At 64.7% G+C, this 56,288-nt stretch carries 57 protein-coding genes and 5 pseudogenes (2 of these 62 cut by a window edge); 36 read left to right on the top strand and 26 right to left on the bottom strand.

Going from position 1 to position 56,288, the window contains the following annotated elements:
• Positions 1–971 carry the 3' portion of an aldehyde dehydrogenase gene (locus tag MMSP_RS15240; protein ID WP_020787352.1) on the top strand. 553 nt of this gene lie to the left of the window's left edge, so only the last 971 of its 1,524 coding nucleotides appear in the window; its start codon lies beyond the left edge, outside the window; the stop codon is at positions 969–971.
• 2 nt (positions 972–973) lie between these two features.
• On the opposite strand, the gene MMSP_RS15235 is transcribed toward MMSP_RS15240, so the two are convergent.
• Positions 974–2,170 (bottom strand): LuxR C-terminal-related transcriptional regulator, encoded by a 1,197-nt coding sequence (locus MMSP_RS15235; RefSeq protein ID WP_020787351.1) that lies wholly within the window; start codon positions 2,168–2,170, stop codon positions 974–976.
• A gap of 116 nt (positions 2,171–2,286) precedes the next feature.
• Between MMSP_RS15235 and MMSP_RS15230 the strand changes: the two are divergent.
• From MMSP_RS15230 to MMSP_RS15165, 14 genes and pseudogenes are all read left to right on the top strand, one after another.
• Positions 2,287–3,569, top strand: a pseudogene (locus MMSP_RS15230) (cytochrome P450).
• A complete protein-coding gene (locus MMSP_RS15225) occupies positions 3,566–3,982 on the top strand; it encodes a nuclear transport factor 2 family protein (protein ID WP_012394578.1) in 417 nt (138 codons plus the stop codon). The pseudogene MMSP_RS15230 and the gene MMSP_RS15225 overlap by 4 nt, the downstream one beginning before the upstream one ends.
• Positions 3,979–4,173 (top strand): ferredoxin, encoded by a 195-nt coding sequence (locus MMSP_RS15220; protein ID WP_036426561.1) that lies wholly within the window; start codon positions 3,979–3,981, stop codon positions 4,171–4,173. Before MMSP_RS15225 ends, MMSP_RS15220 begins: the two co-directional genes overlap by 4 nt.
• A gap of 324 nt (positions 4,174–4,497) precedes the next feature.
• Complete coding sequence (locus MMSP_RS15215) at positions 4,498–5,331, top strand: ABC transporter permease (protein WP_085981917.1); 834 nt, start codon at positions 4,498–4,500, stop codon at positions 5,329–5,331.
• 9 nt (positions 5,332–5,340) lie between these two features.
• A complete protein-coding gene (locus MMSP_RS15210) occupies positions 5,341–6,195 on the top strand; it encodes an ABC transporter permease (protein ID WP_015355621.1) in 855 nt (284 codons plus the stop codon).
• Between the two features lie 4 nt (positions 6,196–6,199).
• Positions 6,200–7,585, top strand: coding sequence for an MCE family protein (locus tag MMSP_RS15205; protein ID WP_020787346.1), 1,386 nt, complete (start codon positions 6,200–6,202; stop codon positions 7,583–7,585).
• 64 nt (positions 7,586–7,649) lie between these two features.
• On the top strand, positions 7,650–8,678 hold the full coding sequence (locus MMSP_RS15200) for a virulence factor Mce family protein (protein ID WP_036426559.1): 1,029 nt from the start codon (positions 7,650–7,652) through the stop codon (positions 8,676–8,678).
• Positions 8,675–9,958 carry a virulence factor Mce family protein gene (locus tag MMSP_RS15195; RefSeq protein WP_020787344.1) on the top strand — a complete coding sequence of 428 codons (1,284 nt, stop codon included), beginning with the start codon at positions 8,675–8,677 and terminating at the stop codon, positions 9,956–9,958. The genes MMSP_RS15200 and MMSP_RS15195 overlap by 4 nt, the downstream gene beginning before the upstream one ends.
• Positions 9,955–11,238, top strand: a complete 1,284-nt coding sequence (locus MMSP_RS15190; protein ID WP_015355625.1) for a virulence factor Mce family protein — start codon at positions 9,955–9,957, stop codon at positions 11,236–11,238. Before MMSP_RS15195 ends, MMSP_RS15190 begins: the two co-directional genes overlap by 4 nt.
• The gene (locus tag MMSP_RS15185; RefSeq protein WP_020787343.1) at positions 11,238–12,407 is read left to right on the top strand and encodes a virulence factor Mce family protein; all 1,170 of its coding nucleotides are present in this window, start codon (positions 11,238–11,240) and stop codon (positions 12,405–12,407) included. The genes MMSP_RS15190 and MMSP_RS15185 overlap by 1 nt, the downstream gene beginning before the upstream one ends.
• Positions 12,408–13,871: an MCE family protein gene (locus tag MMSP_RS15180; RefSeq protein WP_020787342.1), complete on the top strand. Its 1,464-nt coding sequence runs from the start codon at positions 12,408–12,410 to the stop codon at positions 13,869–13,871. It abuts the gene before it with no gap.
• A gap of 43 nt (positions 13,872–13,914) precedes the next feature.
• On the top strand, positions 13,915–14,478 hold the full coding sequence (locus MMSP_RS15175) for a hypothetical protein (RefSeq protein WP_011740762.1): 564 nt from the start codon (positions 13,915–13,917) through the stop codon (positions 14,476–14,478).
• A gap of 74 nt (positions 14,479–14,552) precedes the next feature.
• Positions 14,553–15,046, top strand: a pseudogene (locus tag MMSP_RS15170) (hypothetical protein).
• A 61-nt stretch (positions 15,047–15,107) separates the two neighbouring features.
• A pseudogene (locus MMSP_RS15165) lies at positions 15,108–15,767 on the top strand (hypothetical protein); the annotation flags it as partial.
• A gap of 85 nt (positions 15,768–15,852) precedes the next feature.
• Here the strand turns inward: MMSP_RS15165 and MMSP_RS15160 are convergent.
• The 4 genes from MMSP_RS15160 to MMSP_RS15145 all read right to left on the bottom strand — a co-directional run bounded on the left by MMSP_RS15160 (position 15,853) and on the right by MMSP_RS15145 (position 17,943).
• A complete protein-coding gene (locus MMSP_RS15160; protein WP_015355629.1) occupies positions 15,853–16,221 on the bottom strand; it encodes a DUF732 domain-containing protein in 369 nt (122 codons plus the stop codon).
• Between the two features lie 92 nt (positions 16,222–16,313).
• Complete coding sequence (locus MMSP_RS15155) at positions 16,314–16,724, bottom strand: NYN domain-containing protein (protein ID WP_020725390.1); 411 nt, start codon at positions 16,722–16,724, stop codon at positions 16,314–16,316.
• Between the two features lie 77 nt (positions 16,725–16,801).
• A complete protein-coding gene (locus tag MMSP_RS15150; protein WP_015355631.1) occupies positions 16,802–17,080 on the bottom strand; it encodes a hypothetical protein in 279 nt (92 codons plus the stop codon).
• A 173-nt stretch (positions 17,081–17,253) separates the two neighbouring features.
• A complete protein-coding gene (locus tag MMSP_RS15145) occupies positions 17,254–17,943 on the bottom strand; it encodes a type VII secretion system ESX-1 target, MMAR_2894 family (RefSeq protein WP_015355632.1) in 690 nt (229 codons plus the stop codon).
• Between the two features lie 687 nt (positions 17,944–18,630).
• Between MMSP_RS15145 and MMSP_RS15140 the strand changes: the two genes are divergently transcribed.
• On the top strand, positions 18,631–19,017 hold the full coding sequence (locus tag MMSP_RS15140; protein WP_020787338.1) for a hypothetical protein: 387 nt from the start codon (positions 18,631–18,633) through the stop codon (positions 19,015–19,017).
• Positions 19,018–19,175: 158 nt separating this feature from the next.
• Here the strand turns inward: MMSP_RS15140 and MMSP_RS15135 are convergent, their stop codons facing one another.
• Positions 19,176–19,484, bottom strand: coding sequence for a hypothetical protein (locus MMSP_RS15135; RefSeq protein ID WP_235065760.1), 309 nt, complete (start codon positions 19,482–19,484; stop codon positions 19,176–19,178).
• A gap of 112 nt (positions 19,485–19,596) precedes the next feature.
• Here MMSP_RS15135 and MMSP_RS15130 point away from each other — a divergent pair, with 112 nt between their 5' ends.
• The 3 genes from MMSP_RS15130 to MMSP_RS15120 all read left to right on the top strand — a co-directional run bounded on the left by MMSP_RS15130 (position 19,597) and on the right by MMSP_RS15120 (position 22,231).
• A complete protein-coding gene (locus MMSP_RS15130; protein WP_020787336.1) occupies positions 19,597–20,499 on the top strand; it encodes an NAD(P)-dependent oxidoreductase in 903 nt (300 codons plus the stop codon).
• Positions 20,500–20,678: 179 nt separating this feature from the next.
• A complete protein-coding gene (locus tag MMSP_RS15125; RefSeq protein WP_012394596.1) occupies positions 20,679–21,497 on the top strand; it encodes a hypothetical protein in 819 nt (272 codons plus the stop codon).
• On the top strand, positions 21,494–22,231 hold the full coding sequence (locus MMSP_RS15120; RefSeq protein WP_036426556.1) for a hypothetical protein: 738 nt from the start codon (positions 21,494–21,496) through the stop codon (positions 22,229–22,231). Before MMSP_RS15125 ends, MMSP_RS15120 begins: the two co-directional genes overlap by 4 nt.
• Positions 22,232–22,343: 112 nt before the next feature.
• On the opposite strand, the gene MMSP_RS15115 is transcribed toward MMSP_RS15120, so the two are convergent.
• Complete coding sequence (locus MMSP_RS15115; RefSeq protein ID WP_015355636.1) at positions 22,344–22,610, bottom strand: hypothetical protein; 267 nt, start codon at positions 22,608–22,610, stop codon at positions 22,344–22,346.
• Between the two features lie 159 nt (positions 22,611–22,769).
• Positions 22,770–23,039 (bottom strand): EF-Tu/IF-2/RF-3 family GTPase, encoded by a 270-nt coding sequence (locus tag MMSP_RS15110; RefSeq protein ID WP_036426554.1) that lies wholly within the window; start codon positions 23,037–23,039, stop codon positions 22,770–22,772.
• Between the two features lie 64 nt (positions 23,040–23,103).
• On the opposite strand from MMSP_RS15110, the gene MMSP_RS15105 reads away from it, so the two are divergent.
• Positions 23,104–23,472 (top strand): hypothetical protein, encoded by a 369-nt coding sequence (locus MMSP_RS15105; protein WP_020787333.1) that lies wholly within the window; start codon positions 23,104–23,106, stop codon positions 23,470–23,472.
• 31 nt (positions 23,473–23,503) lie between these two features.
• Here MMSP_RS15105 and MMSP_RS15100 read toward each other — a convergent pair whose 3' ends face one another.
• The 3 genes and pseudogenes from MMSP_RS15100 to MMSP_RS29865 form a co-directional block, all read right to left on the bottom strand.
• The gene (locus tag MMSP_RS15100) at positions 23,504–24,337 is read right to left on the bottom strand and encodes a family 16 glycosylhydrolase (RefSeq protein ID WP_020787332.1); all 834 of its coding nucleotides are present in this window, start codon (positions 24,335–24,337) and stop codon (positions 23,504–23,506) included.
• A 68-nt stretch (positions 24,338–24,405) separates the two neighbouring features.
• Positions 24,406–25,155, bottom strand: coding sequence for an NADP-dependent oxidoreductase (locus MMSP_RS15095; RefSeq protein ID WP_020787331.1), 750 nt, complete (start codon positions 25,153–25,155; stop codon positions 24,406–24,408).
• A pseudogene (locus MMSP_RS29865) lies at positions 25,156–25,418 on the bottom strand (NADP-dependent oxidoreductase); the annotation flags it as partial.
• 98 nt (positions 25,419–25,516) lie between these two features.
• Here MMSP_RS29865 and MMSP_RS15090 point away from each other — a divergent pair.
• The 3 genes from MMSP_RS15090 to MMSP_RS15080 all read left to right on the top strand — a co-directional run bounded on the left by MMSP_RS15090 (position 25,517) and on the right by MMSP_RS15080 (position 28,119).
• Positions 25,517–26,374, top strand: a complete 858-nt coding sequence (locus tag MMSP_RS15090; protein ID WP_020725403.1) for an SAM-dependent methyltransferase — start codon at positions 25,517–25,519, stop codon at positions 26,372–26,374.
• Positions 26,375–26,683: 309 nt separating this feature from the next.
• A complete protein-coding gene (locus tag MMSP_RS15085; RefSeq protein ID WP_020787328.1) occupies positions 26,684–26,890 on the top strand; it encodes a hypothetical protein in 207 nt (68 codons plus the stop codon).
• 194 nt (positions 26,891–27,084) lie between these two features.
• Positions 27,085–28,119, top strand: coding sequence for a M48 family metallopeptidase (locus tag MMSP_RS15080; protein WP_152522453.1), 1,035 nt, complete (start codon positions 27,085–27,087; stop codon positions 28,117–28,119).
• Between the two features lie 9 nt (positions 28,120–28,128).
• Here MMSP_RS15080 and MMSP_RS15075 read toward each other — a convergent pair whose 3' ends face one another.
• Both MMSP_RS15075 and MMSP_RS15070 read right to left on the bottom strand, forming a co-directional pair.
• Positions 28,129–29,283, bottom strand: a complete 1,155-nt coding sequence (locus MMSP_RS15075; RefSeq protein WP_020787327.1) for a hypothetical protein — start codon at positions 29,281–29,283, stop codon at positions 28,129–28,131.
• Between the two features lie 12 nt (positions 29,284–29,295).
• Entirely contained in the window at positions 29,296–30,021 is a 726-nt protein-coding gene (locus MMSP_RS15070) for a cutinase family protein (RefSeq protein ID WP_051153684.1), read from the bottom strand.
• Positions 30,022–30,152: 131 nt separating this feature from the next.
• Between MMSP_RS15070 and MMSP_RS15065 the strand changes: the two genes are divergently transcribed.
• The 5 genes from MMSP_RS15065 (at position 30,153) to MMSP_RS15045 (ending at position 34,471) form a co-directional block, all read left to right on the top strand.
• On the top strand, positions 30,153–30,497 hold the full coding sequence (locus tag MMSP_RS15065) for an LLM class flavin-dependent oxidoreductase (protein ID WP_020787325.1): 345 nt from the start codon (positions 30,153–30,155) through the stop codon (positions 30,495–30,497).
• A gap of 178 nt (positions 30,498–30,675) precedes the next feature.
• Positions 30,676–30,906: a DUF167 family protein gene (locus tag MMSP_RS15060; protein WP_012394608.1), complete on the top strand. Its 231-nt coding sequence runs from the start codon at positions 30,676–30,678 to the stop codon at positions 30,904–30,906.
• 43 nt (positions 30,907–30,949) lie between these two features.
• On the top strand, positions 30,950–31,300 hold the full coding sequence (locus tag MMSP_RS15055) for a hypothetical protein (RefSeq protein ID WP_020787324.1): 351 nt from the start codon (positions 30,950–30,952) through the stop codon (positions 31,298–31,300).
• 152 nt (positions 31,301–31,452) lie between these two features.
• Positions 31,453–32,316: an alpha/beta fold hydrolase gene (locus MMSP_RS26115; protein WP_084472582.1), complete on the top strand. Its 864-nt coding sequence runs from the start codon at positions 31,453–31,455 to the stop codon at positions 32,314–32,316.
• A 358-nt stretch (positions 32,317–32,674) separates the two neighbouring features.
• Entirely contained in the window at positions 32,675–34,471 is a 1,797-nt protein-coding gene (locus MMSP_RS15045) for a BCCT family transporter (protein WP_020787321.1), read from the top strand.
• Between the two features lie 94 nt (positions 34,472–34,565).
• Here MMSP_RS15045 and katG read toward each other — a convergent pair whose 3' ends face one another.
• Together katG and MMSP_RS15035 are read right to left on the bottom strand one after the other, a co-directional pair.
• Entirely contained in the window at positions 34,566–36,797 is a 2,232-nt protein-coding gene (gene katG / locus MMSP_RS15040) for a catalase/peroxidase HPI (protein ID WP_036426551.1), read from the bottom strand.
• 36 nt (positions 36,798–36,833) lie between these two features.
• Positions 36,834–37,286 (bottom strand): Fur family transcriptional regulator, encoded by a 453-nt coding sequence (locus tag MMSP_RS15035; RefSeq protein WP_036426550.1) that lies wholly within the window; start codon positions 37,284–37,286, stop codon positions 36,834–36,836.
• Between the two features lie 329 nt (positions 37,287–37,615).
• Between MMSP_RS15035 and MMSP_RS15030 the strand changes: the two genes are divergently transcribed.
• Positions 37,616–38,065: a nitroreductase family deazaflavin-dependent oxidoreductase gene (locus MMSP_RS15030; protein ID WP_011740210.1), complete on the top strand. Its 450-nt coding sequence runs from the start codon at positions 37,616–37,618 to the stop codon at positions 38,063–38,065.
• Positions 38,066–38,286: 221 nt separating this feature from the next.
• A complete protein-coding gene (locus MMSP_RS15025) occupies positions 38,287–39,102 on the top strand; it encodes a DUF1906 domain-containing protein (protein WP_051153793.1) in 816 nt (271 codons plus the stop codon).
• A 33-nt stretch (positions 39,103–39,135) separates the two neighbouring features.
• On the opposite strand, the gene MMSP_RS15020 is transcribed toward MMSP_RS15025, so the two are convergent.
• Both MMSP_RS15020 and MMSP_RS15015 read right to left on the bottom strand, forming a co-directional pair.
• Positions 39,136–39,990: a sulfurtransferase gene (locus MMSP_RS15020; RefSeq protein WP_015355787.1), complete on the bottom strand. Its 855-nt coding sequence runs from the start codon at positions 39,988–39,990 to the stop codon at positions 39,136–39,138.
• 133 nt (positions 39,991–40,123) lie between these two features.
• On the bottom strand, positions 40,124–40,819 hold the full coding sequence (locus MMSP_RS15015; RefSeq protein ID WP_020787317.1) for a DUF899 family protein: 696 nt from the start codon (positions 40,817–40,819) through the stop codon (positions 40,124–40,126).
• Positions 40,820–41,066: 247 nt separating this feature from the next.
• Here MMSP_RS15015 and MMSP_RS15010 point away from each other — a divergent pair, with 247 nt between their 5' ends.
• From MMSP_RS15010 to MMSP_RS15000, 3 genes are all read left to right on the top strand, one after another.
• Positions 41,067–41,930: a cyclopropane mycolic acid synthase family methyltransferase gene (locus MMSP_RS15010; protein WP_020787316.1), complete on the top strand. Its 864-nt coding sequence runs from the start codon at positions 41,067–41,069 to the stop codon at positions 41,928–41,930.
• Between the two features lie 533 nt (positions 41,931–42,463).
• Positions 42,464–42,742 carry a hypothetical protein gene (locus MMSP_RS15005; protein ID WP_020787315.1) on the top strand — a complete coding sequence of 93 codons (279 nt, stop codon included), beginning with the start codon at positions 42,464–42,466 and terminating at the stop codon, positions 42,740–42,742.
• Positions 42,743–42,848: 106 nt separating this feature from the next.
• Entirely contained in the window at positions 42,849–43,532 is a 684-nt protein-coding gene (locus tag MMSP_RS15000) for a class I SAM-dependent methyltransferase (RefSeq protein WP_036426546.1), read from the top strand.
• Here MMSP_RS15000 and MMSP_RS14995 read toward each other — a convergent pair.
• The 5 genes from MMSP_RS14995 to MMSP_RS14975 form a co-directional block, all read right to left on the bottom strand.
• Entirely contained in the window at positions 43,513–44,589 is a 1,077-nt protein-coding gene (locus MMSP_RS14995) for a prenyltransferase (protein ID WP_036426544.1), read from the bottom strand. The two genes, MMSP_RS15000 and MMSP_RS14995, sit on opposite strands and share 20 nt — an antisense overlap.
• A complete protein-coding gene (locus tag MMSP_RS14990; protein ID WP_020787313.1) occupies positions 44,576–45,334 on the bottom strand; it encodes a class I SAM-dependent methyltransferase in 759 nt (252 codons plus the stop codon). The genes MMSP_RS14995 and MMSP_RS14990 overlap by 14 nt, the downstream gene beginning before the upstream one ends.
• Positions 45,328–46,587, bottom strand: a complete 1,260-nt coding sequence (locus MMSP_RS14985) for a glycosyltransferase family 4 protein (protein ID WP_020787312.1) — start codon at positions 46,585–46,587, stop codon at positions 45,328–45,330. Before MMSP_RS14985 ends, MMSP_RS14990 begins: the two co-directional genes overlap by 7 nt.
• 164 nt (positions 46,588–46,751) lie before the next feature.
• Positions 46,752–47,852, bottom strand: coding sequence for an FAD-binding oxidoreductase (locus MMSP_RS14980; RefSeq protein WP_020787311.1), 1,101 nt, complete (start codon positions 47,850–47,852; stop codon positions 46,752–46,754).
• 164 nt (positions 47,853–48,016) lie between these two features.
• Positions 48,017–48,430, bottom strand: coding sequence for a VOC family protein (locus MMSP_RS14975; protein WP_015355779.1), 414 nt, complete (start codon positions 48,428–48,430; stop codon positions 48,017–48,019).
• Between the two features lie 227 nt (positions 48,431–48,657).
• Here MMSP_RS14975 and MMSP_RS14970 point away from each other — a divergent pair, with 227 nt between their 5' ends.
• Both MMSP_RS14970 and MMSP_RS14965 read left to right on the top strand, forming a co-directional pair.
• Positions 48,658–49,986 carry a PPE domain-containing protein gene (locus tag MMSP_RS14970; RefSeq protein WP_020787309.1) on the top strand — a complete coding sequence of 443 codons (1,329 nt, stop codon included), beginning with the start codon at positions 48,658–48,660 and terminating at the stop codon, positions 49,984–49,986.
• A 353-nt stretch (positions 49,987–50,339) separates the two neighbouring features.
• Positions 50,340–50,663, top strand: a complete 324-nt coding sequence (locus MMSP_RS14965; RefSeq protein ID WP_020725423.1) for a DUF732 domain-containing protein — start codon at positions 50,340–50,342, stop codon at positions 50,661–50,663.
• A gap of 113 nt (positions 50,664–50,776) precedes the next feature.
• On the opposite strand, the gene MMSP_RS14960 is transcribed toward MMSP_RS14965, so the two are convergent.
• The 3 genes and pseudogenes from MMSP_RS14960 to MMSP_RS14950 all read right to left on the bottom strand — a co-directional run bounded on the left by MMSP_RS14960 (position 50,777) and on the right by MMSP_RS14950 (position 53,702).
• A complete protein-coding gene (locus MMSP_RS14960) occupies positions 50,777–52,045 on the bottom strand; it encodes a cytochrome P450 (protein WP_232022531.1) in 1,269 nt (422 codons plus the stop codon).
• Between the two features lie 42 nt (positions 52,046–52,087).
• Positions 52,088–53,490: pseudogene (locus MMSP_RS29860) on the bottom strand (NAD(P)/FAD-dependent oxidoreductase).
• Positions 53,487–53,702 carry a ferredoxin gene (locus MMSP_RS14950; protein ID WP_015355775.1) on the bottom strand — a complete coding sequence of 72 codons (216 nt, stop codon included), beginning with the start codon at positions 53,700–53,702 and terminating at the stop codon, positions 53,487–53,489. Before MMSP_RS14950 ends, MMSP_RS29860 begins: the two are co-directional and overlap by 4 nt.
• 258 nt (positions 53,703–53,960) lie before the next feature.
• On the opposite strand from MMSP_RS14950, the gene MMSP_RS14945 reads away from it, so the two are divergent.
• Positions 53,961–55,622: a PecA family PE domain-processing aspartic protease gene (locus tag MMSP_RS14945; RefSeq protein ID WP_020787306.1), complete on the top strand. Its 1,662-nt coding sequence runs from the start codon at positions 53,961–53,963 to the stop codon at positions 55,620–55,622.
• 43 nt (positions 55,623–55,665) lie between these two features.
• On the opposite strand, the gene MMSP_RS14940 is transcribed toward MMSP_RS14945, so the two are convergent.
• Positions 55,666–56,288 carry the 3' portion of a cutinase family protein gene (locus MMSP_RS14940; protein WP_020787305.1) on the bottom strand. It continues 19 nt past the right edge of the window, so the window shows 623 of its 642 coding nt (coding positions 20–642); its start codon lies beyond the right edge, outside the window; it ends in the stop codon at positions 55,666–55,668.

Below are 56,288 nucleotides of genomic sequence, written 5' to 3'. Positions count from 1 at the left end.
AGCACACACCGCTGTCGATACTCGAGTTCGCCCGTATCGCCGAACGCAGCGGACTACCGCCCGGAGTGATCAACGTAGTCCCCGGCGAGGGGCCCGAGGCCGGCGCCAGACTGGCCTCGCATCCCGACGTGGGCAAGATTGCGTTCACCGGCTCCACCGCGGTCGGACGCGAGATCATGCGGCTGGCATCCGGCACCGTCAAACAGGTGACCCTCGAACTCGGCGGTAAGGGCCCGACGATCGTCCTCGACGACGCCGATCTCGAGATGGCCGTCGAAGGTGTGCTCTACGGATGCTTCGCCTATTCGGGTCAGGTCTGCGAGTCCGGCACCCGCGCACTGGTCCCCACGACGCTCTACCAGGAATTCGTCGATCGGCTGGTCAAGCGCGCCGCCACCATCGTGGTAGGCCCGACCAGGGACTGGGACACCGACCTGGGGCCGGTCATCGACGCCGCACAACGCACTCGCATCCTGAACTACATCCGTGGTGCGCAGACCGACGGAGCGACCGTGGCGCTCGGGGGAGAGGCACTGACGGGCGGAATGTTCGACAAGGGGTTCTGGGTGGCGCCGACGATCCTGACCGGCGTGCACAACGACATGGCGATCGCCCGGGAGGAAGTCTTCGGCCCGGTATTGGTGGTCATCGGCTACGACGGGGACGAACAGGCCATCGCGATCGCCAACGACAGTGACTACGGACTGGCCGCCAGCATCTGGACGTCCGACAACGCCAGGGGACTGGCGATGGCCGAACGCATCCAATCCGGCAGCGTGTGGATCAACGATGCCCACCAGATCAACTGTCGTCTCCCGTTCGGCGGTTACAAGCAGAGCGGCGTCGGTCGCGAACTGGGCCCCGATGCGCTCGATGCTTACACGGAGGTCAAGACGATCCATCTGGACCTGTCCGGCGGACGCGAAGCAAAACCCTACGACGTCCTACTCGGCTACCCCGAAACCGGTTGACGTCAAACAACTTCGGGAACGCTGGCCAACCGGACGTACGCCGAGGCCGCCTCGGCCCGATTCGTCGCATGCAGCTTCCGCAGCACCCTTTTGACATGAGATTTCACCGTGCCGGCCGAGATCACCAGTTCGTCGGCGATCTGCTGATTGGTGCGGCCGGCCGCCATCAGCCGCAGCACCTCCACTTCCCGGCGGGTCAGCATGGCCATCACTCGCGTCTGCACCTCGGCCAACGACCTTGCCGCGGGGCTACGTTCGACCGGCTCGATCTTGCGCAGGTCCAGATCGGCATCCTGCAGAGCGCGCGCCGCCTCGTCCGCGGACGCAAGCGCACTGCGCACCTCGGCGTGCTGGCGCCGCATGCGCTCCAGCAGAACCGTTCGCTCATAGGCATATCCGAAGCCTTCGGCGAACGCCCACACCGTGTCTCGGTCGATCTCGTCGACTATGCGCCCGGAGTACAACCGATCGGCGTGCAGGAAACCGATCACTTTGCCGGTCGGCATCACCGGGGCCGCCACATAGGAATGCGTCAGCGAAAAGTCCACGATCGGTCGATTCACCCGCGGATCATTGCGGGCATCGCGCACGATCGCGGGCGCGTGCCGGCGAATCATCTGGGTTTCGATCAGCATGTGATCCAACAGCGGTGCTACCGATTGCGCGAAGGCGACCATCTTCTCCGCACCTTCACGGTCTTCCCCAAAGTAGGCCGATTCCATCACCATTCGGCCTTCGTGCACTCGAAACAGCACACCACGATCGAACCCGCACGACTCCACCAGTTCACGCGGCGCCCGGTCGACAATCATCGCGACGTCGTCCACGGCGCGCAGCTTGCTCAAGGCCTCCTGCACCTGCAACAGCGCCAGCGTGCGGCGTGCGGCACCGTCCTCGATCATCTCCCGTTCCAGCGAGGACAAATCCAACAGCGTTTCGAGGGCGTTGACCGCATGCACGTCACCGAGGGACTCCAGGGCGTGGCGCACCGCGGCGGCGTTGACGTCGATGGCCTCGGCAACCACCGCCATGGGGTCGTCGGTGGGATCGACGTTGCAATCGCCGAACGCTTCCCGATAGTGACGAGTGGCATCGCTTTCCCGTATCGGACGCGACGCCCAGCCGGGGTGCTCGTCGTCGGCCAACGTGGGGAATGCGGGGGGATCGGGCATATCGACCACATCGATCACCCCTCCCACTGTCCTCTCCGGGATGGCCCGTCGCGGCGAAAAGCCCAAACTCCCCTCCTACGGGGGCAAGAGTCCTCCCCAACGGGGGATCGACCTGCCACCGGGGTTGTCAGAGGCTGGATGACATGTCAACAGAGACCGTTTCAGGGACGGTGCCAGCCGTCGAACTTCTGACTACCCCGCAAGGCATCGCCAATCCCTATCCGCTCTATGACGAACTCAGAGGGCTCTCGCCCGTTGCGGGGTATCGGGACTGGCCCCTGGAACCGTCCCGGGCGCCGACGAACCGGTTACCGCCTGGGCGCTGTTCCGCTACGACCAGGTCTTTGCCGCGGCGCGCGACGCGGCAACCTTCTCGTCCCGCGATCCCTTGCAGGAGGCGTCGTCGGCGCCGAGCCTGATGCTGGTCAACACCGATCCGCCCAAGCACGAAGTCGAACGCAAACTGGTCAGCCAGGCGTTTTCGCCGCGCCGGGTCAAGCGACTGGAGGGGTGGCTCAATGACCTGATCCCGCAGCTGCTCAACGATCTCGAAAAGGATTCTCGGGATGGGGCCGAAGACGGCTCACCGGACGGGGTCGTAGAAGTCATGGGCTTCGCCGCCGAGATTCCCACCCGGGCGATGGTGCGACTGCTGGGCCTGCCCGATGGCGACCACGTGCGGTTCCGGCGGTGGGCCAACGCCTTCATGCTGTCCTCGTCGCTCACCCCCGAAGAACGCATGGCGAGCAACCAGGAGATGGTGGGCACCTTCGCCACCCGGCTCGCCGAACACACCGCCCGGCTGGCCGAACGCGAAGCCAGCGATGACGTTGAGGATGCCGAAGACCTCATCTCGGCGCTGTTGCGCGCCGAGGTCGACGGGCAGCGGCTCACCCCCGAAGAGATCGTCCGGTTCTGTGTGACGCTGGTGGTAGCCGGCAGCGAAACAACGACATCCCTGATCGGAAATCTGCTGCACGCGCTGGCCCGAGAGCCCGAGGTGCAGGCACGCGTCCGCGCCGATCGGACCTTGCTGAACATTTTCGTTGAGGAGACGCTTCGGCTCGACGGGCCGCCACAGCGCCTGTTCCGCATCGCCACGCGCGACGTCGAGGTCGGCGACAAGCTGATCCGCAAGGGGGAGTGGGTCGCGTTGTTCTTCGGCTCGGCCAACCGCGACCCCGCCGTGTTCCCCGACCCGGGACGATTGGACATCGACCGGCCGAACATTCGCCAGCAGCTCTCGCTGGGGCATGGCCTGCACTTCTGCCTCGGTGCCTCACTGGCCCGACTGGAGGTGCTCGCCGTCCTCAACGCCGTGCTGGATCGCTATCAGAAGATCGCGCTGACCGACGACCCCGGCACCAAGCAGACGGCCAGCCTGCTGACCCACGCATTTGTCCGGCTACCCCTGCACCTGTCATGACGGTCACCACCGAGTCACGGGAGTCGCGCAACATCGAGGCAACCAAGGCCATCTATGCCGCGGTGCCGGCCGGCGACCTGGATACCGCGCTGCACCACCTCGACCCCGACGTGCGCATCACCTACTACGGGACCGAAAAGATCCCCTACGCGGGCGATTACCGCGGCATCGACGAGGCGATGACATTCTTCGCCAAGGTTGGCCAGGCGATCGAGATCGTCGAGATGGAGCCGTGGAAGTTCATCGCGCAAGGTGACGATCTCGCGACCTGGGGCCGGCAGCGGTTCCGGCGGCTGGCCACCGGACACGAATGGGAATCGGAGTTCGCGCACATCATCACGTTGCGCGACGGTCGCTGGTTGCACTTCCGGGACTTCATGAATTCCGCCCTCACCCTGCAGGCCTTCTCATGAGGGTCGCCGCCGACCGGGAGATCTGCATGGCGACCGGCATGTGCGTAATGACGGCCGACGCCTTCTTCGATCAGGACGCCGACGGCATCGTGGTACTGGCCGCCCATGAGGTGCCCGCCGACGAAGAACGCCGGGTGCGCAATGCGGTCAAACTGTGCCCGTCGGGGGCGCTCGAGCTGATGTCGGGCTGAGGGGATGTGGCCCGGCGCCGCATTCGACGGCGAAGTCAGCACCGGCCCAGAGCGCGCGAACGCCGCGGACATCCGCCACACTCGATCTCCCTCAAGCGCGCCTATCATTAGGGTACTATCAAGATACATCATTAGCCATAACTGGCATCTTGCTTCGATATTTACAGATACCGAGGCTTCAATAGCGCGTATTGTCTATGGACATGTGCAGCTTGCGCCGCGTACCCTCACCGATGTCACCCGTCCAACTCGACCTGTCCGGATGGTCAGCGTGAGCAACCCCACCCGAGGCCTCGGCATCAATGCCACATGGTGCGCGACACCATGGTGACTCTGACCGATCGGGCGGCCAGCCCGGTAGCAGATCCGGTAGCCGACCCGGTCGCACGTCCGCTGGCCGGATCGGTCACCAAGCCGGTCCGAGCGCTCGGCGACTTCTTCGCCATGACGCTCGACACGTTCGTGTCGATGTTCCGGCCGCCGTTCGCATGGCGTGAATATCTACTCCAATGCTGGTTCGTGGCGCGGGTATCCACGCTGCCCGGGGTTTTGATGACAATCCCGTGGGCGGTGATCTCGGGGTTCCTCTTCAACGTGCTGCTCACCGATATCGGCGCCGCGGACTTCTCCGGCACCGGCTGCGCGATCTTCACCGTGGACCAGAGCGCTCCCATCGTCACCGTCCTGGTGGTCGCGGGCGCGGGCGCCACCGCAATGTGCGCCGATCTGGGTGCGCGGACCATCCGCGAGGAACTCGATGCGCTACGGGTGATGGGAATCAACCCGATCCAGGCTCTGGTGGTTCCCCGAGTGCTGGCCGCCACCACCGTCTCCCTGGCGCTGAGTTCGCTGGTGATCGCGACGGGACTCATCGGGGCATTCTTGTGTTCGGTGTTCCTCATGCATGTTTCGGCAGGTGCGTGGGTCACCGGACTCACCACACTCACTCACACGGTCGACGTCGTCATCTCGATGATCAAGGCGACCCTTTTCGGGCTGATGGCCGGGCTGATCGCCTGCTACAAGGGCATATCGGTGGGCGGCGGTCCGGCGGGCGTCGGCAGAGCGGTCAACGAGACCGTGGTCTTCGCGTTCGTGGTGCTGTTCGTCATCAACATCGTCGTGACCGCCGTCGGCATCCCGTTCATGGTGTCGTGAGGTGAAACCATGACAGTCAGCGCTTCGAGAAGCTCCCGCCATCGCCTGCGACGCACGGCGAAAAGCCTGGTGCGCGAGTGGAATCGGCTGGGTTCACAGATGCGGTTCTATGTCACCACGCTGACCGGGATCCCCGATGCGGTCATGCACTATCGCAGCGAGCTGCTGCGGGTGATCGCGCAGATGGGTTTTGGCGCGGGGACGCTCGCGGTGATCGGCGGGACGGTCGTCATCGTCGGGTTCTTGGCGATGACGACCGGCGCAATCGTGGCGGTGCAGGGCTACAACCAGTTTGCGTCGGTGGGTGTGGAAGCACTGACGGGCTTTGCGTCGGCCTTCTTCAATACTCGCGAAATTCAGCCGGGCACCGTCATGGTCGCGCTGGCCGCAACCGTCGGCGCCGGCGCCACCACGCAGCTGGGTGCGATGCGGATCAACGAAGAGATCGACGCGCTCGAGGTGATCGGTATCCGCAGCGTCAGCTACTTGGCCAGCACCCGGGTGCTGGCCGGAGTGGTGGTGGCCATCCCGTTGTTCTGCGTCGGACTCATCACCGCATATCTGGCCGCGCGGGCTGGCACCACCGCCATCTACGGCCAGGGGTCCGGTGTGTACGACCATTACTTCAATACGTTCCTGCGCCCCACCGACGTGCTCTGGTCGTCCTTCGAAGTCGTCGTGGTGGCACTCATGATCATGTTGGTCTGCACCTACTACGGGTACAATGCGCACGGCGGGCCGGCCGGGGTCGGCGAGGCCGTCGGCCGGGCCGTACGCGCGTCAATGGTCGTCGCCTCGATAGCAATCGTCATCATGACGCTGGCCATCTACGGCCAGTCACCCAACTTCCACCTGGCGAGCTAGTGGCATGGGTCGCGGGCCGGGAAAACACCGTCTGCACGATGCTTGGTGGACCGTGATCCTGTTCGCGGCGATCGTCGCGGCCATCCTCGTGACGACCGTGTCCTTCACCGGCACCTTGCGACCGTATGTTGCGGTCACCCTGACTTCGGAACGATCCGGGCTGGTGATGGACGCCGGCGCCAAGGTCATGTTGCGTGGGGTGCAGGTCGGCCGGGTCCGTCAGATCGACAGCAACCATGGCGCCAGTCTCGAACTGGAAATCGACCCCGACCAGATCCGTTACATCCCTGCCAATGTGGAGGCGCAGATCAGCGCCACCACCGCGTTCGGCGCGAAGTTCGTCGACCTGGTGATACCGCCGACCCCGAGTCGCGCTCGGCTGGCTGCCGGGGCGGTATTGCATTCCAAGAACCTCAGCACCGAGATCAACACCGTTTTCGAGAACGTCGTCGACCTGCTCAACATGATCGATCCGCTGAAGCTCAACGCCGTGCTGAGCGCGGTGGCCGAAGGCGTTCGCGGACAGGGGGAACGCATCGGTCAGGCAACCACCGATCTGAACCAGGTGTTGCAGGGACTCAATGCACGTCGGGACACGCTGCGCCAGAACTGGCGGTCGCTGCGAGATTTCAGCAACACCTATGACGCGGCCGCGCGCGACATCTTGACGATCCTCGATGCGGCCAGCACCACCAGCACCACCGTGGTGGACCACGCGAGGTCGCTGGATTCCCTGCTGCTCAACGTGATCGGCTTGGCCGACACCGGGACCAATCTGCTCGCCAACAACCGAGAGAACCTGACCACATCGATCAATATCCTCGAGCCGACCACGAATCTGCTACTCAAGTACAACCCCGAATACACCTGCTTGCTACAGGGCACCAAGTGGTACCTCGACAATGGCGGCTATGCGGCCTGGGGTGGCGCCGACGGCCGCACCCTGCAGCTCGATGTCGCACTGCTGCTGGGCAATGACCCCTATGTCTTTCCCGACAACCTGCCGCTCGTCGCCGCAAAAGGCGGCCCCGGCGGAGCGCCGGGCTGCGGATCATTGCCAGATGCGACCAAGAACTTCCCAGTGCGTCAGCTCGTCGCCGACACCGGTTGGGGAACCGGACTCGACATCCGGCCCAACCCCGGAATCGGGCATCCTTGCTGGGCCGACTACTTGCCCGTGACCCGCGCTGTGCCCCAGCCTCCTTCGGTGCGCCCCTGCCTGCCGGGGCCGGCGATCGGCCCCAACCCCGGGGGGCCGCCGTATGGGGCCGCGCTGTACGGCCCTGGCGGGGTGCCGCTATGGCCGGGGGTCCCGCCGGCTCCCACTGAGCCCGCATCGATACCCGAACCCCCTGCACCCCAGCAGGAGACGGGGCCTCCATCACCATGACAGACCCATGACGGCACCAGGGCGGCGCCGGTGCGTGCCGGTCAAGACAAGCGGGGGAGTAGCAATGCGGGAAGACCTCAGAGGCGTCGTGATCCGCCTCGGCGTGTTCCTGACGGTCTGCGCGCTAACCGCCTTTCTGCTGGTCGCTGTCTTCGGTCAGGTGCGCTTCGGCGACGGCAACACCTACTACGCCGAGTTCAGCAATGTCTCCAACCTCAGAGAAGGCAAGCTGGTCCGCATCGCAGGGGTTGAGGTCGGCAAGGTCGAGAAGATCTCCATCAATCCCGATGCGACCGTGAAAGTCGAGTTCACCGCCGACAATTCGGTCACCCTCACCCAGGGGACCCAGGCGGTGATCCGCTACGACAATCTCTTCGGCGACCGCTATCTGGCACTCGAGGAAGGAGCCGGCGGGCTCACGATCCTCAAGCCCGGTCAGACAATTCCGTTGGCCAACACCAAACCGGCACTGGATCTCGACGCCTTGATCGGCGGCTTCCGGCCACTGTTTCGCGCCCTGGACCCCCACCAGGTCAATGCGCTGAGCGACCAACTGCTGCAAGCATTTCAGGGCCAGGGCCCCACCATCGGAACTTTTCTGGACCAGGCTGCGGCCGTGACCAACACATTGGCCGATCGGGATCAGCTGATCGGTCAGGTGGTCACCAATCTCAACGTGGTGCTTGGTTCGCTGGGGGGTCAAAGCGACCGGCTGGACAAGGCCGTGGCGTCGCTGTCGCAGCTGATTGCGGGGCTCTCCGAACGCCGAACCGACATATCCAACGCGGTGGCATACACCAACGCCGCGGCCGGATCGGTCGCCGACTTGCTCTCGCAGGCCCGCGCACCGTTTTCGAAGGCGCTGCACGAGACCGACCGGGTCGCGACCATCGCGCTGGCCGATCATGACTACCTCGACAATCTGCTCAACACGTTGCCGGGCAGATACCAGGCGCTGGTACGGCAGGGCATGTACGGCGACTTCTTCGCCTTCTACCTGTGTGACGTCGTGCTGAAGGTCAACGGCAAAGGTGGGCAGCCGGTGTACATCAAGGTCGCCGGTCAGGCCACAGGTCGGTGCACACCGAAATGAAGTCATTCGCTGAACGCAACCTGTTGCTGGTCGGCACCGTGGGCATCCTTACCGCCGCTGGCGTCGTGGGGGGTGCCCTGCAATATCAGAAGCTCCCGTTCTTCGACCAGGGCACCAGCGTCTGCGCATACTTCGCCGATGTGGGTGGGTTGCGGACCGGCAACACGGTGGAGGTCTCCGGCTATCCCGTCGGGAAGGTGTCCAGCATCGAGCTCGACGAGCCCGGCGCCCGGGTCACGTTCAAGGTCGACAAGAACATCCGCCTCGGTGAGCGCACCGAGGCGGCTATCAAGACCAAAGGCCTGCTGGGTAGCAAGTTCGTCGAGGTGATGCCGCGTGGAGAGGGCCATCTCACCGGCCCGATCCCCGTCGAGCGGACCATGTCGCCCTACCAGCTGCCCGACGCGCTGGGCGACCTGGCCAGCACCATCAGCGGATTGAACACCGGTCAGCTGTCCGAATCACTGGACACCCTGGCGCAGACCTTTGCCGACACCCCGGCCGATTTCCGCAACGCGGTACAGGGAGTGGCCCGCCTCGCACGAACACTCAACCAGCGTGACGTGCAACTGCGCAGCCTGCTGGACAACGCGGCCAGAGCCACTGGCGTGCTGGCCAACCGCACCGATCAGATCGCGGGCCTGGTACGCGACACCAATGCACTGCTGGTGCAGCTTCGGACCCAAAGTGCGGCCCTGGACCAGATCTGGGCGAACATCTCCGCGGTAGCACGGCAATTGAAGGGCTTCATCGCCGACAACCGCCAGGAGCTACGGCCGGCGCTGGACAAACTCAACGGGGTGCTCGACATTGTCGAGAGTCGCAAAGAGCGCCTGCAGCAAGCGATTCCGTTGATCAACACCTACGTCATGTCACTCGGCGAATCGGTGTCCTCGGGCCCCTTCTTCAAGGCCTACGTGGTCAACCTGCTACCGGGCCAGTTCGTGCAACCGTTCATCGGCGCCGCATTCTCCGATCTGGGGCTGGACCCGGCCACCTTGCTGCCCTCGCAGCTGACCGATCCGCCCACTGGGCAACCCGGCATCCCGCCGTTGCCGATGGCCTACCCGCGCACCGGTCAGGGCGGCGAGCCGCGGTTGACGCTGCCGGACGCGATTACCGGCAACCCCGGCGATCCGCGCTACCCATACCGGGAGCCACCGCCGGCTCCACCGCCCGGGGGGCCACCACCGGGGCCGCCCGCGGTCGCACCGCCGGGCTTGGCGTCCACCCCGGGACCGGTCCAGGTGCCGGGCCCGCAGCCGGGTGGTGCGTCATGACCACGAGGTTGCGGCGGACCCGCTCGGTGCTGGCAACCACACTCATCCTGGTGTTGGTCGCCGGAGTGATCGCGGCAATGCGCACCGCCGGGGACGCGACCCGAACGCTCGTGGTCGCCTACTTCGACAACAGCAACGGGGTGTTCGCCGGTGACGACGTCCTCATCCGGGGCGTGCCAGTAGGCAAGATAGTCAAGATCGAGCCGCAGCCGCTGCGGTCCAAGATCTCGTTCTGGTTCGACCGCAAGTACAAGGTTCCCGCCGACGCCAAGGCGGCGATCCTGTCGCCACAATTGGTGACGGGTCGGGCGATCCAGCTCACCCCGCCCTACTCAGGTGGACCCACCATGGCCAGCGGCGCGATCATCTCGCAGCAGCGCACCGCGGTGCCGGTGGAGTGGGATGACCTACGCAACCAGCTACAACGACTGACCGAGTTGCTCAAGCCCACCGAGCCGGGCGGCGTCAGCACGTTGGGTGCCCTCATCAATACCGCCGCGGACAATCTACGTGGCCAGGGATCCACCATTCGTGACGCGATTGTCGAACTTTCACAGACGGTTTCGACTCTCAGCGATCACCGGAATGACATCTTCTCCACCGTACGAAACCTGTCCACGCTGGTGTCTGCACTGCACGACAGTGCCGACCTGCTCGAGCAACTCAACCACAACCTCGCCGCGGTTTCCTCGCTGCTGGCCACAGATCCGAACAAGGTCGGTCAGGCCGTGAAAGACATCAACGCGGTGGTCGCCGATGTGCAGAGCTTCGCCGCCGAGAACCGGGAGGCGGTCGGCACCGCCTCAGACAAGCTGGCGTCGATCAGCAACGCGCTGGTGGCCAGCCTCGACGACATCAAGCAGACCCTGCACATCGGGCCCACGGTGCTGCAGAACTTCAACAACATCTTCGAACCGGCCAACGGGGCGCTCACCGGCGCGCTGGCCGCCAACGACTTCGCCAACCCAATCTCGTTTCTGTGCGGTGCAATTCAGTCCGCCTCCCGCTTGGGCGGCGAACAGGCAGCCAAACTCTGCGTGCAATATCTGGCTCCGATCCTGAAGAACCGCCAATACAACTTTCCCCCGCTCGGGGAGAACCTGTTCGTCGGCGCCCAGGCCCGGCCCAACGAAGTCACCTACAGCGAAGACTGGATGAGACCGGACTACGTTCCGCCGCAGCCGGATATGCCGCCTGCGGAACCGCCAGCAGATGTGACTGTGGAACCCGACCCCGCCGCCGGGCTACGCGGCATGATGGTCCCGCCGGGAGGTGGCTGATGCGCGTCCGCCACCGGCGCCGGGTGGCGCCGCGTCTGGCCACAGTCCTGGTGACGATGGTTACCTTGGCCGCAGTATCCGGCTGCGGCTGGCGCGGTCTGAATTCGCTACCACTGCCGGGCACCGAGGGCAACGGGCCGGGTTCGTTTGTCATCCAGGCGCAGATGCCGGACGTCAACAACATCCAGCCGAACTCGAGGGTGCGGGTTGCCGACGTGACGGTCGGCCATGTGGCAAGAATCGAGCGCCAGGGCTGGCACGCGCTGGTGACGATCCGGCTGGATGCCGGCGTCGCGCTGCCGGCCAACGCGACCGCCCGGATCGGGACCACCAGCCTGCTCGGCTCTTATCACATCGAGCTGGCTGCCCCGAAACATGATGCACCGCAAGGCAGGCTGCGCGAGGGATCGCTGATTCCGCTGTCCCGCGGCGGAGCCTACCCGAGCACCGAGCAGACCCTGGCGGCGCTGTCGCTGGTGCTCAACGGGGGCGGGTTGGGCCAAGTCCAAGACATCACCGAGGCATTGAGCACCGCATTCCGCGGGCGCGAGCACGATGTGCGCAGCCTGATCGCACAGCTGGATAGCTTCACCGCGACCCTCGACGACCAATCCGATGACATCATCGAAGCCACTGAGAGCTTGAACCGGTTGGTGGGAAAGTTCGCCGAACAGCAGCCCGTCCTGGATCGGGCGCTGGCCACCATTCCGGACGCCCTAGCCGTGCTCAATGACGAGCGGGACAAGCTCGTTACGGCAGCCGACCAGCTCAGCAAGTTCAGCGCCCTAACCGCCGACTCGGTGAACAAGACCAAGGCCAACCTGGTCAGCGAACTGCGGCAGCTCGGACCGGTTTTGGAATCGTTGGCCAACGCCGGACCCAGCATGACCCGGTCGCTATCACTGCTGGCGACCTTTCCCTTTCCGAACGAAACGTTCCAGAACTTCCAGCGTGGTGATTACGCCAACTTGACGGCGATCGTCGACCTCACACTGAGTCGAATAGACCAAGGGCTACTGACCGGCACCCGCTGGGAATGCCACCTCACCGAACTCGAACTGCAGTGGGGACGCACCATCGGTCAGTTCCCGAGCCCGTGCACCGCCGGATACCGCGGAACCCCAGGCAATCCACTCACCGTGCCGTACCACTGGGACCAGGGGCCCTAGATGCATCTAGAGCGCCGCGTCATGATTCAGCTGACCATCTTCGCCGTCATCGCGCTGAGCGTACTGGCGATCACGTTCCTGCACTTCGCCAAACTGCCGGCCATGCTCTTCGGCGTCGGCCGCTACACGGTGACAATGGAGCTGACGAAGTCCGGTGGGCTGTACACCCCCGGCAATGTCACCTATCGCGGCTCCGAAGTGGGCCGGGTGGAGTCGGTGCAGCTGACCGACACCGGGGTCGTGGCCGTCCTATCGCTGAAGTCGGGCATCGACATTCCGTCCGACCTCAAAGCCGAAGTGCATAGCCAAACCGCCATCGGCGAAACCTATGTCGAGTTATTGCCCCGCAACGCCACCTCGCCCCCGCTCAAGGACGGCGACGTGATCAGACTGGTCAACACCTCGGTTCCGCCCGACATCAACACCCTGCTCAGCGCGGCCAACACCGCCCTGGGAGCCATCCCGCACGAGAACCTGCAAACCGTCATCAATGAGTCGTACACAGCCGTCGGCGGCCTCGGTCCCGAACTCTCCCGTCTGATCACGGGCACCTCCAACCTGGCGATCGACGCGCGCAAGAACCTCGACCCGCTGATCGCACTGATCGACCAGACCCCGCCGGTGCTGGATTCACAAACCCATAGCTCGGATGCGATAGCCGGATGGGCGTCGCACCTGGCCGCGGTCACCACCGAACTGCAGACCCACGACCAAGCCGTCGCCGCAACCATCGACAATGGCGGCCCAGCATTGGACGAGGTGAACTCACTGCTCGAACGGGTGCAACCCACCTTGCCGATCCTGCTTGCCAACCTCGTCAGCGTCGGCCAGGTCGCGCTGGCCTACCAGAACGACATCGAGCAGCTGCTGGTGGTGTTCCCGATGGCCATCAGCGCCGAACAAGCCGGAATCCTGGCCAACGTCAACACCAAACAGGCCTACCACGGCCAGTATCTGAGCTTTAACCTCAACCTCAACCTGCCACCGCCGTGCTCCACCGGATTCCTGCCAGCCCAGCAGCAGCGAGTCCCCACCTTCGAGGACTACCCGAACCGTCCGGCCGGCGACCTGTACTGCCGGGTGCCGCAGGATTCGCCGCTCAATGTGCGTGGGGCGCGCAATATCCCGTGCGAAACCGTTCCCGGCAAGCGTGCACCAACGGTGAAGTTGTGCGAGAGCAACGAACAGTACGTGCCGCTCAATGACGGCTACAACTGGAAGGGCGACCCCAACTCCACCCTTTCCGGCCAAGACATCCCACAACTCCCACCCGGCCCGCCGCCGCCTGCCGCCGCTGGGCCCGGGGAGGCTCCTCCGCCGCCCATCGCCGCCGCCGAGTACGACCCGGCCACCGGCACCTACACGGGACCGGACGGCCGCCAGTACACCCGGTCCGACCTGGCCCAAACCGCTCCGAAAGACCAGACATGGCAATCGATGCTGTTGCCACCACCGGTGCCCTGAAGCCAAGGGTGCACACGATCACCCCGATAGAACGGAGGGCCTCATGAGCGTGGTGACCAGTCCCGGACCGCCCCCAGACGAAGCACTCGAACACCGATGCGCGGACTCCGCCGCCGAGAAACACCGGTCCGCGCCGCTGCGCGCCACGCTCTTCGGCCTGGCCGTGGTTGTTGCATTGGCAGCGCCACTGGGGTGGTTTGGATTTCGCGTTCATCTAGCCGGTCAGGCGCAAGCCCGACAAGGCCAAGCTCTGCGAGTCGCCAGGCAGGTTGCGCTGAACCTGACGACCATCGACTGGCAACATGGCGATTCCGACGTGCACCGCATTCTGGACAGCGCGACGGGGGAGTTCTACAACGATTTCGCCGAACGCTCAAAGCCTTTCATCGAGGTCCTGCGGCAGGCCAAGGCCACCACGGTGGGCACCGTAACCGAGGCCGGACTGGAGTCGGAGACAGCCGACACGGCCCAGGCGCTGGTGGCGGTTTCGGTGCAGACCTCAAATGGCGGTGAACCCGACCCGATGCCGCGAATATGGCGGATACGCATCACCCTCGAGAGGGTCGACGACGGATTCAAAGCCGCCAAGGTCGGATTCGTACCGTGACCGCCGTCAGCCGGCCCGGCGCGGGCGAGTGCGGCGACACCGACACCGCGGGCAGCGGCGAACCACCGGCGGTGGTGCGGCGTCGACTTCGCTGGTGGCCGGTGATCGCCTACGGCCTGCTGCCCGCCCTGGCGCTCCTGTTGGCAGGCGGAACCGGGTTTGCGAAGTGGCAGGATTGCGCCGTTCGCGATGCGGCACAGGCACGTGCGGAATCCGTCCAGGCCGCCACCGCGGGGACCATCGCGCTGCTGTCCTACCGGCCTGACACCGTGCGCAGTGACCTCGAGGCCGCACGAGCCAAATTGACCGGCGCATTCCTGAGCGACTACACATCGCTGACCCGCGATGTGGTCATCCCGGGGGCCAAACAGAAGGATATTTCGGCGGTGGCCATCGTGCCAGCCGGGGCCTCGGTGTCGCAACCGGCGAGCACGCGATCGTTCTGCTGTTTGTGAACCAGACCATCATCGTGAGCCAGGACCCGCCCACCAGCACCGCATCCAGCGTTCGGGTCACCCTCGACAAGGTCGACGGGCGGTGGCTGATTTCGCGATTTGACCCGGTGTGAGTCGGCCAGACACGAGGGGGCGGACCGGTCACGAAGGGCCAGTATGGGAAGGAAGACGACAATGCGACACCGATACCTGATTCTGTCCGCATCGGTCGCCATGGTGTCCGGCGCTGCGCTGGGCATGCCCGCAGCGCGCGCCGACAACAAGCGCCTCAATGACGGAGTGGTCGCCAATGTCTACACCGTCCAGCATCAAGCCGGCTGCACCAATGACGTGAGAATCAACCCGCAGCTGCAGCTGGCCGCGCAATGGCACACCCTCGATGTGTTGAACAACCGCGACCTCGGTGGCGGCATTGGTTCTGACGGATCCGCACCTTCCGACCGCGCCAGCGCCGCCGGCTTCCACGGCCAAGTCGCCGAAACCGTGGCCATCAATCCTGCCCTGGCGATCAGCGGCGTGGAGTTGCTCAACCAGTGGTATTACAACCCGGCGTATTTCGCGATCATGTCGGATTGCGCCAACACCGAAATCGGGGTGTGGTCAGAGAACAGCCCGGATCGCACGGTCGTGGTGGCTATGTACGGACAGCTCGACCGCCCGGTGGCGACACCACCGGTTACAGCGCCAATCGAGCCGCCGCCACCGGTGGCTTTGCCCGAGAACGTTCCGATCGACCCCAGCCCTGACTACGATGCCAGCGACGAGATCGAATACGGGATCAATTGGCTTCCCTGGATTCTGCGCGGCGTCTACCCGCCGCCCCCATGCCACCCGAATAGGCTAGGGGTGCAACACCTTCAGAAGTTGACTCGCACTTCTGCCCACGGCTGCCGTACCGGCGCCAACGTTGGGTCTCGAGTTACTCCGCCGGTGGCCGGTAGTTCGCCGCCGAGTTCCGCAGCTGCCAGACTTGCTCGGGGCAAAGGAGATTGACCGCGTAGGACACCAGGTAGTTGGCCGCGAACTCGTCGTTAGGGGTCACATCATTCTTTACGTCACCCATCACCTGGGCGTAACTTTGACCGCCACTGACCTTGCCGCAGATCCCGTGTCCGTAGCCGATCGCGTCATTGTTCGGAAAATCGTAGTGGCGCCGCACCATCACGTTGTAGACGTATTCCACTTCTGGAGCCGGCGCGGCATATGCTCGCGTGGCCATACCCATGGGGATCGTGCCCAGGGCAACTGTGGCGGCTGCCAAGGCAATCGGCCAACTGCGATGCGCCATGGCTGCCATCCTATCCAGCAACGACCGGCGGATAAACAGGATCTAGCAGGCCAATTTGGCGCTGACCACCCGGGCCGCTGGCGAACGCGGCCTCAGCGCTCGCCCCCATGCTTGGCACCACGCGGATCGATGAGGTCACGAAAACGTTCCGCCCGATAGGTTGATGCACCCAGGTTTGTGACCCGCTCGACCAATAGCTTGTCCGACGTCACCACCCGAACGTCGCGCGGTTGCGGTTCCGCTGCGACCCGGCGCACGATCTCGTCGTCAGCCGAGTTGGCCGCCGCCTTGGGCGCATGCGCTACCTCGAGAACCGACGAGCAGATCGGCGTTGACGGAGGCCGCTCGAATATCACGGTGACGTCCTTTCCGCCGGCTCCGTCCTGCTCCGATGCCCAACGCTCGAGTCTGTGCACAAGCGCGACCATCGCGCCGTGGCGGTCCTTCCACCATCCGTCCGGCCGCGAGCCGATTACGTTCATGCCGTCGATGATCCAATGCACACTTCACCGTACGACGACGAGCGTGGGACGCGTCCGCCGAATCCTCGCCTAGCGATCTCGCGGCGGCGCCGAGCCCGTTACCCCCATCTGCGTTTGCGGAACTTCCTGTTGATCTCGTTGCGGAATCGCTCAACATGCTGCTCGGTGGCCGCCGCTTCCATCGCACCGAGGGCATTGACGACCTCGAGGTGGGACAGGATCAGCAGGCCGTTCAACTGCTTGAGCCGTTCTGGGGTCGCCAGCGACTCTTCATCGTCGACGTAGATGAGCAAGAAGTCACGAAGCGCCTGGCTGCCGGTCATCCGCACCGGGACTTTCATGTTCCGCAGGACTGTGGCCATGTCGGGGTCGGTCACAACAGCCTCTCTTTCGCTTCCGGGACTAGCACGTCACAGCGCAAGCGTAGGAGACCGGCGCCCCGAAGTGTCTGTGGGCCAGCGCAGCATTCTCGACGGCTTGGCGACGGTCTTGAACCCACCACCGCAGCGCACAACAGTGCGCCGGCCCCGCGCTGGTTGCCGAAGGCCCGCTACATCAAGCGTTCGACCGGGTGAGAGCCGCTCGCGTCCTCTCGCTGGCCCACGTCCGCCAGCCCGTTTTGTTCGCCCGCAGCCGCGGAGTCCTTACGTTCTTCCTCATCGGCGGGCCCGGTGGCTGATACCAGCCCTGGCTTGGATGCGCCGCCTGCCGACGAGCCCGCGCCCATCCCGCTTCCCATCGGCGCGGCACCACTCATCGCCGATGATCCCGCGTTGGCGGCCGCGGCCGCCATCGGCGAGGACTGCGACCCAATCAGTTGGGACACCAGCGGCTGGGCCGCGGGTCCCGCTTCGGTGGCAAACGCGCCGGCGCGCAGGCCCGCACCAGTCGCAAAACCAGAGCTGCCCGCGGCAGCGGGGTTCGACATTGCCGCGCCACGGAAGGTCAACGCGTCCGCGGCAACATCATCGGCGTCACCGTACATGCGCGCGATGTCGCTGAGCGCCGTGCCGGTCCGCATCAACTCTTCTTGAGCCGCCACATTGGACGCCAACATCGTGGCCGCCTCCTGAGCAAAGGCCAGGACGGCCTGCGCCGAGACTTCTTCAGCTCCCGCCGGGATCAAACCGGTCAGCACAGTCATCGCTGCCGTGGTACCAGCACTGATGCCCTGGGTACCGATGTCGACCAGCTGAGAGCCAATGTCGCCTGCGGCCGGGTCGTGTGACATGGGATCCATTTGCACGCTCCTGTGTAATTGTGCGCTGCACGAATCGTTCGCGCCCTTGCAGTCCAACGACCAACTGATCCGTCGCGCGACTGTCGCCGCACACACCGTCCCAGCTTTGCTGGACGATTGCTCAATTCTACGACGGACTGGACCACTAGCCAGCAGGTTTTCTGGATCAGGACGATTACCAGGGCCAACACCTGAGAACATGCAGGAAATTCACTGTGCCAAGTGTGACCGCTCCCGCAATTACGGGCGAATTGTCGTGTAAATCACCGCCGAGTGCCCGCCCTCGCCAACGAGGACGATCGGCGCCGCCGGCACCGGCGAGTTCGCGGGTGAGCGCAACGCACAGAACCAGGAAGCCACTGCTTACTCCGACTATCCACTCACAGGCGCTGCGGGTGTGCGACCGAACCATATATGGTGGCCCAAGACCCCACCAAGAACCTCGCAACCTGCAAGTTTCTCTCCCATATCAAATGCCGGCTTCGCGTGGTAGAGACGATGGCGGTCATTCCGCCCGGCCCGGGACGAAATCGTCGCACCGGCCTTGCGCTCGTCCGGCTTTGCGGACGTCGCGCGGACGGTACCGGCTGCCGACCAGCGTGCGGCCAGCTCAATGGCCGTTGCACGCATCGCCCGCGGGTGCCCCGAATCCGACCAGCTCGCCGTCGGCAATGGCCCAGGGCCCTGGTGCCGGCCGGCCTGCTGGCACTATTCGCCCTTCCTCCGGCGCTGGCGCCCGAAGTGGCGACCGCCATCGCCATCCCGGTCAGCGTGCCACTTGGTGTTGATCGGGTGGTTCATGACGCGCGGCTGGCGGAGGAGGCCAAGAAGGCATCCGATGGCGAACCGGCCCGGCGGTCGGTCGCATCTTCACTGGTCCGGGAAGTGCATGCACTGTCGCCGGCCGCCGTAGAGGTGAGCGACAGGGGAGCGGAGTCGATGGGATTTTCCGGGACCGCCGGCCAGGAAACACTCCCGCGACCTGGCGGGTTGATCACCCTGGCTGGCGATCAGTGCGATGGCGATCCACGTGTGCCGATGCTGCCGGCCACCTGGGCACCACATCCTGTGTGACCCGCTAAGGGCGGGTGTCCACGGGGGTACCGAACCAAAGCAATCAGAATCCGCGCGCGACGAGATCAACCACCGACAATAAAGGTCTAGTGGGCCGCGAGGATTCGTTTATCGGCCGCACCACATTTCCCAATCACCATTTCCCAACCACCGGGGGGCTACGGCCGCGACGGACCGGGCGCGCTGGTTGCTGGTGACGGGCCAGGGCCGCGTCCGCCTTCACCGCCCATCATGGGGCACTTGTTCATCATCGGGCCCGGAGCGCTCTGAGCTGTGGAGCCGGTGTCCTGATCGCCGCCACCGCCGTAACCGGTGGACCACGCCACGAAGAATCCGGAGAAGAAAACCACGGCGACGATGAACACGATGCCGGCAACGATGCCCACCCAAGCCGCGGCTTGAACAACGCGGCTGGGTCGATCAGGTTGTTCAGTCGCGCCTGATGCGGGTTGCGACGGATCGCTCATCTCTTCGATGATGTCGCGCCGATAGCCGCACCGGTAGGGACCATCGACCCTTAACGCCCGCCGGCCGCGGCGCCTTGCGTCGGCCGCCCGTGCGGGCCCTAGCATCACCCTCATGCGCGACTCGAAAATACTGATCACCGGCGTGACCGGACAGGTCGCCAGTCCCGTTGCCCGGGCCCTGGCGGGAGCTAACGAGGTCTGGGGCATCGCGCGCTTTACCGATGCCACCGCGCGGGCGGACCTCGAGCAAGTGGGCATTCGCTGTCAAGCGGTCAACCTGGCCGCTGGTGACTTCACCGAAATTCCCTCCGACTTCGATTACGTCCTCAACTTTGCGGTGGCCAAGAGCGGCAACTGGGACAAGGACCTGGCAGCAAACGCCGAATCGGTCGGACTGCTGATGGCGCATTGCCGCGCCGCGAAGGCCTTTCTGCACTGCTCATCCGCGGCCGTGTACGACCCGCCCGACAATGAACTGCGCACCGAAAACGCCGCTCTCGGCGACAACCACAAGTTCCTGTTCCCCACCTATTCGATATCCAAGATTGCCGGCGAGGTGGTCGTTCGGTCGATGGCGCGCGTTCTCGAACTACCCGCCACCATCGCGCGCCTCAACGTCCCCTACGGCGACAACGGTGGGTGGCCGTTCTTCCACATGGAGATGATGCTGGCCGGAATTCCAATCCCGGTTCCGCCGGGCGGGCCGGCACGCTACAACCCGATTCACGAAGACGACATCATCGCGACCATCCCGAAGCTGTTCGCGGCGGCGTCGGTTCCGGCGACCACGGTCAACTGGGCCGGCGACCAGATCGTCAGCCTGCAGGACTGGTGCGGCTACCTAGGGACACTGATCGGCAAAGAGCCCGTTTTCCAGGAGAGCGACAGCGCATTGCGCCCAAATCCGGTTGACGTCACCCGGATGCACGAGCTCATCGGCAACACCGCCGTCGACTGGCACGACGGAATGCGGCGGCTGGTAGCCAAGTTCCATCCGGAGGCACCCGGGCTGTGAACCGCGTGCGGCAGCAATAGTGCCCGCCGCCGGAGCCACCCCGGGGCCACCGAAGATCGCGGTCGAAGGGTGCCGCTGTGTCGGTCGGCTTGACCCCCGTGCTGCCGCGATAGTGTTACACCGGCAACCCCGGTGGTGATGCGAAGGCCGCGCAGACCGGCCCGCGGGGAGGAGCACGGATGGGATCGGTGGCCGCAGAGCCTGTCGCTTCACCCGGCCGGCCCTGGCCGCGGGTGGTGGGTGCCCTCGCCCTAGCCGTCCTCGGTGCCTGCGGCGTGATGCTGCTGGCGGTGCCATCGCTGTCGGACACCACGGATTTGGCATCGCACAGCGATTGGGTCCTGGCGACCGCCTTACCAACCAGCACAGACTTCCCGCCAGATTGGGGATATTCACTGACCGGACGGTTGCAGCGTGCCGCTGCCAGCGATCCGGCGACGCTGAGTGTCCAGCCCGATGCGGGGCCCGCGGCGACCTACGAACCGGACATGTGTGGCGCGATACCCAAGATCCTCAATCACTCGGGGGATAGTTTGGCTGCCTACGTCCAAGTCGACCGATACGCCCAACTGTTTGTGCAGGATGCCCCCGCATCCGATTTCGCGGCGACCGGAGAGGGACGGGAGCACGGGCCCAACGCCCGTTTCGCGCTCTGGGTCAACTCGGACGCGGCGGAGCAGGTTGGGAATTACCAGCACTGGCTGGACCGCTGCGGCTCCTATCGGGTCACCAACTACTACGTCGACGGCCAGGTCAAAGACCGTCGCACCGTTAGCACCCAGATCCAGTCCCATGCAGCACGTGATGCCGACGCCGCCGTCACTGTCACCAGGACGTTCGCCACGATCGGCAGTCGCGACCCCGCATCGACCTACCAGGTCAGCTACTACGCGGTGCGGGGTGTGCTGCTGGAATGCACCATCTACATGGAGGGCGCCGAGCGGGATCTGGTGCAGCGGCTCGCCGACCAGACGCTGCGAAACTTACGGGCGTCATGACCAACTTGTCACGCCGGAGACCATGGGCGATCGCGGCGGCGCTGGGTGCGCTTGCGGTCGTGGGGGTGGTGATCACCGCCCCAGTTGTGGACCGGGCCTGGCCCGGTAATCGGGGCTCCGGGCCCGAGGCACTGGCCCCGGGACTGGCCGGTCTGAGCGACCAGAAACTGGCCGAGCTGCTGCCCACGCAGGCAGAGTTTCCGCCTTCGTGGACGGTCAGTGACATCAAGGAGCTCTCCGGTACCTTCGGCTATTTCCGATATCAGTTGTACGACGAGGGCCTCGGCTTTGATCCCGTCGAATGTTTCGCGGTGGTGGGCGTGGCTTCTACCGGGGCCTTCGATGCCGCTGAGGTGTTCGACCACGACCCCACCGATCCAGCGGAGGTCGCCGACCGCAGAGACATCCGCGTCATGGTGGGCCGGGAGTTCGACCCGTCGGGATTCGACAAATTCATGGCCCTGGTGTCGCGTTGCCCGCGGTTCAGCAGCGCCGCTGCCGGTTCCTATGCGGTCAACATTCTGCAGAACACCCACCCCGCCGGGGCACCCCAGCGCTTCCGGTATTCGGTCACCACCACGATCCCCGGCGAGCCCACCGGCACGACGCGGACCGACTACTACTCCTACGCCCGCACATCGGGGTTGATCCTGACCGGTATGGCCAGTACTGGCCACCAACAACCTTTCGACTCGATCTTCGAGGCCACGCTGCAACGAATCACAAACCGTTGACTCGCCGAATCCCTCGGCGTGCGGCACCCCCCCGAAAATCAGCGCCCCCGAAATGGGGAAGCGTTCCGGACGGGCGTGAACCCGGTCCGAAACGATTCGCCCAACCCGGCTGTCAGAGATCCGGGTCAGAGTCCTTGAAGTAGCGGGCCAAGAACCCGGCTGCGGCGATGGTGGCCACGGAGCCGACGACTGCCCACAGCACGAACTGGAAGGCCACCGCCCCCATGAACCAACCAAACGTCATCGACACGTAGAGCAGCCATACCAACCGGAAGAAGGACCACGCCGCCAAGACTCCACAGCTGATTCCGATCGCCAGGCTTCGTTGCCGATCGACCCGGCTGATCTTCTCCTCGATGCTGGCGGGGACGATGTTCATCTGCGCTATTCCTTCCGTGGGGCGCCGCCTCGGTGGCGTCGTCGTTGGCACAAGTACAGATCGACGGGGTAGCTACCGATCCCAACAACGTCGGCCCGCGAGGGCATCGCCCCAGGCCAGGGGAGCGGGGCGGGGCTGCCCAGCAGCGCAGGTTCGGCGCTAGGCCAGGAATGCATCCGCCGCGGTGATGACGTCTCCCGCGGCCAGATCGCTCTTGGTGAGCTTCTTGAACAGCAGGCCGACGTTGTCCCCGGCTTTCGCCGTGTCCAGCTTGTTGCGGAATGCCTCGATGGCGTCGACTCGCACGCCTGAACCATCGTTGATTCGTACCTCGTCGCCGACCCGCAACTCGCCGTGTTCCACGCGCCCGGTAGCCACGATGCCCCGCCCCCGGATGAAGAACACGTCCTGAACAGTCATGCGAAACATGTGCGGCACGCTACCCGCCCGACGCCATCGACGGGTGTCGGCTGGCCGCCGTACGCTGACCCGCATGGGTTGGCTGCAGCGAGTGCGCAGAGCCAGCGTCGGACAACGGGTGACGCGCGCGGACAAGGCCGCGGCTCATAACGCGGCCGCCGAACTCAGCGCACTCACCACCGAGCGCGAGCGACTGCTGCGCGAGGGGCTGGAAGGCGTAGCAACCATCGTCAGCATTCGGCGCAATGTCGCGAGCACGACGTTGGGTTCTTGGCACGAGCTCGAATTGGACGTGACACTGCCGCAGCAGGACCCATACCGCGCCATTCGGCGCATCGCGCTCGAACTGTCGAGCGCTCCACACCTCAGGGTTGGTCTGGACCTACCGGTCCGGGTTGACCCCACGGACCATTCCAAGGTCCTGATCGTCGCGCCGCTTTAGGCTCGCGAAGATACTCAGGTTCCCGGCGCGGTCACCAGACGCGTACCCAATCGACCAGCATTTGTGCCGGATAGCTGCCCGGTCTGGGATCCCCGCCGCCGGATCTGGCAACCGCGAGGTTGAGGACGGGGAACACGGTGTAGCCGGGATCGTTGAACGGCCAGTCGGGTAGCGAATGCGCCGCGACGGTGAAGTAGGGCTGCGCCCCCTCGGCGTAGTCCTGCCAGAACCGCATACCGGTCTCGTCCCATTGGCATCGCCAGGTGTGCCACCCGCTGTCCAACGCGACGTTGCGGGTCTTCCACTCCGAACCGTTTGCTTTCGCGTGGACAGTGGTGGCCGACGGCCAGCTCCCGTTGCCGTACCACTCGATGATGTCGATTTCGCCGCGATCCTGGTTACCCAGCCACCAGGCCGGCCAGCAGCCGGCGGTCAGACAGTCGAATTTGATACGGGCTTCCCAGGTATGGCCGATGCCGCCCCGCCACGGACTTTGGATCTTGCCGGCGTAGTAGGTGCCGCCGTCCTTCGCGGCTCGGATGACCAGATTCGACTTACCGTCCAGGAAGACGTTCTGCCGGTCGTCGCGGTACTGGCCGACGTTCTCGGGCCGTTCCCAGTACGTCGGGTCCTTCATCTCCTCGCGGGCTCGCGCCACCGTCCACTTCGACGAGTCGGGGGCAGAGCCGGCCGGACCATCGAATTCGTCGTGAAACAGGTAGGGGCCCGATTGGCCATTGGGCGCCGGCGCCAGAGGCATGTCCCGTCGAGACGAGTCGGCGCTGGCCGCCGGGACGGGCAGTGCCGCCCCGAGCACACCAAATCCGGTCATCAGCATCATCCGACGACGGTCCATCTCGGGCATAAGCCAGCGACGATAGCAGCCCGGCACCTGCTGCGCTAAAGCACGAACGGCGTCAACCGCTCAGCCGACTACTCGGAGGTCCGCACGACGAGCTTGCCCACGTTGGTGCCGTCGAAGAGCATGTTGATCGCCGTGGGCAATTGTTCGAAGCCGGTCACCACCGTTTCCAGCGGCGTGAGCTTGCCCTGCGCGATCAGACCGGCGATCTCCGCGGTCGCCTCGGCCGCGCGGCCCAGGTGATCAAGAATGATGAAGCCCTGCAGTGTGGCGCGTTGGACCAGCAGGTTTCCGAACGCTCGCGGTCCGGGTGGCGGATCGGCGGAGTTGTATCCCGAAATCAGGCCGCACAGCGCTACCCGCGCGCGGACGTTGAGCCGCGCGAAGATCGCGTCCATGATGTCGCCACCGACGTTCTCGAAGTCGACGTCGATGCCGTTGGGTGTCGCGGCGACAAGCTGAGCTGCCCAGTCGTCGGCCCGATGGTCGACGGCCGCGTCGAAACCGAGCTGCTCAGTGAGCAAAGCGCACTTTTGCGGCCCACCGGCGATCCCGACTACCCGCGCACCATCCGCCTTGGCGAGCTGGCCCGCCACCGAACCGACGGCGCCGGCCGCGGCGGATACGACGACTGTTTCGCCGGGCCGTGGTTTGGCGATCTCGCGCATCCCGATCCATGCCGTGAGCCCGGTCATCCCGAGTGCGCCGAGGTAGGCGCTGGGGGAGACGCCGTCGGCGACCTCGACCGGAAAGAGCGGCGTCGTGTCCGAGACCACCGCGTAGTCCTGCCAACCGACCAGACCTTGCACGGTCAAACCCACCGGATAATTCGGATTCCTCGACTCGACAACCTCGCCGAGCCCGGCCGCGCGCATGACCTCGCCAATGCCAACCGGGGCAGATACGACGGCATGTCGTTGATCCAGCCGCGGTTGGTCGGATCCAGGGATATCCAGGTGACGCGTACCAGCGCCTCGCCATCGCCGATTTCGGGGATCGGGGCTTCGCTGAGCTCGAAAGTATTCGGACCGATGCGCCCAGTGGGACGTTCGCGAAGAAGGAATCGGCGGTTTCGATCGGGCATGAGCGCACGCTACCCCAGACCGATAGTGCGACATCGCGATCGGCACCATTCCGATTGGGGCGGTGGGTGGTTTCGTCTGCCGGTGCTATAACGCATACATGGCAGGCTTGGATTCCGGCGAAGGGCAAGTGATTACCCACGTCTCCGATACGGCCCGATGGACGGCCCTATATCGGGCCACCGAATCGGCGCGTCCGGATGCATTGTTCAGCGACCCCCTCGCCAATCGGCTTGCCGGAGAGCATGGCCGCGCTATCGTCGCCACAGTTCCGCGCACCACCCGTAACGGTTGGTGGCTCGTCGCGCGGACGAAAATCATTGACGACGCCATTGCCCGCGCGATCGCCAACGGTTGTGACCGGGTTTTGAACTTGGCTGCCGGCCTGGATACCCGGCCGTACCGGCTGGATCTGCCCGCCGAATTGACCTGGATCGAAGCGGATCTACCGCTGCTGTTGGCGGAAAAAACACAGCTGCTCAGCGGCGAAACCCCGCGATGCCAGCTGACCCGCAGCGCCGTGGATCTAGCCGATCCAGCCGCTCGCGATGCCTTCTTCACCGAGGCACTGGCCGGTGCCGCCAAGGCACTTGTCCTGACCGAGGGCCTGCTGATGTACCTCGACGAACCGGATGTGATTGCCCTCTCTGAGGCGATACGACAACCCCAAGTGGGTTGGTGGATGCTTGATTTAGCCGGCCCTGCCCTCAAGAAAATGATGAACAAGAAGATGGCCGGCATGCTGCAGAACGCGCCGTTCAAGTTTGCACCCGACAACGGTTTGGCCTTCTTTGAAGGACTGGGTTGGCACGTAGCAGAGGCGGAATCCCTGTTTACGGCCGCGCAGCGGTTCCGCCGCCTGCCGATATCAATGCGCTCACTCGGGTGGCTTCCGCAGCCGAATCCGCGCCATCCGGGCCGCAGGCCCTGGAGCGCGGTTACGCTCCTTACTCAATGAGTACCTGAGAGACTCGTTGAGTTCGGAGAACTGTCAATTAACGCCTGCGTGCATTTCGCAGTGATCCGCCGCTGCCCGGCCCGAACCGTTACCCGACCCTAAACAAGCAGGTCATTCGGGTTTTCCAGAGAATTTCGGGCGCTCGCCCAGACCCCGGCGGTTTGACGGAACCGTCAGGAATGCGTGGAATTCACGGCTAATTCTTACATTAAGACACGGTTTGATCACAGGTTTGCTGTCAATCCTTAACGGACAGGTGTTCGCGGCGTATGTACCGAACTCGGGTTGAACGAGAGGAGTTGACGAGCAGTGACGAATGCGCCAGAGGCGGAGGTCATTTATCTGCAGTCACATCCGATGTGGCTTGCAGCTCGGCAGCGCGAAAATCAGCGCCGTGAAGAGATGCGCCGACACCCCGCCTACCTGGGCCGTCAGCGTGCTGCCGCGATGGGAGTCGACGTCAGCAGCATGGGTAGCGCCGCCCTGGCATGGCCCAGCGCGGATTCGCCGGCCTGACCTCTCGCGCCCCTCTTCGGCGCGGTCTGGGAATTCCTTTACTGCGAAATCGCGGTGGCACGGCGTCCGTATTCTGATACGGACTACCGAGGAGTTCGCGTCATGTCTCAGACACCGGCCACCACCCCAGGGTAGCGCGGCACCAAAGATCATCAACCCAGCTCACAAGCCTGCTAATCAACAACGCCGGAGCCCTGGCCACCACCCGCACCACTCTTGGCGGTATCAGCTCCAGGGCGTGGGAGCATCCGGCCGACCGAACCGCTTTATCGGCACGGCGCCATCTCAAAGGCTTCGACCAGATCCTGAAACTGCTCTCCGGAATGCTGCGGGAGCGCCAACACCGGCTGCTGTATCTGGCCAGCGCGGCACGAGTCGGCCCACGCCAGTTCGCAGACCTCGACGCACTGCTCGATGAATGCGTGGATGTCCTGGACGCGCCGACCAAACCCGAGGTCTACGTCACGCAGTCGCCGGTGGTGAATGCTTACACCATCGGGATGGACGCCCCGTTCATCGTGATCACCTCCGGGCTCTACGACCTGATGACCCATGACGAGCTGCGCTTTGTCGTGGGTCACGAGCTCGGTCACGCGCTATCGGGTCACGCCACCTACCGCACGATGCTGATGCACCTGATGCGGCTGGCGGGTTCCCTGGGCTTTCTCCCGATCGGCGGCTGGGCGTTACGCGCGATCGTGGCGGCGCTGCTGGAATGGCAACGCAAGTCCGAGCTGTCCGGGGACCGGGCGGGACTGCTCTGCTGCCAGGACTTGGACACCGCGATTCGGGTGGAGATGAAGCTGGCCGGCGGAAGCCGGTTGGACAAGCTGGACTCCGAAGCGTTCTTGGCCCAGGCCGCGGAGTACGAGCGATCTGGGGACATGCGCGACGGGCTGCTCAAGCTGCTCAACCTCGAACTTCAGACCCACCCGTTCTCGGTGCTGCGGGTCGCCGAATTGACCAAGTGGGTGGACGCCGGCGGCTATGGAAAGGTGATGTCGGGCAGTTATCCGCTGCGCGTCGACGATGGCCAATCCTCGATCGCCGATGACCTCGGCGAGGCCGCCCGCCACTACAAGGACGGGTTCGACCAGTCCGACGACCCGCTGATCAAGGGCATACGCGACGGTCTGGGCGGCATCGTGGACGGCGTGGGCCGGGCCGCCACCAGCGCGGCCGATTCGTTGGGCCGCAAGATCAACGAGTGGCGGCACAACCCGAAATAGCGGATCCGGCTACCCGGTTTGGACGGATCCGACTTCGGTGGGTTCGCTGACCCAGGCGGCGAAGACCGGCACACCGGCCCACGGATCGCGTCGCCGCCCGCCACCTACCACTGCCACCACCGCATAGGGATGACCGAAGCGCAGCGTCGCTGACCGCGACGGCAGCCGCGAAACCATCGCGCCACGCACAGCGATCGCGGTGACGGCCGCGGCCTCGAAGCCATACCGGCCGTAGCGGGCCACCGCGGACTGCCGGGCCCGCGTATCCGCAGTCCCCTTCAGCGCCACCGCCAGGGCTTGCCCGGCCGCACCGAAACCCAACGCCGGATCAGCGGTGAGGTCGTGATCCGACGACACCTGCCAAGCCGGCATCACCACCCGCACGTCGTCCTCGCGGCCACGGGCCCCCTCGGTGATCGTCCAGAATTCGCCGTCGCCGAGCGGCAGGTCGCAGAGCTCACGGCGACGCACCCGGGAGCCGGTCACTTCCCGGCAGGCGATGTCGTGCGCCGCCGCCAACACGGCCTGAAACGATGCACCTCGACTCGCGATAACCGAGGTGACGTGCAATTCGCCGGTACCGACCGCGGTATGCACGCCGACAGTTCCCACACCCTCAGCATCGGCGAGGTAGGCGCTGTGCCCGGCGACCGTGAGCGCATCGCAAACCTGTTTGCTCCAGGGCGAGCGCAGCTGGCCGGCATCGGTGACGCCGAAGGGCCGCAACCAGCTGATCCGCGTGGCCAGCGCGCTGGCCAACACGGCCGCCATGCCCGACAAGTCGGCGGGGAAGCGCTCGATCATGCCATCGGTGTGGTTGCGTGCCCACGTGTCGGCTTGGGCCTGGCTGGGGATCGGCCCGATCTCCACTTCGGAGGGCATGCGGCCTGACCACAACCCCGCCAAGTCCGCTGGGCCCCACAGGGCCAACGCCGCGTTGATCACCTCGGGTGGCGCGACCATCAGGTCCTCCAGCGCCCGGCGCGCATGCTTAGCGTCAGTACCGAGGGCCTCTTCGAGCTGCTCGCGAGCGGCACCTCGGGCGATCGGCGCCACCAGCGCCAGGAGCAACCACGCACCCAGCGGTGACGCGACCGAGTGCAGACCCGCATGCACCCGACAGAAGCGGCGGGCATAGCGCGTGATCAGCGGCCCGACGTCCATGCCGCAGCGGGACTAGAGCTTGCCTGCGACGAAGTCGGCGGCCTCGTTGACCATGCCGTCCTGGATGTAGGCACTGGCGAGGTGCTGTGGCCAGTTCTGCTTCCACGTATTGGGGTCAGCGGGGCTGCAGACCGGGTCGGAGCCATGGCACAACTCGATGGTTCTGTCGTTGTAGAGCGGACTGAAGTTCGTGATGGGCCCCACCCACTGGCTGCCGTTGCCGAACAGCGCGACCGCGGCGATGTGCTGATCGGTGCCCGGCGGCAGCGGATCCTCGAATCCGAACGCCGACATCGGCACCGCAAGCACCACGTCGGTGACCGCCGCGCCGAGAGAATATCCGCCTAGCACCAGTCGGGTGTCCGGGCAGCTGTTGACCATGTACTGGATGTGCCCGCTCATGTCGTTGGCACCGATGTCGACCTCGGTGTCGGCCGGATACTTCACGGCGTAGGACCCCATGCTTCTGCCGCCGACCTTGGAGCTCAGCGAGCTGATGAACGCGTTGCCCAGCACCCCGGGCCCCGGCGACTCGAATCTGCCCCGGGCGAAGACAACCTCCACCTGAGGGCAGGGAACGCTGGAGCCCTGCACCTGAGGGCAGTTCGCCGCATCGGTTGACGGCGCCGCACCGGGCGTTCCCGGCGGCAGCACCGCTGCGGCGATCGTTAGGGCCGCGGCTACCGCGACCGCCCCAACTCCAAATTGGACCGACCTACGGGCAAACAAAGCGCGCACAGGAAGATGTTAACCACTTCGGCACCTGTTGGCAGGCTTTGAAGAATTGGCCCCCACGCCATGCACCGCACTGCACTTTGATACTCAATGACCGCGCCGCACACACACCGCAACGGCCTAAATAGCGCCGCATGCGGATATCGGTCGAGTTCCACCTGAGCTTCGAATACTCCGCACTGCAGCAGTTGCGGCAGGCCGCGGATCGCCCTGGCTTCGAAGGGATTTGGGACTGGGACCACTCTTGTGGGCCGGCGGAACTCGCCGAGCCGACGTTCGAGGGCTGGACGACGCCGGCCGCCATGGCAGCTGTTACCCAACGGACGAGGATCGACCCTCTGGTAACCGGTGTGATCTTTGGCCATCCGGCGATCCTGGCGAAAATGGCAGTGACCGTCGACCACATCTGCGTCGGTCGACTGCACGTCGGCATCGGCGCCGGGTGGCACGAGGCACCCGGCAGTCGAGAACCAGGTTGACCGCCAACTTGCCCTGTTACCCGAGTTCAGCAGGCTTGGCTGCGAACACATGGTCCTGGCGTTCCGGCAGCCACCATCGCTAGGCCTGCTCGAACGGTGCGCCGCCCTCGGTTGACCAGCATGGCCTTCGGGCGCGGATGACGCATCAGCGGTTGGCCGGTCGGTAGCCTCACCAAGCATGACCGACATCGTCGTCGTCCGGGTCAAGCCGGGTAGTCGCAAAGGCCCCCTGGTCGAGACGGGTTCCGATGCCGAGCTAACCATCTATGTACGCGAGCGGGCGGTCGACGGTAAGGCCAACGAAGCCGCAGCCCGGTTGCTCGCCGCCCACCTTCAACTGCCGAGAAGCCGAGTTGAATTGGTGGCGGGGGCCACGTCGCGGTTGAAGCGCTTCCGCGTCGAGCGCTGATCGCCTTCGGGGGTCCGCCCACGCCGGGGACCACCGCGTTCACATGGTGGCCAAGGCGTATCTGCCCCGTGATCTCGCCGCGACGGCGGACAACGATGCTCAGTTCATGCCAGCGCTTGCCGTCACCTCAGTGCTGATCATGGCGGCACTTTGCATCGGCTACCTATGCGGCCGCCGGGCCGGCTCAACCCGCTCGGGCCGGATCAGGCGCAGGCGCAGGACGGCACTGGCTGGCATGGCGTTCACGGTCATTGCGCTGGTTGTTGTCCGCCGCGCCCGGCGCAGCTTGCGGCGCCGACGCAATTCCATTTCCATACAGGTAGCGAAACATGTTGCCCCGCTGGGGTTTTGGGAAGCGCCGACGCGCGCCCTCAAACAACTGCGCGGCTGCTAGCCCGCCCGAGCGCTCGACGCCGGCGCTTGGGCACCAATCCCGGGATGTGACACCCGCCCTAGCGCGACCTCAATTCAGCGGGATTGGTTATCCCCGTACGGCAGAACACACGTCAGGCCTACCCCCATTACCCGTCGACATAGGATGTTCCTATGGGGCGGTACGTTGAAAATCTGGGCGTCAGAATCTGGAGGCAGAGTTTTGGGAGCCGTGCCGACAGGGCAATCCTTCTCATATCCGGCGCGATGGCTCCAGCTATCTTCTGGAACAGCAACTTCTGCGAGCGTCTCGCCGATCTAGGATATTTTGTCTTACGCTTCGACAGCCGTGACATCGGTGATTCAACGCATTTCCCCCCGGCAAGAGATGTCGACGCTGATCCGCCATACACCATCGATGAAATGGTTGACGATGTTCGAGCCATACTAGCCGACCATGATCTGAATACCGTTGTACTCATCGGACATTCACTCGGCAGCACCGTGGCTCAACTGTTCGCGGTCAAATACCCGGAACGGGTCGAGAAGCTGTTCTTGATGTCATCGCCGATAATCGCCACGGGTAACAACATATACGCCGAGACGGATAGCGAGACGCTCGCCGCCATGTGGCAAGTGCTGATGTCCAACAAGATGTACCCAGATTACAAACGTGGCAAAGAAGAATTTTTCAAAGTCTGGCGATACCTCAACGGCAGCTTTGAATTGGACACCGACTTAGCCGATGAATACACCAAGCGCCTCTATGAAACGGAAGTCATCGAGCCAGCATATAATCACACCAAGGTTCAGGTGGGCATCGACGACACCTGGACCGAGCTAAGCGAACTCGAAATCCCGATACACTTCATTTACGGCGAAAAGGACCAGTTGGCGTCGAACGTCGGGAATATACAGATCCTGGCCAACTCCCTGCCGAACGCTCATCTGACCGTTCTCAAAGGTGCCGGCCACATGTACTTCCATAGACGCATATGGCAGCAAATACTGTCGGTCCTCACCGAGGCCCTGGCCTAATACCGTTCGGCCCCGTCCCGTATCACCTGCCCTTTCGTTGCGACGACCAGGTGATATCGCGCGGCGACACCGGCAGTATCGATTGCGTTGCAAAACCACTCGGGGGTGTGATAACCGCATCGGTAATTTCACCTGCACCCGACAACCTCCGGCCATCTCGGTAATATCAGCCCGGCAGAGTTCAAACTCTGAAGGTTCACCAAGAGGGTCTCCTTACTCGCGTGGCCGCTCGAACGGCGGTGACAGATCAGGCTCGCGAGCTCCGGCCGGAGGCCACTCGACACGCACGTTCGTCACGGTCGTTCGCGTTAGCCGCGAAGCGACGTCGGTGACCAGGACGTGCCTAGAAGGGAGTGTGATGGCGTTGCCCGACCTGCCCGATAGCGATCCGGGTCGCCCGAATGTGGTTGCCGAGGCTTGGCGAAGTATCAAACCCTCGGTCTTCGTTCCGGCGTCATTGGTGATCGTGACCATGATCGTTGTTTCAGTCGTCTACGCGCAGACCGCCGCCAATGCATTCGTGAAGCTCAACGCCGCAATCACCGCTGGGGTCGGGTGGTGGTACATCCTGGTCGCCACGGCTTTTGTCGTGTTCGCGCTCTACTGCGGTATCTCGCAGATCGGCACCATCCGGCTCGGCAGCGAAGACGAGGTACCCGAGTACGGCTTTTGGGCATGGCTGGCGATGCTGTTCAGCGCGGGTATGGGCATCGGTTTGGTGTTCTACGGTGTGGCCGAGCCGCTCAGCCACTACGCCCATCCACCTCAGTCCCGCGGCGTGCCCGCACTCACCGATGCGGCGGCCAACCAGGCGATGGCACTGACCCTGTTCCACTGGGGTCTGCACGCGTGGGCGATCTACGTGGTGGTTGGCCTCGGCATGGCCTACATGACCTATCGGCGGGGACGCCCCTTGTCGGTGCGGTGGCTGCTGGAGCCGGTCTTGGGGCGGCGCCGAGTCGAAGGCGTGCTGGGACACGCGGTCGATGTCGTTGCCATCGTGGGAACACTGTTCGGTGTCGCCACATCACTGGGCTTTGGCATCACCCAGATTGCCTCCGGCCTGGAGTATCTCGGCTGGATCAAGACGAACAACTGGTGGATCATCGCCATGATCGGCGCGATCACCGCCGCCGCGACGGCATCGGTGGTCAGCGGTGTCAGCAAGGGTTTGAAGTGGCTGTCAAACATCAACATGGCATTGGCGGCCCTATTGGCCCTGTTCGTGCTGTTACTCGGACCGACACTTTTCTTGCTGCAGTCGTGGGTGCAGAACTTGGGCGGCTACGCTCAGTCCCTGCCACAGTTCATGCTGCGCACCGCGCCGTTCTCGCACGACAGCTGGCTCGGCAACTGGACCATTTTCTACTGGGGCTGGTGGATCAGCTGGGCGCCGTTTGTCGGGATGTTCATCGCGCGGATATCGCGCGGGCGCACGATCCGAGAGTTCATTGGGGCGGTGCTGCTGGTACCCACCGTGATTGCCTCGCTGTGGTTCACCATCTTTGGTGACGCCGCGCTGTTGCGCCAGCGAAACGACGGCGACATGCTGGTCAACGGCGCCGTGGACACCAACACGTCGCTGTTCCGATTGCTCGGCGATCTGCCCATCGGCGTCATCACCAGCGTTCTTGCGGTGCTAGTGATCGTGTTCTTCTTCATCACGTCGTCGGACTCGGGTTCGCTCGTGATCGACATCTTGTCCGCGGGTGGCGAGCTGGATCCGCCCAAGCTGACCCGGGTGTACTGGGCGGTGCTCGAGGGGACCGCCGCCGCGATATTGCTGCTGGTTGGCGGCTCCGGGTCGCTGACCGCGTTGCAGACCGCTTCCATTGCCACCGCCCTGCCGTTCTCCATCGTCATGGTGGTGGCGTGTTACGCCATGCTAAAAGCGTTCCGCTTCGATCTACTCACCACGCCCAGGCTGCTGCATGTCACCGTGCCCGACGTGGTATCGGACGGCAACCGGCAGCGCCGCGACATCTCCGCGACCCTGGCCGGGCTTATCGCGGTTCGCGACGTCGATAGCGGTACCTGCAGCGTGCACCCCGACACCGGCGCGCTAACCGTCATAACTCCACCAGATCCGTTGGGCGGGCACATGTTTGACACCAGCGAGCAAGACGGCCAAAGAAATCCAACATCGTCGGCGTAGGCCGCGAAGCCAACCGGCCGACGCCGCCCCTCGCAGTGGCCCCCGCGAGCTATTGGTTCACGGGGGTCACTACGAGTCAGCAATCGATACCGGACTACTCGAGATCGAACCGGTCGTTGTTCATGACCTTGGCCCACGCCGCGGCGAAGTCCTCAGCGAACTTCTGCTTGGCGTCGCTTTGGGCATAGACCTCGGCCAGTGCGCGCAGCACCGAGTTCGAACCGAACACCAGATCGTTGGCGGTGGCCGTCCACTTGAGCTGCCCCGAGGAGCGGTCGCACCCTTCGTAGACGTTCTCCGCCGCGTCCGAGGCCTTCCACTCCGTGCCCATATCGAGCAGGTTCACGAAGAAATCATTGGACAGCACGCCCGGCTTGTCGGTGAACACGCCATGCTTGGAGCCGCCGTGATTGGCGCCCAGCGCACGCAACCCACCAACCAGCACCGTCATCTCCGGAGCCGTCACCCCGAGCCGATACGCCCGTTCGATCAGCAGGTGCTCCAGCGGAGCCTTCTCACCGACCCGGACATAGTTGCGGAATCCGTCCGCGCGCGGTTCGAGCACCGCGAACGACTCCACGTCGGTGTTCTCCTGCGATGCGTCGGTGCGCCCGGGGGAGAACGGCACCGAGACCTCGTGACCGCCATCCTTGGCCGCCTTCTCGACCGCTGCCGAGCCAGCCAACACGATCAGGTCGGCAAGCGAAATCTTCTTGCCGCCGGCCGCCGAGCTGTTGAAGTCCTGCTGGATTCCCTCCAGCACAGACAGCACCTGGTCGAGGTCTGCGGGCTCGTTGGATTCCCAGCTCTTCTGCGGTTCCAGACGCAACCGCCCTCCATTGGCACCGCCGCGCTTGTCGGTGCGCCGGAAGCTGCTCGCCGCCGACCATGCCGTCTTGACCAGCTGCGCAACCGTCAGGCCGGACGCGAGCACCTTGCTCTTCAGCGCCGCAACGTCCTTGGCGTCAACCAGCTCGTGGTCAACGTCGGGCACCGGGTCTTGCCAGAGCTGCGGCTCGGCAACCCAGGGTCCGAGGTAGCGGCTGACCGGTCCCATGTCCCGGTGCAACAGCTTGTACCAGGCCTTGGCGAACGCCTCGGTCAGCTCCTCCGGATGTTCCAGCCAGCGCTGGGTGATCCGCCGATAGATCGGGTCCTCGCGCATCGATATGTCGGTGACCAGCATCGTCGGGGCGCGCCCCGGCCCGCCGAACGGATCGGGGATCGTGCCTGCGCCGGCACCATCCTTGGCCGTGAACTGCCACGCGCCGGCCGGACTCTTGGTGAGCTCCCACTCGTAGCCGTAGAGCAGCTCCAGGAATCCGTTACCCCACTGGGTGGGGGTCGGGGTCCAGACCACTTCGAGACCGCTGGTGATCGCGTCCTTGCCCTTGCCGCTACCAAACGAGCTCTTCCAGCCAAACCCCTGCTGTTCGATCGGGGCGGCCTCCGGCTCGGGACCGACCAGGTCGGCGTCGCCGGCACCGTGGGTCTTGCCGAAGCTGTGGCCGCCGACGATCAGTGCGGCGGTCTCCTCGTCGTTCATCGCCATGCGGGCGAAGGTTTCCCGAATGTCGTGCGCGGCGGCAACCGGATCGGGCTTGCCCTCGGGCCCCTCGGGGTTGACGTAGATCAAACCCATGGTGGTCGCGCCGTAGGGTTGGGCGAGGTCGCGCTTGCCCGAGTAGCGCTTATCGGTGCCCAGCCAGACGTCCTCTTCGCCCCACATGACCTCTTCGGGCTGCCAGACGTCCTCACGACCGAACCCAAAGCCGAAGGTCTTGAATCCCATCGAATCCAAGGCACAGTTCCCGGCGAAGATAATCAGGTCCGCCCAGGAGATCTTGCTGCCGTACTTCTGCTTGACCGGCCACAGCAGTCGGCGTGCCTTGTCCAGGCTGACGTTGTCCGGCCAGCTGTTGAGCGGAGCGAATCGCTGCATGCCCTGGCCACCGCCGCCGCGACCATCTTGGATGCGGTAGGTACCGGCGGCGTGCCAGCTCATCCGGATGAACAGGCCACCGTAGTGGCCATAGTCCGCGGGCCACCAGTCCTGCGAGGTGGTCATCACCGACATGACGTCGGCCTTGAGCGCATCGACGTCGAGCTTGGCGAACTCTTTCGGGTAGTCGAAATCAGCACCGAGCGGGCTGGCCTGAGACGGGTGCGGGTGCAGCATCGACACGTCGATCTGGTTGGGCCACCAGTCCCGGTTGGTCATCGGCGCGTGATCCTGCGGGGTGGGGGAGGAGATTGCGGGGCTTTCGCTTTCGCTATTGCTCTGGGTCGAGGTGTCGGGTTGAGGTGGGCGGCTATCGGATGACACAGCATTCCTTCCAGGGGTGGGTGAATCGGGCTGCGATCACGGCTGTGACCGGGGCATTGCGGTTGAACAATCGGGGCACATGCCCCAAAAAATGACTTCGGCCTCGTCGACAACGAAGCCATCCAGCACATTGCTGTCGTCCGAGGGGGCCAGACACGGAGCCTCACCGACGGCACAATCGATGTCGGCAATCGCTCCGCAGGATCGGCAGACGACATGGTGGTGGTTATCGCCGACGCGGGATTCATAGCGGGCGACCGATCCCGACGGCTGGATGCGACGGACCAGGCCCACCGAGGTAAGTGCGCCGAGCACGTCATATACGGCCTGCCGGGACACGTCGGGCAGGATTTCGCGAACCGCCGAGTAGATCGTTTCGGTGTCGGCGTGTGGGTGATCGCCCACGGCCTCGAGCACAGCAAGCCTCGGCCGGGTGACGCGCAGATCGGCCATACGCAGCTTCTCTGTGTAGTCCGCCGTTGACCCCACTTCGCCACTATGACTCGCTATCTTGAATCGGTCAAGAGTTTCCGCTCGCCATCAACGCACAATTGGGCCGGCGCGCTCAGCCCCTTGCTCCGACACCTTCGGGCCCGCATCACATCGCGCCCTGCGACGGTCGCGCCCGCGGCCGTTTGCCAGTTGAAAACGATTGCACAACAAGCACACTCAGACACCGGTGCCGCCACGCGGTCGCGCGCCGGCAGGGTTGACGACAACACCGTCAAGCCACTCCGAACACCGGCCATCTATCAGGTAGATTGATATCAGACACCCTGATATAGCTGGGGCCGCAATGTTCAGAGATGGGATCTGAAATGTCCAATCCGAAGCCACCGGCTTGGCTCAAGCCGATGAACAAAGCCATGGTGACCCTGCAGAAGATCGGCGTCGTCGCGGGCCCGGTACGGGTACTCACCGTGACCGGCCGCAAGACGGGGCTGCCGCGCAGCACCCCGGCAACCCCGTTCGTACTCGATGACTGCGTGTATGTGGTCGGCGGATATCCAGGTGCGGACTGGGTGCGCAACGCTCGCGCGGCCGGCAGCGGAACCGTTACCCGGGGACGCAAGAAGCAACAGGTGGTCTTCACCGAACTCACCGCAGCCCAGGCGGTTCCCGTGCTGGCCGCGTTTCCGCACAAAGTTCCTCGGGGCGTCGGCTTCTTCAAGCGCTCCGGCTTGGTGCGGCAAGGAACGGCCGAAGAGTTTGCCGCACTGGCCGGGCAGTGCGCCGTCTTCCGGCTCGACCCCACCGCGCAGAACTAGCCCGATCCACGAGCCTCGTCGCCGCCACCGTGGTGCCGGCTTCGGGCGATGTCGACCAAGATCCGCCCGGAAGTCCGCGCAGCGAGTCTCGCTTCCCGTACGAAATATTCTGGACTGATTAACCTTTCGATCCAGTTCGACTGCCCCGGCAAATGCACCCGAACGGAATGCGGTCGCCGCGGCACGACACCGAGGGAACCGGAATTTGGTACCATCGCGCGGTGCACAAGCCGGCTGCACCGAGTAGCCGCATCGGAGCGCAATCGGTGTCCCGGCGCGACGTCCTCAAGGTCTGCAAGTTTGCCTTGGCACCGGCTTTGTTCGGCCTCGGGACACTCGCCGAAAGCGTCGACGCACCCCGGGCCGGCGCCACCAGCGTGAGGTTGATCGACTTTGCCAAGCAGCGCATCTCACCAGAGCTGATCAAGTCGGCAAGCTATGACGGCGTCGTGAACTACGTATCCGAATCGCGCCCGGGAGCGAACTTCCAAGCAAAACCCATCACCCGCGAATACGCCGACGAATTGCGAGCGGCGGACCTGCACATCGTCAGCAACTACCAGTACGGCAAGCCCGGTGGCTCAGCGCCGTCGGATTTCACCCGCGGCCGTTCCGGTGGTGTGCAAGACGCCCAGACTGCCCTACGCCTGCACAGCGCGGCAGGGGGCACAGCGTCGGCCCCGATCTTCTTCAGTGTCGATGAAGACATCGACCCGCACACCTGGGACACCGCTGCCGTGGAGTGGTTCCGGGGAATCAACTCGGTACTCGGCGTCGAGCGCACCGGTATCTATGGACATTCCCGGGCCTGCGCGTGGGCGGTCAGAGACGGGGTGATCGGAAGCTCGACCACGCCGGAGCATCGGTGGGCATGGCAGACCAGGTCCTGGTCGCATGGTCAGCGCGAGCCCGCCGCGGTGCTGTATCAAGAGGTCGTCAACAGTCCCACACACCCAAGTCCGCTGTTAGGCGAGATACGTGTGGACGTGAACGAGGTCCTCGCCGCCGACTTCGGGCAGTGGGATCTGGCGCGGTGATCGGCTAGCGGAACCTGCGGGGTGGCCGTGGGTTCATTCGGTGCTGCGTTCCACGGGACGATTGGGATCCGAACACCACTCCGACCATGAACCCGGGTACAGCGCCGCGTCGCCGCCCGCGGCGACCAAGGCCGCCACGGTGACTGCGGCGGTGATGCCCGAGCCGCAGTAGGCGCCCATGGCGCCGTCCCGATCAATGCCACATCCGGACAGGAGTTCGTCGAGCGCGCCGGTGTCCACAAACGTTCCGTCCGCGGTCAGGACGGCGCCGCTGGGAAGGTTCTTCGCGCCGGGAATGTGGCCGCCGACCGGGTCGATCGGCTCGACATCACCACGGAAGCGCTCGGGCGCGCGGGCATCGAGCAGTGTCGTGACTCCTGCGCCAACTTGGCTCGCCGTCAATGTCGGACGGCTTCCGACGTACAAATCCTCATGCAGCACAGACACATTGCCGGCGCGGGGGTGAACGGCTCCCGTCTGCAAGTGCCCACCGGCGCGGCGCCACGCGCCCAGACCTCCATCCAGGATGCGCACATTCGCTACCCCTGCCGTGGTCAACAGCCACCATGCTCGGGCCGAACCGGTCCGGTTCCAGTCGTCGTAGACCACGACCAATTCGTCCTGCTGCACTCCCCATCGGCGCGCGGCGATCTCGAGATTGCGCCCCGACGGTAGCGGGTGCCGGCCGCGCCCGGCGACGGTGTGGTCGCTGAGTTCCGCCTCGAGCGACACATACACCGCTCCCGGTAGGTGGCCGCGCAGGTAGGACGGGTGCCCGTCGGGTTCGCCGAGCTGCCATCGCACGTCCAATATCGTCACCGGCAAGCCGGCCCGGATGTGGTCGGTCAACTCAGCCACAGAGATCAGCACCTGCCCTCTAGCCTGCACCTGTCCACCTCTTCTTCAGGAGTCTTCTGCGAGCTGGCGACACGCACCGATGAGCCTACGGATACCTCCCGAGTACCCGTCGCCGGTGCGACGAACGCACCGCGACGGCCTTTCCCGGCCCCGCGACCAGTGGCTAGGGGCCAGCAGTGTCGCCGGGGCCGTAGGCCAAGGCGATCTCGCGTGAGCCCAGCCAGCCCGAGTAGGTCGGTCGGGACGGCCATCCGGCGGGCGAATCCTGCCATTGCTCCTGGCGCCCCCACGGCAGCAGGTCGATCAGCCCAAACATGTAGCTGAGTTGCTCGGCGCCTCGACCGGTCGTATGCCAAGTGCGGTAGACGGTGTCACCATCACGCAGTAACACATTGACCGCAAAGCCTCCGCCGGCCGGCGCATCCAGGTCAGCGGCGAACGAGCTCTCCGAGGACGAATACCACGGCATCCTGTTGCCCACCTTGTGCTTGTAGGCGAGCGCGTCGTTGATCGGCCCGGTCGTGACGATCACAAAACGCGCGTCATAGTGAGCCAGGAACTCCAGCCGGGTGAACTGCGACGTGAAGCCGGTACACCCGCCGCACTGCCACTCGGCGCCATCGGTCCACATGTGGTGGTAGACGATCAGCTGCGCGCGGCCATCGAACACATCGACCAGCCGGACCGGCCCGTCCGCACCGATCAGCGTGTAGTCGGCCAGCCGCACCATCGGCAACTGGCGCCGCTGCGCGGCAATCGCATCCAGTTCGCGAGTGGCAGCCTTCTCGCGCTCGCGCAGCTCGCCGAGCGCGGCGCGCCAGGTCAGGTGATCAACGCTTGCTGGCAGGGCCTTTGCCATGGAATCCGCCTTTGAGGTCGATGTTTGGTGACCACTTGTTATGACCGCCGCGGCGGCCGGAAGTCATCGCGCCAGGGCCGTCGATGCCCCTACGGTGGCCTTTCACCGCGCGGTTCTGACGGATAAGTGCAGGCCAGCACCGCATCGGAGGTGGCAGTGTTTGCCGTTCTCGGCTGGCGGGAAACCCTGCAGGGGTTGGGGGACGGGAAATCTTGGGGGGCCGGTGGGCCCGGAAAGGCACACAACCATGGCTCAACGGCTGGTACCGCATTTCGACGACGTCCAGGCGCATTACGACCTATCCGACGATTTCTTCCGGCTATTTCTGGACCCCACCCAGACCTACAGCTGCGCCTACTTCGAGCGCGACGACATGACACTGGAAGAGGCACAGATCGCCAAGATCGACCTGGCGCTGCGCAAACTGGGCTTGGAGCCCGGCATGACACTGCTCGATATCGGCTGCGGCTGGGGCGCCACCATGCGCCGCGCGATCGAGAAACACGACGTCAACGTCGTCGGCCTCACCCTGTCCAACAACCAGGCCGCCCACGTGCAGAAATCGTTCGACCAGCTGGACACCGCACGCACCCGGCGGGTGCTGCTGAAGGGCTGGGAGCAGTTCGACGAGCCCGTCGACCGCATCGTCTCGATCGGCGCGTTCGAACACTTCGGTCACGACCGCTACGACGACTTCTTTGCGATGGCGCATCGGGTCTTACCGCGCGGCGGGGTGATGCTGCTGCACACGATCACCGGCTTAACCCGAGAGCAGATCAGCGATCGGGGAATACCGATCTCGATTGACATGATCCGATTCGTCAAATTCATTGTGACCGAGATCTTCCCGGGCGGCCGGTTGCCGTCGATCGACATGGTGCAGCAGCACGCGGGCAGGGCGGGCTTCACGCTGACCCGTCGCCAGTCGCTGCAGCCGCACTATGCCAGAACCCTGGCTCTGTGGGCCCAAGCCCTGTACGCCTACCGGGACGAGGCCATCGAGATTCAATCCGAAGAAGTCTATGAGCGCTACCTGAAATACCTGACCGGCTGCGCAGATGCCTTCCGCCGCGGTCACATTGACGTCAATCAGTTCACCCTGCAGAACTAGCCCGCGATCGGCGTTCCGGGCGCTGCATCTTCTCGAGGTCGGCGCGCCATCGCAGCTTGGACTACAACGACACGGTCAACGAACGGCCACAATTCATCACGATTTGCACACCGCACTGGCATCGCCTGACCACGGGTGCGACGGTGTTGCGGTGAGTGTTGACGTCGGCCGTTTCGAGCACGGCTCCCGCACCCAGTGGATGGACGCCCCGCCCCGGCGGTGTAAGCGTGGCCACTGGCTGCTTCCGGGGCACATGATCGTTGCGGTCATCCGATGCTCGTGTGGTCGGCACACCTGCTGGGAATGCGAATGCGGCGCTACCACGTATCGACCGGCGCTGACCCACTCTTGCACCATTGTCCGGGACGTGCATGCACCGCTAGATCCTTCTCAACTGGTCAGCTGAGGCAGTCTCCGAACCCGCACCGCGGCGCCGACGCCAGTAGCTTGCTAGGGATTAGTCGAACCGAGCGTTTGCGACTGCGGCGTTTGGTCTATATATAACGCATACCCCGAATTGAGGAAGGGCGACAATGCGGCTCATTGTGCCAACCACCGTAGCGACCGCAGCGCTGCTGTTCACCGGATGCTCTGCCTCCGAGATCGTCAACACCGGCGGTGACACCAAGTGCAAGGACTTCACCACGCAAGACGAGAAGAAACAGAGCGAAGAAGTCGGCAAGATGCTCAAGGACAAGAGCGGCAAAGACCCGACGAACCTCGAGATCTCGGCCACTCGTCTGTCCGCAATGACTTACTGCCAAGCGTTGGGCAAGCCCGACACCAAGATCTCCGAAGCGCCACACGGCTAGCACCATCTTCGCCGGACGCCTGTCCAGGACGGGACGTATTGGCTATCACCCAGCAACCTGCGGGACCACGGTGTCACCAGAATTGGCGTGACGCTAGATTTTGGTGATGAGCAGCGACATCCCCAGTGCGGTGCAGCGAATCTTCGCGCTGGCCGACCAGGTGCCTGGATTCATGCCGGCCGATGAGGGGGAGGCCCTGTTCAACGCCGCGCTGCGGTACTTCAATGGCGGGCTCGGTGTGGAAATCGGGACCTACTGCGGCAAGTCCACCCTGTTGCTCGGCGCCGCGGCGCAACAATGCTCCAGCGTCCTCTACACCGTCGACCATCATCACGGCTCTGAGGAACACCAGCCCGGTTCGGAATACCACGACGATTCACTGGTCGATGAGATCACTGGACTGTTCGACACCCTTCCAACCTTCCGGCGCACGCTGGACTCTTCCGGCCTGGACGACCATGTGGTGACCGTCGTGGGCAAATCGCCGATCGTGGCCCGGGGGTGGCGATCACCGCTGCAGTTGCTGTTCATCGATGGAGGTCACACCGAGGCTGCCGCCGCGCAGGACTTCGAGGGCTGGGCCAGATGGGTGAGCCCAGGGGGAGCGCTCATCATCCACGATGTGTTCCCCAACCCCGCAGACGGCGGCAGGGCGCCGTACCACATCTACCGCCGTGCCATCGATTCCAGTCAATTTCAGGAGATTTCGGCGACCGGGTCACTACGGCTTCTCGAGCGCACTAGCGGGGGCCCCGGCGACCAGATCGAGGTTAGCGGCCGGGCCTGCTGACGACGCACTCGCAATCGAAGTCGGTTTGCAGGCCCGTGGGCAGCGCATGCCCACGGAAGATGCCGGCACCCCGAGTGGTATTCGATAGCGCATCCGCGGCGAGGATCATCGCCGCAGCGGTCCAGGTGGTGCGTTCCTCGGGCCAACGCTTCCCGTCTGCGAAGACCAATCCCGTCCAGTAGGACCCGTCGTCTTCGCGCAGGTGCTGCATCGCCGCGAACTGTTCATGCGCCGCGGCGCGGTGACCGATGGCGTCGAGCGCCAGCACCAATTCGCATGTTTCGGCTCCCGTCACCCACGGCCGGTCGTCGACGCAGCGAATACCGAGGCCGCCGACAACAAAGTCATTCCAGCGGTGGTCAATTCTGGCGGCCGCTGCCGGCCCGCGTAGCGCACCGCCGAGGATGGGGTAGTACCAGTCCATCGAGTAGCGCTCCTTTTCAGCGAACGCCTCCGGGTGCGCGACGATGGCGTGGCCAAGCCGACCGAGCGCCAGTTCCCACTCCGGCTGGGGCTCCCCGACAAAATCCGCCAGCGCCAGCGCACACCTCATGGCGTGAAAGATGCTGGCGCACCCGGTCATCAGGGCCTCCGTCAGTGGCCCGGACTCACTTCGAGCCCAACATATTTCGCCATTACCCACCTGCAGGTCGATGACGAAGTCGATCGCCTTGCGCACCACCGGCCACATCGTGACGGCGAATGACTTGTCGCCGGTCACGAGCACATGGTGCCAGATTCCGGTCGCGATGTAGGCACAGAAGTTACTGTCACTGTTTTCATCTTCGACAGTGCCCGTGCGGATTTGAATCGGCCATGACCCGTCGGCCCGCTGCGCGCGGCGACTCCAGTCGAATGCGGCGCGCGCCTGCTCGAGAAGTCCGGCAGCGGTGAGCGCCATCGCACACTCCACATGATCCCACGGGTCGGTGTGGCCACCCACAAACCACGGGATGGCGCCCGAGGGTTCTTGTGCGGAAGCAATGGATTGGGCCGTCTGCCGACATTGATCGCGAGTCAGGGCACCCGGCACCGCCGGCGGACTAGGCCGATGCAACTGAATGTCCCAAATCTGCTGGGCTTTGCGCCGATTCCCGCTTGTCGAAATACATCGCGACACTCTTACCCACCAGCGGATTGAGAACCGACTCGGCCATCCGCGCTACCCTGGGCCGCCGCATCAGATCCCACACCAGCAGCTTGTGATACGCGGCCACCAAGGGGTGGTCCGCATTCGACACACCGACAGCGCATTTCAGCCACCAGAATGGCGAGTGCAGCGCATGGGCGTGATGGGCGTGGGTCAAGGCCATTGGGTGGCGAGTGATCTTTTCGCGCAACTCGCTGGCCCGGTAGACCCGCACGTGGCCACCTTCGTTGCTGTGGTACTCGTCCGAGAGCAGCCAGCACACTCGCTCGGGAAGCCATCGCGGCACGCTAACCGCAAGGGTGCCACCGACTTTGAGCACCCTGACCAGTTCAGCGATTGCTGCGTCGTCTTGTGGCACATGCTCCAGAATCTCGGACGCGATGACGCAGTCGAATGTTTCGTCCGGATACGGCAACGCAAGCGCGTCACCGAGAACCACTTTCGCCGATGCCGCGGCCGGCGCCTCACCCGTCTGCGCCATTGCAGCCAACATGGTGTCCACCGCACGCAGTTCTGCCGCATCCCGGTCGAAGGCGACGACATCGGCACCGCGTCGGTACGCTTCGAACGCGTGCCGGCCAGCACCGCAGCCCACGTCGATGACCGTGGCGCCAGGACCGATACCTAGGCGGTCGAAATCAACTGTCAGCATTGAGCATTGCTTTCAGGTGCGGTCGTTGTTCGCTCGATCGCAGCGGCATAGACTCGCACGGTTTGCGCGGCCACCGCTTCCCAGCTGAACACACCGAGGGCCCGCTGCCGCCCGGCTTCGCCGAGGCTGCGACGCTTGTCCGGAGAATCGAGAAGCTCGCCCAGCGCGTGGGTCAGCGCGCCGACATCGGCGGCCGGAACCAGCTGCGCGCAGGCACCGTCAGTGCCCAACACTTCGGGCAATGCTCCTACCCGGCTGGCGACTATCGGAGTTCCGCTCGCCATCGCTTCTACCGCGGGAAGCGAAAATCCCTCGTAGAGAGAAGGAATGCAGGCGACCTCAGCCGAAGCGAACAAGGCCACTAGCTGCGCATCCGAGAGCCCGTTGCTGATGTGAACGATGTCGGAGACCCCCAGTTCGGCGATGAGTTTTTCGGTGGGGCCATTGGGTTCCACCTTCGCCACCAGCCGTAACTCAATCTCGCGGTTCACCCGTAGCTTGGCGACTGCGTGAAGCAGTGTGCTGACCCCTTTGAGGGGCGTATCGGCACTTGCGATCGCCATGACGCGGCCCGGTTTCCGTGGGCCGACTCCGGGCTCGAACAATTCGGTGTCGACGCCGAGTGGCACCACATTTAGCTGATCGGGCGAAACTCCGAAATCAGTGACGATGTCCGCGGCCGATGACGAGGAGACGGTCAGCAGGTGCGGCAGCTGGCGCGCCACCTGCTTCTGCATGGCAGAGAATCCATACCAGCGGTGCACCAACGGTTTTCGCCACCATCGCGCGGCCGCGAGATCAAGCACTCTGTCCCGCGTGATGGGGTGGTGGACGGTGGCCACCACCGGTAGCCCCATGGCGGCGATGCGCAGCAGGCCGGTTCCCAGGCTCTGATTGTCGTGCACGAGGTCGAAGTCGCCAATGCGATCGGCCAGCAGTCGGGCGACGCGCAGCGAGAAGGTTCGCGGCTCGGGAAAGCCCGCTGTCCACATGGTGAAGAGTTCCAGCAGGTCTATTGAATCGCGGATCTCGCTCGGATGCGGGACCCGAAACGGATCCGGCTCGCGGTAGAGATCAAGACTTGGCACTTCGGTCAGCCGCACCCGCGGATCAAGCAGCTCCGGATAGGGCTGCCCGGAAAAAACTTCGACGTCATGGCCGAGGTCCACCAACCCGTGGCTGAGATGACGCACATAGACACCCTGTCCGCCACAATGAGTCTTACTGCGATAGGACAACAGGGCAATTCGCATACTTAACTCTTCTCCACTGGTGAGCGGCCAGGGAAGCGCGCCAAGCCCAGGGCGGTCAACGAAGCCTCGGACGCCGCGACAGCAAACTGGACATTTGTCCAGACTATAGTTCGATGAACTAATCGACGCAACGCGTGCAGACGCTGGCTCATGCCCGCCGGCCGCTACTGCGGGCTTCGCGAACCCAGCTGTGCCTCGGGCCGCAAGTCGTCGAACAGGTGGTCACCACCGGCGGCCGCGGCCAGCTCGCTGCCCAGCGCCCGTGCGTGCTTGAAGAGGTTGTGCCCGGCGATGAAGAAGATCCCGTCGCACTGCCAGACCCCCACGCCGTCGGAACCCCACGGTAGCTCGGTGACCCAGCAATGCCGGATGTCGACGGGAGCGGGATCAAGCCCCGGCAAAGCGCGCTCAACGTAGGCATTGGCCCGCTCGCCTAGCCGGGCAAGCGCTGCGGGCGCCAGCAGGCCACCGCCGGGAGCGTCAACGTATTCGGTGAGTCCGACGGCGTAGCGCCGGTTGCCAGCCTCCGCGGCCGCATAGATGCCGGTCTCACCGAAACCGGTGGCACCGTCCTGCAGGCACGCCAGCCGAGGTGGCGGCTCGCCGCGAACGCGATAGGTGAGACGCACGTGGGCACCCTCGCGCACGGGCAGCGCTAGACCGACACCGCGAGCCAGCGCAGCGGTCCCGCGCCCGGCGCACACGACCAGGCTGCCATGCTCGGCAACCGCGCCGCCGGTGCGAACTTCGACCGTGCCGGCGGAGGTGGTGCGGACCAGCAGGACCTCGTCGGTGACCAACCGGTCAGCCAGCGCGGCCGTGAGCGCCGAGATCGCCCGCGTGGTGCGAATCGCCCCACCGCGCTCGTCGAGCACCGCGACGCCGTCGAAGTCCGCGTAGATCGGTAGCCGACGGTGCAGTTCGTCGGTGCCGATCCGCCGCGCAGGGCAGTCGCCGACAGCCTCGAGCACACCCAACCGACGCTCGGCCACCGGGCCAATAGCCACTACTCCATCACTGCAGAGCAGTTCCACACCCAGGCGCCGCCCCCATTCGTCCCAGATCAGCCGGCTCCTTTTGGCGAGGGCAACCATGCGGGCATCGTCGTGGGCATGCCGAAAGATGCGCGACTCACCGCCTGATTGCCCGTGACCGGGCACCCCACGCTCGTAGACGGTCACCGAGATGCCGCCCAGGGACAGGGCGTAGGCGGTAGCCAGACCGACGATCCCGGCCCCGACAACCCCAACATCGGTGCAACGCACACTCCCAATCAACCACGACTGTCGATGTTTGTCAGTCGGGCGACACCCGCCTCACCCAGGTGCCGACGACCTGGCAACGAATACGGCTGGCACTGAAAAAACTTTCAGTGCCCGCGTTTTCGCCTCCGACGGCAGTCCGGCACGCTGCGCGCGAGGCCAATTGGTCACTCGTAGTACCGGGCTTCGACCACATTGCCGTCCGGGTCTGCGAAGTAATATCCCTGCGGCGCCCATCCCCGGGCGCCATAGCTGCGGTTAAGCCGCGCACTGGTGTCCACACCGGCCGCCTGCAAGCGCTGATCGAGCGCGTCGTATTCGGCTTTCGTCATAGCCAGGCAGACGTGGTTGACCCGATGGCCGGCGCTGCCCGGGCCTCCGGTGAGGGTTTCGGTGTCGGCAACGCTATCCGGCGGCAGCAGGTCGATGATGGAGTCGGCAGAAACCCGCACACTCGGAAACGGTGCGTCTCCAGCCTCGAACTCGCTGACCCGTACCGGCGCAAGCCCCACTACTTGGGTGTAGAAATCCACGGAGGCACGGGGATCTGTCGTCCACAAAACGATGTGGTCCAGCCGCATCACCCTTGTCTACCCGGTCTATACCGCGATGACAAAGCACCGCGGATCCAGGCCATTCGGAAAGCGCACCGGACCCCGGGGTTGACCGACCTGTCGTGTTTCAAGGACGTGTCATGTTCCTGGGAGGGCGGCCGTTAGCCGACTTGGTAGTGGCCGAGCAACCTAGGATGCCGTCACCGACGCCGCCAACACGCTGGCGTTCGCTAGACCGATCGGAGTGACACGAGATGGATTTCGCACTACTACCGCCAGAGATCAACTCTGCCCGGATGTATGCCGGTCCCGGGTCCGGGCCGATGCTGGCCGCCGCGGCGGCGTGGGACGGGTTGGCGGCCGAATTGCATTCGACAGCAAGCTCGTATCAGTTGGTGGTCGCGGGGTTGACTACCGACCCTTGGGTCGGTCCGTCATCAGTGTCGATGGCTGCTGCCGCCGCCTCGTACGTGGCATGGACCAGAATCACTGCCACCCAAGCCGAACAGGCGGCCAGTCAGGCCGCGGCGGCAGTGGCCGCCTATGAGGCAGCGTTCGCGGAGACGGTGCCACCGCCAGAGGTGGCGGCCAACCGCGCTCTGCTGATGATGTTGGTGGCAACCAACCTCTTCGGTCAGAACACCCCGGCAATCGCCAGTACCGAGGCGCAGTACGCCGAAATGTGGGCCCAGGATTCCGCGGCGATGTATGGCTACGCCGGCTCGTCGGCGTCCGCGACGCAGTTGACGCCTTTCGACTCACCGCCGTCGGACACCGCTCCCAGTGGGCTAGCGACGCAAGCGGCGGCAGTCGCCCAAGTCGCCGAGACGTCGGCGGGCAACGTGCAGTCCACCGTGGCGCGCACGCCGCAGGCGTTGGCCGCCGTCCCCAATACGCTCAACAGCCTGGCCGCACCGGCGGCGCTCCCAACGCTGACGCCGCTGGAGCTGCTGGATCTGTTGTCTGACCTCAGCGGGCTGTTCATCGACCCGGAAATTGGCGCAGCGGGACTTGGTGTCGACTCATTTGTCGGGATCACGGCCCTGCCTTACGACATCGTCGGCTATCTGATCGGTGTACACACCGACGACATCGTCAGTGGGTGGGCTGGGCTCGAGACCTGGCCGGGGCTGGCTTCGGTGCCACCAACCCCATTCCCGGCAGCGATCACCAACCTGGACGGGTCGGCGATATCGGCGGGTTTGGGTGAGGCGAATTCCATCAGTGGGCTCTCGGTACCGTCAGCCTGGACCGTGTCGGCGCCGGCAATACGCACGCTTGCCCTGGAATTGCCCGGCACCAGCGTCGCGGCCGCCGCCGAAGCCTCCAGCGGCGGCCTATTGGGACAGATGGCATTGGCCAGTGTCGCGGGCCGGGCGATCGCCGGCACCGGCGGCCTGGGACGGCGAGACCGGCCCGGCGGCGCTACCACCCGTGATCAGGCAGCGCCGCAGACCGGTGCGCCAACCGGGCCGATCACCAGCATTGCCGCTGAGCTACGTGAGCTGGCGGCCCTGCGCGATTCGGGAATCCTCACCGAGGAGGAGTTCACCGAGCAGAAGCAACGCCTGTTGCCACACTGATCCCGGCAAGCCGAAAGCCGGTGTTGATCGCTGCGCCGAAACCTCTTGCAGCCCAGCATGATTGCAGGTCGCAGCGGCCGAGAACGAACCGCAGGAAGTTCGGGTAAATGGCCGGCATTTCCCCGCGCCGAAATATGCAATTTTCGAGCGCCCGCCGCGTTCTGGACCAGCAATAGAACAATGCAGTGGCGAAATATATCCCAGGTTAACCCTGGAAATTTGGATAAGTATTAATGGGCAATAGTTTTGGATCTAGCGCGGCTAAGCCGGCGGCCTTAATCTGTTTCACGTACTGCGCACACTCGCTGACTCCACATCGGATCTTTATCCCAGAAAGAAAGGACGGGCATGACATGTCTGCACGTCACTGGCTAGCCGCCTGCACTGCCCCTGTCGCGGTTGGTGCCGCGCTAGTATTCGGCACCGCTGTCGCCACGGCCGACGCGACCGATGACGCGTTCCTCGCCCAGATGCACAAGCTGGGATTTACCTGGCCAGCGGGCGACGATTCCGACATCGTCTCCATGGGTCACCAGATCTGCGCTGACCGCATGAGCGGCAAGACGCCGGACGCGATAGCCCAGGACATTCACACGACCTTGGGCGAAAAAGGCATTACGTTCGCGGACGTGACATCCATGGTTAGCGCCGCGGAATCAACGTATTGCTCGGATTAGCAAATTGCGGCCACCGCCAACTGTGGCCGTAAGATACAAATAACCTAGTTGTCCTTTTTCCTGGCACGCCCCGGCTCCCTCGAGGCGCGCAACCGCTCACTGAGTCGTGCAATTTATTCGGTGATCGCTGCGAAATCCACCCACAAGTGGCGGGGCCCGCGAAATATCTGATTGTGCCGATACGGAGGCGGGTCGACCACCAGCTTGGGGGACTGCACCCGCCGCAGGAAGATCTCCAAGGCGAGGTTGACCTCCAACCGAGCTAGCGGGCCACCCATGCACGTGTGGATCCCGCTGCCCCAACCGAAATGCTCGTTGTCCTCGCGCAGCGGGTCGAACCGATTCGGTTTGTCGAATCGCCGCGGATCCCGGTTGGCCGCGGCGTAAATCAGATGCACCGCCGAACCCGCGGGAATCACCGTTCCGCCGATCTCGATTTCATCGGTGGCGCTGCGGCTGGGGAAGAACTGCACCGCCGACTGCAGTCGCTGCACCTCTTCGATGGTGCGCGGAATCAACTCCGGGCGCTGGCGCACCAGATCCCACGAGCCGGGGTTTCGCAGCAGCGTCATCACACAGTTGGTGATGGTGTTGACCGTCGAGTCATGGCCGGCGACCAGCAACAGCAGGGCGTTGGCGGTTGTCTCTGGCACCGACATCGGACCATCGGGTCCGTCGTCGTGCAGGAGCTTGGACAACAAGCCCTCGCCGGGGGTCTTTGCATAGCTGCGCACCAGGTCGCCCAAATAGTCCGTCAATGCCGCGGTGCTGACCCGGCCTTTCTCGGCCAGCACCTGTCCCTCCTCGGTGTCCCCCTCGGGGCCGAGGTCGGCGCCCGCCATGAAATCGAAGATCCAGGCGTGGAATTTCGGCTCGTCCTCGATCGGCACGCCGAGGATTTTGCAGATCACGGCGACGGGTATGGGGTACGCAAAGTCCTCGACGACGTCTAGGCGGGTGCTACCGCGCGCGCTGGCCTGGCCCAGGAGGTCGTTGGCCAGCCGCACCACGAACGGCTCCATGCTTGGAATCAGATCGGGGGAGTGGGGCGGGGCGAAATGACGCATCACCTGCCGGCGGGCCCGGTCATGATCGGGCGGGTCGGAGACGATGATGCTGGCATCTTGTCCGTAGGCCTGCACGTGTTCGCTGCCCGGTTCGGGCTGGGGGGCTTCACCACCGAAACCCGAAGGGCTTCGGGTGATGTCGGAGCTGATCCGCGGGTCATGAGCCAGGGCGAGCAGTTCGCGGTAGCCCGTGACGACATAGGTCTTCTCGGCAACCTTGGCCACCGGCGTCTTGCGCAACTCGTCGAAATAGGGATAGGGGTTGGGGCGGTTCTCGAACTTCATCGCCTCGGCCCAAGCGGTTTCGGCATTCATCGCCATCTCCTCACATCCTCATGTCACCAGTTGCGCAGCAAGTCAGCCTCGGCGGGGCCGGAATTCGGCACCCCGCGAGGTCGGATCGTGTCCGGTCAGCACCACATCGGGCATTGCGGTCGGTTCGCGTGGGTCCGGGAACCGGGCCGGCATCGGCTCGCAACTGACGGGGCAGTCATAGCCCGGCGGGGGCGGCGGGAAGGGGGGCAGACTGCTCGATCAGGCTCGCGTAGTAGGGCAGCCACTTGCCGTGATCGAACGTGACCGCGCCGACGATGCGGCCGCGGTAGCCGTATGCGGCCGCGAAGCGACGTTGTTCGATCGATCCCTGGGTGAATACGATCTCGTCGCCGAATGAGCACACGCCGACACTCTTGATGTTGACGCCGAACTGCCCCGACCAGAAAGAGGGCAGCGGCAGGTGCGGGCGCCGACCCATTTCCAGGCTGATCATGTTGTTGGCTGCCACCTCGGCACCGAAAACAGCGTTGTCCCAATGCTCTTGAGACATGAATTCGTACTCGTAGAGCACATGCGGGGCCCGCGCTACGTCTCCGGCGACGAAGATGTTGTCGGTCACCACTCCGTTGATGTCGAATGCGCGGCAGCCCGCATCGCAGGCCCCCCCAGAACCCGCTTGCCAGTTGCGCGCCTTCGAGCCATTCGACGTTGCGGATCGAGCCCAGCGAGGCGACCACCACGTCCACGTCGAGCACGGTTCCATCGGAAAGGCGGGCCGCCCGGACGTGTCCTTCCGCGTCGCCCTCGAGGCCTTCTACGGCCACGCCGGTCCGCAGGTCGACTCCGGCTTCCAACTGCATCTTTGCCGCGATATCGCCGATCACGCCGCCAAGCGCACCGACCAGTGGCGCCTTGCCACGCTCGGCCACCGTCACCGGGAGATCGAGATCCCGGCACACCGAAGCGATCTCCGACCCGACAAAACCCGAGCCGACGATGAGCACCCGGCGTGGCCGCCGTTTCAAGGCCGCGGCCAGCTTCTCGGCGTCATCGCAAGTGCGCACCGTGAACAGACCCTCGAGCGCAGCCTCCTGCGGGTTGAACCAGGGGCGCGCCCGGGTTCCGGTAGCGATCAGCAACCGGTCGTACTCCACCCGTTCACCGTTGGCCAACAGCACCTGGCGGGTGGACCGGTCCAGACCCACCGCCGCCACGCCCAACCGCCACTGCGCGTCAACCGGACGCAGCCGGGGCAGCTTCGTGTGGTGTGCCGGCACCCAACCCTTGAGCACCTGCTTGGACAGCGGAGGCCGGTCGTAGGGTTCGTATTGCTCGTCTCCGATGATAGTGAGATGCCCCGCAAAACCCCTGTCCCGCAATGCTTCCGCAGCGCGCAGGCCAGCCAGCGAAGCGCCCACGATGACCACGCGTCCCTGGGCTTTGAAGGTGTCGACGAGTTGGCCGACCAACGACCCCGGGTTCATTTGGTGTCCCGATCTGCCGGCGGGTCCACCTCGAGGATGATCGCCTGCACCGGACACGACGCCGCCGCACGTAACACCCGCTGCCGCTGGGAGTCGTCGGGGTTGGGGTCATATGCCAGCGCTTCCTCGCCGACCAGCTTGAATACCTCGGGCGCCAGCGGGACGCACTGGGCGTAGCCCTGGCACTTGTTGAGATCGACCACCAATCGCATATCCCGACCCGTCGTCTCCGCCGCCTGGTGCCCTCGCGCGCAGAGACTACTGCGTCGCGGCCAACAAGCGCAGAAATAATCGCGATCGGTCCGCTTTACCTCGCACAAGCGGGTGGCCGGAGCGAGTCGATCGCGGCCCCAGACCGGTGCGGGAAGGCGAATCGCGGTGTGACCTGTGCGTAAAACCGGGGTGGGGAAGCGGGTATCTGGATAGTCTTACTCGCAACAACATCAAGGGTTGATGCGGAGGGGAGCGGCGTGTCGCTTCTGGTGGTGGCGCCCGAGTGGCTGACATCAGCGGCTGCAGAATTGCAGAGCATCGAATCGGCGCTGAACGCGGCGAATGCGGCAGCCGCCGTTCCGACCACGGGCCTGGCCGCCGCAGCGGCCGACGAGGTATCGACCGCGGTCGCGACGTTGTTTGCCGGATTAGGCCAGGAATACCAGGCGATCAGCACGCAGCTCAGCGCATTTCAACAGCAGTTTGCCCTGACCCTGAACTCATCGGCCGGGTCATACGCGGCCGCCGAGGCCCAGTCCGTGTCGGTACTGGACACGCTGGGACGCGACGTGTTCGGGGCAATCAATGCGCCCACCGAAGCGTTGCTCGGGCGTCCCCTGATCGGCAACGGAGCGAATGGGACCGCCACCAGCCCCAACGGGGAAGCCGGCGGGCTGCTCTTCGGCAACGGCGGCATTGGCTACTCCCAGACTGGGTCGGGGATAGTCGGCGGGGCCGGTGGTTCGGCCGGGCTGATCGGCAACGGTGGCGCTGGGGGCACCGGCGGTGCCGGCGCGACCGGTGGTGCCGGCGGCAACGGCGGATGGCTCTTCGGTAGCGGTGGAATCGGCGGGACGGGTGGCGCCAACGCCGGGGGCACCGGTGGGACAGGTGGACTCGGCGGCTCGGCGGGCCTGTTCGGTGGGGGCGGCAACGGCGGCGCCGGCGGCCTCGGCATCAGCGGGGATCTCGGAACGGGCGGTGCGGGCGGCACCGGTGGCTTCTTGCTGGGTGACTACGGGGTCAGCGGTGCGGGCGGTGACGGTCGTACCGTGCCGCTGGAGGTTGTCAACGTCACTGAACCGGTGGTCAACGTCAACGTCAACGGCGGACACAGCACCCCGGTTCTGATTGACACCGGATCCGCCGGACTGGTGATGCAAGTCAAGGATGTCGGCGGCCCACTGGGGCTACTGCGCATGGGGCTACCCAGCGGAATCAGCATGAGCGCCTACAGCGGGGGACTGACCTACCTATTCGCCACGTACCCCACCACGGTGGATTTCGGCAATGGAATCGTCACCTCGACCACCGGTGTCGACGTTGTCCTGTTCTCCATCCCGACGTCGCCGTACGCCTTGACGACTTGGCTCAACGCCTTGTGGAGCAATCCGTTGACCACCCCATTCGACGCATACTTCCAGTCCGCCGGTGTCGACGGCGTGCTCGGGGTCGGCCCCAACGCGGTGGGCCCGGGCCCCAGCATCCCGACTCAGGCGCTGGGCGGAGGCCTGGGTCAGGGGTTGCTCATCGACATGCAGGGCGGCGAGCTCGTGTTCGGCCCCAACCCGCTGACACCCAATTTCTCGGTGAGCGGAGCGCCGATATCCACCCTGTGGGTGTCGGTCAATGGCGGCGCGCCGGTCGCGGTTCCCTCGATCATCGATTCCGGCGGCGTGATGGGAACCATCCCATCCTCGGTGATCGGCTGCTCGACCCTGCCCGCCAACACCAACATCACCGTCTATACCGACTCCACGATGACCAACGAGGTCTACCACTACAGCACGAACGACTACCAGCCGACGGTGATTTCGTCGGGCCTGATGAACACCGGGTTCCTGCCCTTCTGGATGCAGCCGGTGTATATCGACTACAGCCCGGCCGGTACCGGGACGACGGTCTTCAACAACCCGTAGTGGCCTCAGACGATCAACGCGGCCCCGTGCCGCGGCGGCAAGTTCAGTTGAGCTTGCCGGCCGCGAATGAGGCCGCTTGGTCGGTCATCCCGGCCTGAATGTAGGAGACGTGCGCCATGATGTTGCCGCCGCCGGTACAGATCGGGTCATCGGCGGCACACAAGTTGATCGTCTTGGCGCCATAGAGCGGGTTGATCGTCGGCAGCGGTTGACCGCCCCACAACATGCTCGAGAATCCACTCGACGGCTCACCGAACAGGGCGACCGCCGCGACGTTATCGGCCACCGTCGACGGCATCGCGGTGCTGGCCAGATCGATTACCGTCGCCCCCTGCGAGTACCCGCCGAGCACGATCTTGGTGTTCGGGCAGTTGGCGACGGCGCCCTGGATGTGCGCGCTGGCATCGTCGGAACCGAGCGACGCGCTGGTGTGGTAGTCGTCGTTGGCCGGGTAGTTGACCGCGTACACGTCCACTGAGCGCCCGCCGACCTGCGAGGTCAGCGAATCGACGAAAGCCTGCCCGATGTTGCCGAGACCGGGTTCCTGGTGGGTGCCCCGGGCGAAAACCACCGCGACGTCGGAGCACGGGTCGGCAGTGGCGGACGGACTGTAGATGGGTGCGCTCAGCACTCCCAAAGCCACCACCGCGGCACCAAGGATGCGAG

Source organism: Mycobacterium sp. 012931, assembly GCF_000419295.1.
Lineage (GTDB): Bacteria > Actinomycetota > Actinomycetes > Mycobacteriales > Mycobacteriaceae > Mycobacterium > Mycobacterium marinum.
The sequence above is the reverse complement of the archived record's forward strand: the minus strand, read 5'-3'. Positions and strand labels throughout refer to the sequence as shown.

Coding starts and splice junctions, on each gene's coding strand:
- MMSP_RS15225 (WP_012394578.1), top strand. CDS start 3,566: ATGACGGTCACCACCGAGTCACGGGAGTCGCGCAACATCGAGGCAACC.
- MMSP_RS15220 (WP_036426561.1), top strand. CDS start 3,979: ATGAGGGTCGCCGCCGACCGGGAGATCTGCATGGCGACCGGCATGTGC.
- MMSP_RS15215 (WP_085981917.1), top strand. CDS start 4,498: ATGGTGACTCTGACCGATCGGGCGGCCAGCCCGGTAGCAGATCCGGTA.
- MMSP_RS15210 (WP_015355621.1), top strand. CDS start 5,341: ATGACAGTCAGCGCTTCGAGAAGCTCCCGCCATCGCCTGCGACGCACG.
- MMSP_RS15205 (WP_020787346.1), top strand. CDS start 6,200: ATGGGTCGCGGGCCGGGAAAACACCGTCTGCACGATGCTTGGTGGACC.
- MMSP_RS15200 (WP_036426559.1), top strand. CDS start 7,650: ATGCGGGAAGACCTCAGAGGCGTCGTGATCCGCCTCGGCGTGTTCCTG.
- MMSP_RS15195 (WP_020787344.1), top strand. CDS start 8,675: ATGAAGTCATTCGCTGAACGCAACCTGTTGCTGGTCGGCACCGTGGGC.
- MMSP_RS15190 (WP_015355625.1), top strand. CDS start 9,955: ATGACCACGAGGTTGCGGCGGACCCGCTCGGTGCTGGCAACCACACTC.
- MMSP_RS15185 (WP_020787343.1), top strand. CDS start 11,238: ATGCGCGTCCGCCACCGGCGCCGGGTGGCGCCGCGTCTGGCCACAGTC.
- MMSP_RS15180 (WP_020787342.1), top strand. CDS start 12,408: ATGCATCTAGAGCGCCGCGTCATGATTCAGCTGACCATCTTCGCCGTC.
- MMSP_RS15175 (WP_011740762.1), top strand. CDS start 13,915: ATGAGCGTGGTGACCAGTCCCGGACCGCCCCCAGACGAAGCACTCGAA.
- MMSP_RS15160 (WP_015355629.1), bottom strand. CDS start 16,221: ATGGCGCATCGCAGTTGGCCGATTGCCTTGGCAGCCGCCACAGTTGCC.
- MMSP_RS15145 (WP_015355632.1), bottom strand. CDS start 17,943: ATGGATCCCATGTCACACGACCCGGCCGCAGGCGACATTGGCTCTCAG.
- MMSP_RS15135 (WP_235065760.1), bottom strand. CDS start 19,484: ATGAGCGATCCGTCGCAACCCGCATCAGGCGCGACTGAACAACCTGAT.
- MMSP_RS15130 (WP_020787336.1), top strand. CDS start 19,597: ATGCGCGACTCGAAAATACTGATCACCGGCGTGACCGGACAGGTCGCC.
- MMSP_RS15125 (WP_012394596.1), top strand. CDS start 20,679: ATGGGATCGGTGGCCGCAGAGCCTGTCGCTTCACCCGGCCGGCCCTGG.
- MMSP_RS15120 (WP_036426556.1), top strand. CDS start 21,494: ATGACCAACTTGTCACGCCGGAGACCATGGGCGATCGCGGCGGCGCTG.
- MMSP_RS15115 (WP_015355636.1), bottom strand. CDS start 22,610: ATGAACATCGTCCCCGCCAGCATCGAGGAGAAGATCAGCCGGGTCGAT.
- MMSP_RS15110 (WP_036426554.1), bottom strand. CDS start 23,039: ATGTTTCGCATGACTGTTCAGGACGTGTTCTTCATCCGGGGGCGGGGC.
- MMSP_RS15105 (WP_020787333.1), top strand. CDS start 23,104: ATGGGTTGGCTGCAGCGAGTGCGCAGAGCCAGCGTCGGACAACGGGTG.
- MMSP_RS15100 (WP_020787332.1), bottom strand. CDS start 24,337: ATGCCCGAGATGGACCGTCGTCGGATGATGCTGATGACCGGATTTGGT.
- MMSP_RS15090 (WP_020725403.1), top strand. CDS start 25,517: ATGGCAGGCTTGGATTCCGGCGAAGGGCAAGTGATTACCCACGTCTCC.
- MMSP_RS15075 (WP_020787327.1), bottom strand. CDS start 29,283: ATGGACGTCGGGCCGCTGATCACGCGCTATGCCCGCCGCTTCTGTCGG.
- MMSP_RS15065 (WP_020787325.1), top strand. CDS start 30,153: ATGCGGATATCGGTCGAGTTCCACCTGAGCTTCGAATACTCCGCACTG.
- MMSP_RS15060 (WP_012394608.1), top strand. CDS start 30,676: ATGACCGACATCGTCGTCGTCCGGGTCAAGCCGGGTAGTCGCAAAGGC.
- MMSP_RS15055 (WP_020787324.1), top strand. CDS start 30,950: ATGGTGGCCAAGGCGTATCTGCCCCGTGATCTCGCCGCGACGGCGGAC.
- MMSP_RS26115 (WP_084472582.1), top strand. CDS start 31,453: ATGGGGCGGTACGTTGAAAATCTGGGCGTCAGAATCTGGAGGCAGAGT.
- MMSP_RS15045 (WP_020787321.1), top strand. CDS start 32,675: ATGGCGTTGCCCGACCTGCCCGATAGCGATCCGGGTCGCCCGAATGTG.
- MMSP_RS15030 (WP_011740210.1), top strand. CDS start 37,616: ATGTCCAATCCGAAGCCACCGGCTTGGCTCAAGCCGATGAACAAAGCC.
- MMSP_RS15015 (WP_020787317.1), bottom strand. CDS start 40,819: ATGGCAAAGGCCCTGCCAGCAAGCGTTGATCACCTGACCTGGCGCGCC.
- MMSP_RS15010 (WP_020787316.1), top strand. CDS start 41,067: ATGGCTCAACGGCTGGTACCGCATTTCGACGACGTCCAGGCGCATTAC.
- MMSP_RS15005 (WP_020787315.1), top strand. CDS start 42,464: ATGCGGCTCATTGTGCCAACCACCGTAGCGACCGCAGCGCTGCTGTTC.
- MMSP_RS15000 (WP_036426546.1), top strand. CDS start 42,849: ATGAGCAGCGACATCCCCAGTGCGGTGCAGCGAATCTTCGCGCTGGCC.
- MMSP_RS14990 (WP_020787313.1), bottom strand. CDS start 45,334: ATGCTGACAGTTGATTTCGACCGCCTAGGTATCGGTCCTGGCGCCACG.
- MMSP_RS14985 (WP_020787312.1), bottom strand. CDS start 46,587: ATGCGAATTGCCCTGTTGTCCTATCGCAGTAAGACTCATTGTGGCGGA.
- MMSP_RS14975 (WP_015355779.1), bottom strand. CDS start 48,430: ATGCGGCTGGACCACATCGTTTTGTGGACGACAGATCCCCGTGCCTCC.
- MMSP_RS14970 (WP_020787309.1), top strand. CDS start 48,658: ATGGATTTCGCACTACTACCGCCAGAGATCAACTCTGCCCGGATGTAT.
- MMSP_RS14965 (WP_020725423.1), top strand. CDS start 50,340: ATGTCTGCACGTCACTGGCTAGCCGCCTGCACTGCCCCTGTCGCGGTT.
- MMSP_RS14960 (WP_232022531.1), bottom strand. CDS start 52,045: ATGAATGCCGAAACCGCTTGGGCCGAGGCGATGAAGTTCGAGAACCGC.
- MMSP_RS14950 (WP_015355775.1), bottom strand. CDS start 53,702: ATGCGATTGGTGGTCGATCTCAACAAGTGCCAGGGCTACGCCCAGTGC.